Below are 57671 nucleotides of genomic sequence, written 5' to 3'. Positions count from 1 at the left end.
GGTGCCCATTACCAGTCCGAGCACGGCCCGGAAGCCGGCCAACAGGTCGACGTCGGTGAGCCCGGCGCGCGCGAGGGCGCCGATCAGCCGATCCGCCGCCAGATAGCTCGAGGCCGACACGGTGCGCCGGGTCAGCACCAGCGGGACGGCGTTGGGGTGTCGACGCACCGTCTCCCACATCGCGATCGCGATCGCGCGCACATCCGCACTCCAATCCTCGGTGGGCGCCGGGATGACGATTTCCGCGATGACCGCCTCGGCGACCAGCTCCTCGAGTTCACCCCGGTCCTTGACGTAGTTATAGAGCGTCATCGGGCCGGTGCCCAGGGACCCGGCCAACGACCGCATGCTCAGCCCGCCCAGTCCGTCGCGGTCGACGATGTCCAGCGCGGCCCTGGCGATCTCGGAGACGGTGAAGCGCGCCCGCACGAACTTCTCCTTCCGGTTGACACGTACAACGTACGCATAGTACAACACGTACACCGTACTTATCAGGAGGGGCTCATGACCACCCGCACCGCATTCGTTTCGCACGGCACTCATTGCGCCGCCTGGCTCACCCGACCGGACGGCGCCGGACCGCACCCCTGCGTGGTCCTTGCGCACGGCCTGGGCGCCAACCACACCATGGCGCTGGCCCGCTACGAACGGCACTTCGCCGCCGCCGGCCTGGCCACCCTGGCTTTCGACTACCGCAACCTCGGCGACTCCGAGGGCACCCCGCGGCAGCGACTCAGCCTGCGCCGCCATCGCCAGGACATCGTGGCCGCGGTGCGGCACGTGCGCGCACTGCCGAGGTCGACGCCACCCGCGTCGCCCTGTGGGGCACCAGCTTGGGCGCCATGCATGTGCTGCGGGTCGCCGCGGCAGACACCGGGCTGGCCGCCGTGGTGGTGCAGTGCCCCATCGTCGACGGGCCCGCCGTCCTCGCCAGGTTGGGTCCGTCGGCGGTGCTGCGGATCGGGCCGGCCATTGTCGCCGATGCCGGCCGCGCGGCCCTGCGACGGCGCCGCCACTACGTCCCGATCGTCGGGCAGCCGGGCACCCTGGCAGCGGTCACCGTGGCGGGCGCCGCAGACGGGTGGGACTCGACAGTGGATCCGGGCGGCACCTTCGACAACCGCATCGCCGCCTGCAACGTGGTCGAGATCGCCGTCACCAGCGCCAAGCGAGCGGCCCGCCGGATCGCCGCACCATTGCTGGTGTGCGTGTCGGACCGGGAGACGCTGATGGATCCGCGCCACGCCGAAGACGTGGCCCGGCAGGCACCGCGCGGAGTCGCACGCCACTACGACGGCGACCATTTCCAGATCTACCACCCGCCGCTGCTGGCCGACCTGCTCGCCGACCAGACCGAATTCCTGCGGGAGCACCTCCGTGTTGCGTAACCTGTTGCATACCAACGATATTCGTTTCGTCCAGTTCGCCAAGAGCCGGACGGACGCGGACTGGGCCCAGCCCAGCCTGTGCGCCGAATGGACCAACCACGAGGTGCTGGCTCACCTCGTCATCGGCTACGGATCGTCGCCGGTCACCGTGGCCGTGGCCATGGCTGCCCACCGCGGCTCGTTCGACCGCGCCAACACCGCGCTGGCCGTTGACTGTGCGCAGCGGCGCAGCCCCGTCGAACTCGTCGACGATTTCGCAGCCCTGACCGAGCGGCCCCGTGGCCTCGGCCGCCTCTTTCCGCGCCGACTCCTGTTGGGCGATCACGTGATTCACGAGCTCGACATCGCTTTCGCACTCGGCCGGCAACCAGAGGTGGCACCGGAATGCTTGGTCGCAGTGCTCGACACCCAGGTGCGAGTGCCCAATCCGTTCGTGCCGGCCGCCGCGCGGGCACGCGGCCTGAATCTGCATGCCACCGACACAGATTGGACGCACGGGAGCGGCGAACTGCGGGTCAGTGGTGGGGCCGCGCAACTCGCCTCGGTGCTGGCCGGACGCCCGTGGGCGCTCGATCAGCTCAGCGGCGACGGCGTCGGCGAGCTACGCGTCCGCATCTGAGCGTCCACTGTGGATCCTGCGACGGGTCATCGGCGTGTCCCGTCGTCAACTTCACAGTCGGCCGGCGAATCCCAGCGCGGGGTGAGCACGCCCAGCGCGCCCAACGCCACGGCCGCCGCGGTGGAGGTGCGCAGCACGGTCGGGCCGAGCCGCACACTGATCGCCCCGGCGCCGGTCAGCGCCTGGATCTCGTCGGGCGTGATGCCACCCTCCGGGCCGATCACGAGTAGCACCGAATCAGCTTGCGCCACAACAACATCAGCAAGACGATCGGTCGCCGACTCGTGCAACACGAGCACCAGGGTGCCGGCGGCTCGATCGCGCACTCTCGCGACCAGCGCCTTGGTGGACAACACCCCCTCGACCTGCGGGATGTATGCCCGACGGGACTGACGGGCCGCCGCACGCGTCACCGCGCGCCACCGCCGCAACCCCTTCTCCACCCGCGCCCCCTCCCAGGAGGCGACACACCGCGCCGACTGCCAGGCCAGAAAAGCATCGGCACCGGCTTCGGTGGCCAGTTCGACGGCCAACTCGGAGCGCTCGGATTTGGGCAGCGCCTGCACCACCGTCACCGCCGGCGCCGCGGCGGCGGCGGTCCAGCGCTGCAGCACCCGGGCCCGCAACCCGTCGCGTCCGGCGTGTTCCACCACGCTGTGGGCCAGCCCGCCGCAACCGTCGCCGAGCACCAACTCCTCGCCGGGGCGGATCCGTCGCACGGTGGCGGCGTGGAAGCCCTCGTCACCGTCCACGACCACCAGCGAACCGGCGTCGGGCAGCGCGTCGACGTAGAACAGCGTGGCCACCATATGAGCCCCGGAAAGCTAGCGGCCGGTGAACGTCTCGCGCAGCCTGCTGAACAGGCCGCCACCACCGGCGTGCGCCGAGCGAACCTCTGCGACGTCCCGGTTGCGGCGGCTCTTCAACTCACGCAGCAATTCGGTGTCATGGTGGTCCAGGCGGGTGGGTACCACCACCTCGACGTGCACGTGCAGATCCCCGCGGGCGCCGGATCGCAACTGCGGCATCCCTTTGCCGCGCAGCGTGATGGTGGACCCCGGCTGGGTGCCCGGCGGGATCACGATCTCGCTGGGGCCGTCCAGAATGGCATCCAGCGTCACCGTGGCGCCGAGGGCGGCGTCGACCATCGGCACCGAGACCGAGCAGTGCAGGTCGTCGCCCTCCCGGGCGAAGATGTCGTGAGCCTGCTCGTGGACCTCGACGTACAGGTCGCCGGCCGGCCCACCGCCCGGGCCCACCTCGCCCTGCGCGGCGAGCCGCACCCGCATCCCCTCGGCGACGCCGGCCGGGATCTTGACGGTGATGTCGCGCCGGGCGCGCACCCGGCCGTCGCCCATGCACTGGTAGCACGGATCGGGGATGACGACGCCCACGCCGCGGCAGGTGGGGCACGGCCGCGAGGTCAACATCTGGCCCAGCAGCGAGCGCTGCACGCTCTGCACCTCCCCGCGACCAGCGCAGGTGTCGCAGGGAACCGGCGCCGAATCGCCGTTGGTGCCCTTGCCCTGGCAGCGGTCACACAACACCGCGGTGTCGACGGCGACCTGCTTGGTGACGCCGTTCGCGCACTCCTCGAGATCAAGGCGCATCCGCAACAGCGAGTCCGAACCGGGCCGTACCCGGCCGACCGGTCCGCGGGAGCCGCCACCGCTGAAACCTCCGCCGAAGAACGCCTCGAAGACATCGCCCAGCCCACCGAAGCCGCCGAAGCCGTTACCGGCACCGGCGCTTTCCAGCGGGTCACCGCCCAGGTCGACGATCCGGCGCTTCTCCGGGTCGCTCAGCACCTCGTAGGCGGCACTGATCTCCTGGAATTTCGCTTGCGCCGCCTGGTCTGGGTTGACGTCGGGGTGCAGCTCGCGCGCCAGCTTTCGATAGGCGCGTTTGATCTCGGCGTCGTTGGCGCCTTTGTTCACGCCGAGCAACCCGTAGTAATCGCGTGCCACGATCAGCCCTTTCTAGGCCCCCTCGCGGGGGCGGTTCACAAACTCCGGAGCCGGGTCAACGAGCACCCAGCACTTCGCCGATATACATGGCAACCGCTGCGACACTCGCCATGGTTCCCGGATAGTCCATCCGGGTGGGACCCAACACGCCCATGCCGCCGTAGACGGTGTCGTGGCTGCCGTAGACGGTGGACACCATCGAGGTGCCGGCTATCTGCTCGGCTTCGGTCTCGTGGCCGATGCGCACCGTGACCTTGCCCGCTTCCTGCTGCGCGGCCAGCAGCCGCAGCACCACCACCTGTTCCTCGAGGGCTTCCAGGATGGGCCGCAGCGAACCGCCGAAATCCGCCGCGTTACGGGTCAAATTGGCGGTGCCGCCCAACAACAGGCGCTCCTCGGTGTGCTCGACGAGCGATTCCAGCAACACCGTCGCCGAGCGGCCGACCGCATCGCCCAGTCCGTCGCCGCCGTGCAGCCGGCCGGCGAGGTCGGCCACCGCCACCGAGGCCGCGGACAGCCGCTTGCCGATCAACGCCTGGCCCAGCATCTCGCGCAGCTGGGTGAGCTGGTGGTCGTCGATGACATCACCGAGTTCGACGATGCGCTGGTCCACCCGGCCGGAGTCGGTGATGACCACCATCAGCAGCCGGGCCGGGGTCAGCGCAATCACTTCCAGGTGGCGCACGGTCGACGTGGACAGCGTCGGATACTGCACCACGGCCACCTGCCGGGTCAGCTGAGCCAGCAGGCGCACCGCCCGCCGCAGCACGTCGTCGAGGTCGACACCGGATTCCAGGAAAGCCTGGATGGCGCGGCGTTCGGCCGAGGACAGCGGCTTGACGTCGTCGAGGCGATCGACGAATTCGCGGTAGCCCTTTTCCGTGGGCACCCGCCCGGAACTGGTGTGCGGCTGGGTGATGTACCCCTCGGCCTCGAGCACCGCCATGTCGTTGCGGACGGTGGCACTGGAGACGCCCAGATTGTGCCGTTCCACCAGAGACTTCGAGCCGATCGGTTCGTGGGTGGCGACGAAGTCGGCAACGATGGCGTGCAACACCTGAAAGCGACGTTCGTCCGCGCTGGCCATTGACTCTTCACCTCCTGGGTACCTGAAACAGGCTTCATTTTACGGTCTCAGCTGCAGCGCACCCGACAACCGGGCGATCCGTGGCCAACGCCTCATCGGCGCGGTGCGGCGACTAGCCTTTGGCGGGTGATCTTCAAAGGCGTGCGCGAGGGCAAGCCCTACCCCGAACACGGGTTGACCTACCGGGACTGGTCCCAGATCCCACCGCAGCAGATCCGCCTCGACGAGTTGGTCACCACGACCAGGGTCCTGGAGCTGGACCGCCTGCTCTCGGAGGACTCCACCTTCTACGGCGATCTGTTTCCGCACGCGGTCAAGTGGCGGGGCGTCATCTACCTGGAAGACGGCCTGCACCGAGCGGTGCGGGCGGCGCTGCGGAACCGCACCGTCCTGCATGCCCGGGTCTATGACATGGACATGGCTTCGCCGTAGCCGGGCCGAGCAGACGCAAAAGCACCCTTTTCACGTGGGAAAAGGGTGCTTTTGCGTCTGCTCGCGCCCGATCAGCGTGAGGCGGCCTTGAGCAGTTCCATCGCCGAGCTGCGCGCCAGCACCCAACCGCCCTGGTTGACGAACGTGACGCTCTGGGTGACCGGCGGGGAGAGCTTGGGACCGGAGACCGAGACGTCAGCAGTCGCTGATCCGCCGGGGGCGGGCGCGATGTTGGCAATGCTGAACGACAGGGGCAGCTGTCCGTTCTTTTCGGCCTTCTTCAGCTGGTGGTCGGCGAGGTGCGCCTCAGTCCCGCCGATTCCGCCTTCGACCAGGTTGCTCTTGTTGGTGAAGGACACGCTCGGGTCGGCAAGGCTGGTGAGGATGCCGGTGAGCTGCGCTGCGGTCGGGACCGCGGCGGTGGGCGCCGGGTCCTGCGGCAGCGGCGCACCGAAGGCGGCGGGCTGAACCTGGTAGCCGGGCTGCGCCGTGACCGAGGTGACACCGGCTGCGGCGCCGATGGTCGCCACCGCCGCCGCTCCGACGACGATGGATGTGATGAACTGCATGGAGGTCCCCCTGTTCGCACCCGGTCGGGTGTGGTCAATGTGACTGTTGTTTCGCTTGTGAGTCAAGTTGCGTTACATCACGCTAGCGCGCAACGGTCCGGCGAGGCTGTGGCTGAGCTGTGTAACCGGCATGAGTAGCTGTGTAGCCACTGCGCTGCGCCGGAAACTGTGGCAACGCCCACTCAGCCTTCGGCAAGCACCTCTTCGTCGGACAACGCCGCGACGTCGAGGTAGTGCCGCGCGATGACGCTCAACCGACCCGGTGTGCCGCGCTGCGCCTCCCGCTGCTGCAGCCGGTCGGCCAGCCCGGCGACGCTGCGGGTGGCGAACAGGTCGGAGACCACTGCGTGATCCACGTCGAGCCATTCGCGGATGCGGGCGACGACTGTGGTGGCCAGCACCGAGTCACCCCCCTGCGCGAAGAAATCGTCGTGCACCCCGACCGACTCGACGCCGAGTACCTCGGCGAAGATCTCGACGAGGGCGGCATCCAGATCGGTGCGCGGCTCGCTGGCGGGAATGCCCGAGGCCGCGACCGGTTCGAGTAGTGCCAGCACCGCGCGCCGGTCCAATTTGCCGTTGGAGGTCAACGGAATTCGATCCAGGTAGACGACCCGGGTAGGCACCATGTAACCGGGCAGCAGGTCGGCGACCGCCGCACTGACGGCGTCGGTGTCAACCGGGTCGCCGGAGACCGCGGCGACGAGCTTGGGCGCGTTGGCCCCGACGACGGTTGCGACGGCGTGGCGCACGCCGGGCACCGTGCGAAGCGCGCTCTCGACCTCGCCGAGTTCGACTCGGTACCCGCGGATCTGCACCTGATGGTCGGCCCGGCCGAGGAACTCGATGGTGCCGTCCGGCCAGTACCGGGCCATGTCCCCCGTCTTGTACCAACGCAGACCGTCGTGCTCGACGAAACGCTGCGCGGTGCGCTCGGCGTCGTTGCGATAGCCGGCGGCGACGTTGGCGCCACCCACCCAGAATTCACCGGGCACCCAGTCCAGGCAGTCGCGACCCGACGGCGACACCACCCGGCAGCGCACGTTGCGCAGCGGCACACCGAACGGCACCGTGGTCCAGTGCGCCGGCGGTTCGCCCACCACTTCGCAGATGGTGTTGTGGATGGCGGTCTCCGTGGCTCCGCCCAGGCCGGAGAAACGGCAGCCCGGCACCTGCTTGGCCAACCTGCGCGCCAGGTCGGCTCCCACCCAGTCTCCGCCGAGGGTGACCGCCCGCAACGAGTCACCCAGCCGGTCGCCGCCGAGCTCCAGAATCATGTCGAGCATGCTCGGCACACAATTGAGGATCGAAACCCGGTGCCGGCGCAGCAATTCCACCCAGATGGTGGCCGCGGCCTTCTCCTGCGCGTCGACGGCTACCAGCGAACCGCCCACCGAGAACATGCCGAAGATGTCGTACACGGAGGCGTCGAACTCGAGTGCGGACAGCGCCAGCACCCGGTCGGCGCTGCCGACATCGAACCATTCGTTGACCGCGTCGATGGTGTTCATCGCCGCGCTGTGCGGGACGTCGACCCCCTTCGGCATTCCCGTCGAGCCGGAGGTGAAGATCACGTACGCGATTGCGGCGGTATCCGGAAATACCGGTTCCGGCAACGGTTTTGGAAACCGGCGTGCGGCAGCCATGGACAGACAGGTGATGCCCGGTCCGATATCGGTCCCGTCGGCGGTGAGCGCCGCCACGATATCGGCGGTCTGCAGGATCTTCGCACGGCGCACGTCCGGTTGATCGGATCCGATCGGCACATAGGTGGCTCCGGCGGCCAACACCCCGAGCACGGCGGGAATTTGATCGCGGCCCTTGGGCAACTGGACCGCAACGGTGTCACCCGGTCGGACGCCCTGCGCCCGGAGCGCCCCGGCCACCGAAAGCGCCTGCTGCGCGAGGTCACCGTAGGTCCAGCCGCCGGTTGACCCGTGCACCCCCCACACCACCGCTTGGGTGTCCGGTTCGGCCGCGGCGTGGTCGAAGAAACCCTGGTGCAGGCACCGGCCGCTGACCGGTCCGTCAGTCGCGTTGATCGCGGCGCGCACCGTCGCCTGCGTGCTGGGCAACCGCACCGCCGCTTCGGCGTCCCAGGCCGCTTCGCACTGGGCGAGGCGTTGCACCGTTTTGGTGAACCTGGTGAACATGGCGTCGATCAGGCCCGGTGGAAATGCCGATTGCCGGACATCCCAGTTGATCAGCAGTCCGCCTCGCAACTCGGTGATCTGGGCGTCGAGCAGCACCTGGGGACCTTGCGAGATGATCCATTCCGGCTCACCGAAAGTCTCGATCACCGTGTCCGCGAACAGTTCGCCGAGATCCAGCGCGCTGGTGAAGACCACGGGTGCCAGCACCGGCTCACCACGGTGCCGGCCCAGGTCTCTGAGCACCTCGAGGCCCGAATACGCCGAGTGCGCGCCACTTTCGTACATGCGGCGCTGAAGGTCGCGGGCCCGCTCGGCCACCGACACGTTATCGCTGACGTCGACCTCCAGCATGATCGACGAGGTGAAGTCGCCCACCACGCGGTCGATGTCGGGATGCACCGACTCACGTTGGAACAGTGGCACATTGAGCAGGAATCTATCCTGGGCGGACCAGCCGCCGATGGTGTCCGCGAAGACCGCCGCCAACACATTGGCCGGGGTGACCCCGCGCGCGTGGGCACCGGCCACCAAACGGGCCTTGGCTTCCGGCGCGAGCCAGTGGTCGTAACGGACAGTGCGTTGCGACGCAACGCGATCCGCCACCGCGACCGTGGGCAGTTCCGGTGCGCCCGGCAGCTCGGGCAGTCGCTGTTGCCACCATTGCCGATCCCGGTCCCGCGCCGCGGTGTCCGTCTGCCGCTCGGTGCGGTATCGCCGATAGGTGTAACCCGGGGCGGACGGCGTTGCGCCCTGGTACAACTCGGCCAGATCCGAGATCAGGATCCGGTAGCTCATCGCGTCGCCGGCGAGCATGTCGATGTCGAGGTGCAATCGGCTGCGGTCGCCGTCACGCAGGCTCAGCGTGACGTCGAGGACCTGGCCTTCCTCGATGGACAGCCGCTGGTGCGTGTTGCGCTCGCGTAGTTGCTCCAGCGCGGCTCGGCTGCTGCCGGGATCGTGTCCGCGAAGGTCGACCACGGTAAAGACCGGTTTGCCCGGCTTCGGCATGGTCTGCTGCGTCCCGTCCGGCAGGAACCGGGTACGCAGCATCGGGTGCGCCGCAACCAGATCGGCCACCGCCCGCTCGAGTCGTTGCGGATCTACTGCGGGGCCGTCGAATTCGACGTAGAGGTGGGCCGCGACCCCGCCGAGCTCCTGCTCGTCGGACCGGCCGATCCAGTACGCATGCTGCATGGGCGCCAACGGGAACGGCTCGTCCACTGCGACGGTCTCGTCAACAGGTTCGGCGGTTGGGGCCGGCGTCGTTGCAGCGTGACCCGCGCTGAGCAGACCGTGCCAGGAATTGACGGTAGGGGCTGCCGCCAGCTCGGCGAAGGTGATGGCAGCACCGCGTTTACGCCAGCCCCCGGCCAGCGCCATCATGCGAATCGAATTCAGTCCCAACTGGATGAGGTCGTCGTGATCTGCCACATCGGCTGTCGGGCAGCCGAGTTGGGCCGCGATCACAGCCTTGATCTCGTCCCTGCTGATCCATTCGTCGCCGGGCGGCGGCATCTGCCATCCTCTCTTACGCGGGGTATCTGTCCAGGGCCTCGGCCAGCGTCGCCACCGCGCGCTGCCAGAAGCCGGTCAGACACTCGATATCGGAGCTGGTGAACAGGACATCGCTCCACAGCAGGTTGTTGATCAGTTCCCAGCCGTCGGGGGCGGCGCGCACCAGCACGTTCATGTTCAACGCAAACCGCAACGGTAGATCGGGTTCGGGATCGATCGGCACCGTTTCGATTTCAGCACCGCTGAGCAATGACCACGGTTCGTGTTCTGCATTGCGGAGGTCGAGCCGACCCAGGTAGTTGAACAGCAGTTGCGGCTCTCTGTCCTGCAATTCAGGAATACGGTCGATATACCGCAGCAGTCCGTAATCCAGCCCTTCGAATGGGACGTCATCGAGATAGGCCGTCACCGCGTCGAGTAGGACACGCACCGATTCGGGATCCGACTCGAGTCGCTCGATATCCACGGCGGCTCCCACGCCCAGCCGTACCGGATATGCGCTGGTGAACCACCCCACGGTGTTCGCTGTGTCGGCGCCCACGATGCCGTCGGCGCGGCCGTGACTGTCCAACGCGATGAGCGCACCGGAGACCGGATCCTGGTTGCGCATGCGCCGCCAACTCGCGACCACGATGGCGGTGGCGCACAACAGGATTTCCCGCATGCGATCGTCGCGGTTGAGGGCGGCCAGCAGCCGCTCGGTGACATGCACGGGGGTGCGGATCGTATGGACCCGAAGGGTAGACCAGGTGTCGCGCGCGGGATCCGGGTGTCGCGCACCCAACGCGGGATCCGGCCCGGATACCTGTGCAGCCCAGTAATCGCGCTGGGCCAGCACCTGCGGCTGGCCCGCCCGGTCCCACATCAACTCACACCAGCGACGGTAGGAAGTGAACTCGGGCAGTGCTTTTGGGGTGGTACCGGCCTGCAGCGAACGCCACGCCTCCTTGATGTCGCTCACCAGGATGTGCCAGGACACCACGTCGACCACCAGGTGGTGAATCGTGAGCAACAATGTCTGCCGGTCCTTGGTGCCGGCGAACCAGACTGCCCGCACCAGGGCACCGGTGCGCGGATCGATGCCATCCATGGCGGCGCGGGCCGTATCCGCGACGGCCGAAGCCAATTCGGCATCGGTCGGGGTGGGCATGTCCACCCGCGACAGCACGTCGGCGGCGTTGACCACGCCAGGTTCCCGGGTCAAAAGACGAGATCCCTCAGGCGTCTCGGTCATGATCGAGCGCAGCACCTCGTGCCCGTCCAGGAGCAGCTGCAGCACGAGTTCGAGTTCCGCCCGCTCGATGTCGGAGGGCAGCCGCATCAAGATCGTATTCGTGAAGCGTCGGTAGTTGCCGTACTCGTTGACCCACGACACGATCGGCAGCGGGAGTACCTCGCCGTAGTCCGCGAGAGCCACCGCCCCGCCCGATTCGACTCTCGCGTCGACCGCGGCGGCCAATTCACGAATAGTCAGATAGGTCAACACCATCCGCGGAGTCAACGCAATATCCCGCCGCTGGGCCTTATGGACCAACGAAATGGCCGAGATGCTGTCGAGCCCGAGCGCAAAGAAGTCGTCGTCGACATGCGGTGTGATACCGCTGAATTGCTCGGCGAAGATCTCGCACAGCGCCCGCTCGGTGTCGGTGGACGCCGCAGCCGAGCCGCGTGCGGACACCTGCGACAGGGCGTCGCGGGCCACCTGTTCCAGCGCGCCGCTGTCCAGTTTGCCGTTGGCGTTCACGGGTAATTGGGTCATCGGCAGGATCCGGGCCGGAACCATGTAGGACGGAAGCTGCTCGGCCAGCGCTGCACGCAGCCGCACCGGGTCCGGTCCGACGTTCTCCTGCCAGACGACGAAGCCCACCAGTGTGGGACCGCTGTCGCGCTGCAACACCACCACGGCCGCGTCGTGTACCCCGGGCCGATTACGCAGCGCGGCCTCGATTTCCGCGATTTCGACGCGGTAGCCCCGGATCTTCACCTGGGTGTCGCCGCGACCCAGATAGGCGTAACCCCCGTGCGGCAGGCGGCGCACCAGGTCCCCGGTGCGATACATGCGTTGCCCGGGCCGGAACGGGTCGGCGACGAAGCGCGCGGCGGTCATCGCAGACTTGCCGACGTAACAGCGGGCCAACTGCGCCCCTGAGAGGTACAACTCCCCCACCGCGCCGTCAGGGACTGCGCGCAACGCCGAATCCAGCACGTAGCCGCAGGTTCCGATGTTCGCGGTGCCGATTGTCGGAGCCGGATAGTCGTTGACCGCGGCGACCACCGCCTCGACCGTCGCCTCGGTGGGTCCGTAGCAGTTGTAGACCTCGGTCGACGAAAGCGCCTGCAACTGGTGCCACAACGCGCTGTTGATCGCCTCACCCCCCAGCGCCAGCACGCACAGCGGGTGCTCGGACAGGCCGGCGGCACGTAATTGGACGAACATCGACGGGGTGGTGTCGATCATGTCGACCTGAAAGCTGATGAGGCCCTTCACCAAGCGGTCCGCGTCGCGCATCTCCTCGCCATCGAACAGGTGCAGACCGTGACCGTCGAGCAGGCCGACCATCGGCTGCCAAGAGGCATCGAAGCTGAACGACCAGGCGTGTGCGATACGCAGTGCTCGGCCCAGGCGCGCCACAGCCGGCTGGTAGACCCGCTCGCGGTGGTCGGCGAAGTAGCCGAGCAAGGCCGCATTGGTCCCGACCACACCCTTGGGTTCGCCGGTCGAGCCGGAGGTGAAGATGATGTAGGCGCTCTGTTCGGGATGGCGGGGCACGCTCGGCGCCACCGCGGGCCGGGCGGCGATGCGTTCCAGCGCGACCTCGTCGTCGAGCAGCAGCACCGGTCCTTCCAGCAGGTCTGCATACTGGCATTCCGACAGGATGAGTACCGGATTAACTTGCTGCAGAATAGATTTAACCCGTTTATCGGGAAGCGTGACATCGACCGGCACATAGGCGCCACCGGCGGCCAGTACCGCGAGGATGGCTATCAGGAATCGGGATGACCGGGGCAGCATCAGCGCCACCGCCTGCTCGGGGCCCACCCCCCGGTCAGCGAGCTCGGCAGCCAGTTGAGTTGCCCGAGCGTGCAACTGATCGTAGCTATAGCGTTCACCAGCACCGGTGGTGAGAGCGATCGCCTCGGGTGTGGCGCGGACCTGCCGTTCGAACATCGCCCACACGGTTGCCTCTGGCGGCGGCGCGAACCGCGTAGCCACCGCACCGAGTGCGGCGCGCTCCGCCGGGGTGAGGATGTCCAGCGCGTCGGGTGTCCCGTCGTCGATGTCGGGCAGCTGTCGCAGCACCGCTACTATTCGTTCGCCGAGCGCTGTGGGCGAAAGATGTGGCAGCGCTTCGCGTATCGCCTCGATGACGATGACCAACTCGTCACCCATCAGGTGCGCGACAACGGTCAGCGGGTAATGCGTGAGACTCTCGCCCGTCACCGGTTCGAATCGGGCGCCGTCGGCGGTTGTCACCGGCGCGATGGCGGCTTCGAACGGCGCGTTCTCAAACACGAACAGCGTGTCGAACAGACCGCCGTGGCCGTGCGCGCGCTGTAGTTCCGAGAGGCTGAGATAGCTGATGTCACGCAGCGCCGACGATTCGCGCTGTAGCCGCGAACACTGCTCGACAACCGAGTCGGCGCGGCTCAGGTCGTGCACCACCGGCACCGTGTTGATGAACATTCCGACCATGGTCTCCACACCGGGCAGCTGTTCGGGCCGGCCGGACACGACGGTCCCGAAGACGACGTCGGGCCGGTCCGTGAGCCGGCCCAGCACCACGACCCAGGCGAACAGCACCGCCGTATTGAGCGTGAACCCGTTGCGCCCCGCCCACTTTCGCAGGCGCATCGTATCTGCTGCAGGCAGCAGCAGCTTGGACTGCCCCGGCACCCCGTGGCTGGACGGCACGGCGCCGTCGGCAATCATGAGCGGTCCGGAGACGCGGCTCAGATACTCGGTCCACCGGGCCAGCGCGCGCGATCGGTCCTGTTGTGCCAGCCAGGCAATGTAGTCGCGATACGGGCGCGGATTCGGCAGCCCGTCAGTCGAACCACCCGCCTGATACACCGCGAGCATCTCGGTGAAGAACACCCCCAGACCCCACCCGTCCATCAGGATGTGGTGGGCGGTGAAGATCATTCGTCGCCTGGTCTCGCCGGGCACCGAGAGCAGCACGACGCGCAGTGCCGGACCGCGGCTCAGGTCGAATGGGCGGCGCCGCTCCGAGCGGGCGATCGAATCGAATTCGCTTGCCGTGGTGCTGCGTTGGGTCCAGGGCAGCTCCGCGTGGACGGGCACGATCTGGACGGGTCGGGGCACATTGCGGTCCCAGAAGGCGGCGCGCAGATTCGGGTGCCGATCCAGCAGGGCCTGGGCGCTGCGTCGCAGCAACGCGACGTCGAGCGGACCGTCGATATCGGCGACGAATTGCATGGTGTAGATGTCGAGGCTGTCCTCGGCGAGGCGGTACAGCGCGAACAGGCCCTCCTGCAGCGGAGTCAGCGCGAGCACGTCCTCGATCTGCTGCGGGGCGGTCGTCACGATCGCCTCACGGTTGCTCATTCCACGACGCCGTGAGAGCCGCCAGCGCGTCGGCATCCAGGCCCGACGCACTCATCGGCGCGGACGGCGCTGCGGGCTGGTCGGGCGCTGCCTGACCGGCGCCCGCGTCGACGGCCGCCGCAAGTTCGGCGATGGTCATGTTCTCGAACACCATCGCCGGTGTCATCGGCAGCCCCTGCGCGCTGGCCCGGGCTGACCACTGCACCGAGATGATGCTGTCGCCACCGAGCGCGAAAAAGTTGTCCTCCCGGTCGATCTCGGTGATCTCGAGCAACTCCTCCAGCAGGGCGATCAAGGCCCGCTCGGTTTCCTCCGAACCACCGACCACCGGGTGCGAGCGCTGCGCTGCCGTCGGGGAAGCGGGTGCCAGCAGGCGCTGCTGGTCGGCTTCAGGCAGCAACTGCACACTGGACACCGCCGACTCGGGCGTGCTCGCAAACGCTTGCAATGCCGCCTCGAGCGCGTCGGCGATGAGTTGGACGGTGGCCGGTTCGTAGAGATCGGCGTTACCCACGACGCGGACTTTGACTTCCGAGTCCGGCGTGAGGGCGAAGACGACGTTGAGGTCCAGGATCGAGATCTCGAAGTCCATCGGAATCGGTGTGACCCGGGTCTGTCCGTCTCCGGTGAGGTCGCGTGCCAGCAACGCCCAGTCCTCGCCGTGGAAGTGGATCGAGGTCTGGAACAGCGGGTGGTTGCGGGACGGCGACCGCGGTGGGTTGAGCGCCTCGACGACACGTTCCACCGGAAGTTCCTGGTGCGCCAGGGCATCGAGCACCACGTCCCGGCTGCGAGCGACCATGCCGAGCAGCGTCGGATCGCCGGACAGGTCGTTGCGCAGCACCACGACATTGGCGCACGGTCCGTTGATCTCGTTGGTAGCCACGTCAACTCGTGCGGTGATCGGGCTGCCGATCGGGATGTCCGTACCGCCGCCCAGCTTGTGCAGCACCACCGCCGTAGCGGCCTGGTAGACCATGAATTCGCTGGCCTCGTGGCGCTCCGCCAGTTGTGTCAGCGCCGCGCGCAGATGGGGCGGCACCGTGAAGTTGACGACCTCGCCGCGCCGGCCCAGCACCGGTGGACGGGTGTGGTCGGCACCCAGGGAGATCTCGAAGGGCATGCCGTCCAGCACCTGCGACCAGTGCGCCAGTTCGGCCGTCCCCCATTCGTTCGAGGGGTTGAACGCATCTTGTTGCCAGAGTGCGAAATTGACGAACGGAACCGCAGGCGTCGGCCAGCGCGGCGCGTTCTGCTGCAGGCGGGCCCGGTACGCCGTCAACAGATCCTCGAAGAGGATGCCCAGCGAGCTGTGGTCGGTGACAATGTGATGCACGAGAAGCAGAAGCACGCTCGTGTCCGGGTCGAGGACCAACAGGGTAGCCCTGATCAACAGATCGGATTCCAGAGCGAACACATGCCCGCGCAGCTGCGCTACTGTCTCGTCGAAGTGTCCGGGTTCGACATTGCGGACGGCAAGTTCGACCTCGCGGGCCGGATGCACGAATTGATACGGAATATTCTCGTGCTCAACGAAATTCGTGCGAAGTGCCTCGTGCCGGGCCACGACGTCGTTCAACGCGGCGGCGAGTGCATCCCGGTCCAACGGTCCGTTGCAGCGCAGCGTGAGTGCCATGTTGAAGACGTCGTTGCCGCCGCGCATCCGGTACTGAAACCACATCGCGAACTGCGAGTAGGACAGCGGTGGCCGTTCCGGGCGGTCGAGCTCTACGGCCAGCTGCGGCCGACTCGAGTGCGGCGCCGGTATTTCGGCGTCCCCGTCGAGGTCAACCCCGAACTGGTCGCGGAACTGCTCGACCAGTCTGGTCGCCAGACCGGCGGGGGTCGGGGTGTCGAACACCGCCCGCACGGTGAGCTCCACGCCGAACTCGGCGCGGATCTGCGCGACCAGTCGCGCCGCGAGCAGTGAGTGTCCGCCCAACCCGAAGAACGAATCTTCCGCACCGACCTTTTCCCAGCCGAACAGCCGCGCGAAGATCGCACACAGCCGGCGTTCGGTTTCCGTGGCCGGTTCGCGGTAGCTGCGCACCGCGACCGGTGTCGGTGCCGGCAGCGCCCGCTTGTCCAGTTTCCCGCTGACCGTGAGCGGGATTTCGGGGATCACCGCAAAAGCGCTGGGCACCATGTATTCCGGCAGCGTCGCGGCCGCGTGCGTGCGGACGTCGTCCAGATCGAGGTCGAGATCCGACTCGGTGCCACCGGTCGCAGGTACCAGGTAGGCAGCGAGCATGGGCCCGGCCCCGGTGTCCTCGGCCACCACCAGGCAGTGCCGCACCGCCGGGTGGGTGGCGATCACGGATTCGACTTCGCCGAGTTCGATGCGGTAGCCACGCACCTTGACCTGCTCGTCGGCACGTCCGATGAATTCCAGCTGTCCAGAGATGTTGCGGCGCACCAGGTCTCCGGTGCGGTACAGCCGGTTGCCGGGGTTGAACGGGTCGGCGACGAAGCGGAGCGAGGTCAGTCCGGGCCGGCCCAGGTAGCAGCGCGCGAGTTGCACCCCGCCGAGGTACAGCTCCCCGATCACCTCCGCGGGCACCGGTTGCAGTTCCTCATCCAGCACGTAGGTGTAAACGTTGCGATTGGGCACGCCGATGGGGACGACGCGTACCCCGTGGGATCCGTCGACCACCAGGTGCGTCGAGCAGACGACGGCCTCGGTGGGTCCGTAGTGGTTGCGCAACTGCGCGTCGAAGTATCCGGCGAACTTGTCGGCCACCTCACCGGCGAGCGCTTCGCCGCCGACGGGCACATGGCGCAGCTGTCGCCACTCCTTGACCTGCGGCAGCAGCAACAGTGTGCTCAGCATGGACGGCACCATGTGCAGCACGGTGATCTTGTGCCGGCTGATCAGGTCCGCGACATAGGATATGTCGCTGAAGACCCCGCCGAGTGGGGACGGTTTGGGGACCACCAGTTGCGCGCCCAGCGACAGGGTCACGAAGATGTCGAGCAGCGACGCGTCGAAACTGACCGAAGACGATTGCAGCAGGCGATCTTCGGCGGTCATACTCCACTCCGCCGCGAAACCCTGCACGTGTTCGGCGATCGCGTGGTGAGACACGGCCACGCCCTTGGGCTGGCCGGTGGAACCGGACGTGTAGATGACGTAGGCCAACTGCTCCGGGCGCAGCACGCAACGCCGATCGGCGTCGGTGAGCGGGCCGTCGGACAGCTGGTGGGCCTGCAGTTCTGCGCTCTCCAGTTCTGGGCGCCCCAGCACCAGCTGCGGGCCCGCGTCGCTGACCAGGTATTCGATGCGTTCGTCCGGGTAGGCCGGGTCAATCGGCAGGTAGGCCGCACCCGCTTTGAGCACCCCGAGCATCGCGATGATGAATTCGATCGATGTCGTCAGACGTAGACCAACGATGTCTTCTGCCCCCAGGCCCTGCCCGATGAGCCAGCGCGCCAAGCGATTTGCCCGGCCATGCAGTTCGGCATAGGTCAGCCGGGTGTGGTCGGAGATCAGCGCGACCGCGTCGGGGCGGGCATCGGCGGCCGCTTCCAGCACCGCCACCATCGTGGTGGGCGGCATCGGCACCAGTTCGCCGTGCGACTGCTCCAGCACCGTTGCGCGTTCGGCGGCGTCGAGCATGTCCAGGCTGGTCAGCCGGCGGTCGGGCTGGCCAATCGCATTGTGTAACAACTGAAGGTAATGCGCCGCCATCTGTTCGACGAGGGCGGGGTTCAGCATGTCGGTCTGGTATTCGAACTCGGTCAGGACGCCTTCGGGATCCAGCACGATCGCCAGGGCGAGCGGCAGGTGGGCGGTGACCGCGCCGAGGTCGAGTTGCCGCACCTGCACGCCGTCCAACGCGAATCCGCTGACGCTCTTGCGCATGCTGAATCCCAGCCGCACCAGTTGGTCCATGCCGTCGTGGCCCATGCGCTCCGGATTCGCCTCGCGCACCACGCGGTCGATGCCGACCGACTGGTGAGCGAAGCCGTCCAGGCAGGTGTCGCGCACGGCGTCGACGTACGTGTTGAAGGTGTCGTTCGGCCGCGCGGTGAGGCGCAGCAACAGAGTGTTCCCGAAATAACCGATCACCTTCTCGGCGGCCGCTTTCCGGTCGGTCACCGGCACCGAGACCAGAAAGTCCGACGCCCCGGTGTAGCGGCGCACCAGCACCCCGTAGGCCGCGAGCAGCACCATGAACGGCGAGGCGGCGTGCTGTCGGGCGAATTGCTCGAGCCGGTCGAACAATCCGTCCGGGAAGCCCCTGGTCACCCGCTCGGCCCGGCGCGTCGGGTGCGCCGCAGGAACTCCGGGCAGCTCGAGCGGTTCGGGCGCGGGGCGCAATCTGTCGGCCCAGTAACCGACGTCGCTCATGCTGGGTTCATCGGTTCCCCCCAGCACTTCGACCGCGACGAACTGCGCCGCCGGGTCGGCGGGGGTTTCACCGTTATAGGCAGCGCTGAGCTCGGTGAAGAACACCTCCCACGCCTCGTCGTCCCAGCAGATGTGGTGGACGACGAGCAGCAGCACGAATTCGCCCGGGGCAGTACGGATCAGGGTGATCCGCAGCGGCGCATCGGCAGCGAGGTCGAACGGGCGACCGAATTCACCGCGGGCCAGGTCCGCCACCGACTGACCCGCTGAATCCAGTACCCGCCAAGGAGTTTCGACGTGCTCCTGGAAGACCTGGTAGGGCTCGCCTTCGCTGTCCACGCCGTAGGTGGTGCGCAGAATCGCGTGCCGCGCGATGACCTCGCCCACGGCGGTCCGCAATCGCGCCTCGTCCAGCGCACCGTTCAGTTGATAGGCCACACAGATGTTCAGGGTGGTGTCGTCGGCGTCCATGGCCTGCAGGAACCACATGCGGCGCTGCCCGGTCGACAGCCGGTAGCGCTCGCCCGGGCGCAGGTGTGCCGCCGGGGCCGTTTTCCCGGCCGCTACACCGCTTTCGACGATTCGTCGGCGTAGCAGGTCGCGGCGACGTTCCTGCAGAGTCTTGGCATCGTCTGCCATGGGTGGTCTCAACTCCTGGGTTTCAGCTCGCCGTTATGCCGGATCGGCCAGACAACCGCCGCGCGAGAGGGGTCGTGCCCGCGGAACGCGGCCGACCACGCGTCGGCAGGACGCCTCTGGTGCCGCGGTAGCCCCCCGGACCGGACATCGCCGCGCCACCCCACTTTGGCACGATCACCTGACCCGGCGCACCACCGTACCGCGGCTCGAGCACTGCCATCGGCACCGTTCGCATCAGACGGACCCCCGTTCTGTCCTGGTAGGTGTGGTCGACCCGGTGTAGCTACAGCAGATTATGTTAGCCTTCGCTAAGTTACCCAGTTCCCGCGGCCGTCGCGCTGGCGCGATAATCAATGCGACCATCCGCGCACCCCGTCGGCTATTGCCCGCCCGGGGAAAACGGGTGGAACGTCCCTGAAACGGCGGAGGTACCGGCGTGAACGCGCGCGATCTGCACCAGCGTTGCGCCAAGGTGGATTTCGGCGCGCAGGTGGGTGAGTTCGCGCTGCGACGCCTCGAGGTCGACCGCGACCTCACCCTGATGCACGGCTGGATGAACGACCCTCCAGTGGCCCGGTACTGGCAGAAGGGGTGGGAGCGCGATCGGGTCCGGTCCTACCTGCTCGACCAGGATCACAGCGCGCACTCCACGCCGTACCTCGGGTTGTTGAACGGTACGCCGATGAGCTACTGGGAGCTCTACCGCGCCGACCTTGATCCACTCGCCGGGCACTACGCCGCCCGCGAGCACGACCTCGGCGTCCATCTACTGCTCGGACCGACCGAGCACCGCGGGCGGGGCCTGGCCGCGGAACTGTTACACACCGTCTCCAACTGGCAACTCGATGCCGACCCGCGGTCCCCGCGAGTGGTCGCCGAGCCCGACGTGGGCAATCTCAGGTCCATCCGGACGTTCGAGCGTGCCGGATTTCATCGCGCCGGGGAGCTCGACCTGCCCGGTAAGCGGGCCGTCCTGATGGTCCGCGATCGGCCCGACGATCACCCCCAGCAGGTCGTCGACCTGCACCGAATGGATGTCGGCGGCGGGTCACCCCACGCTGGGGCCAGTTGAAATTATGTTAGCCTTCGCTAAGTTATGGCTCGCTGTCCGACTAGGCTCAAGCCGAATGCAGGCCCGGCAAAGCGCTGCGCACCCGCAGTGGGCGAATGAGTAGGCGAAAGGTCAGGTTGCATGCCGCGCACACTGGGGTGGATCAGGCAGTTTCACAAGCCGGGGTCGCCCGAGAACCCCACCCTGTTGGTGTTCCCGCATGCCGGCGCCGGCGCATCCGCCTACCGCACCTTCGCTAAAGCCCTCAGCGACAAGTTCAGCGTGATCGTCTTCCAGTACCCCGGACGGCAGGACCGCGCCGCCGAACCAGCGCTGGGTTCACTGCCCGAGATCGCTGCCGGAGCATTCGAGGAGTTCGCACGTTCGGATCACAACCGCGGCGTGCCGGTCATCGCGTTCGGGCACAGCATGGGGGGCTGGGTGGCGTTCGAGTTCGTCCGGATCGCCGAAGCCAACGGCGTCGACGTCGGACAACTCAACGTCTCGGCGGCGGTCGCCCCGTGCAACGCGGCGAACAAGCCGGCCCACCCCGAGACCGACGAGGAGATCCTCGACCATCTCGCTGCGCTGGAGGGCACCAATTCCGACGTCTTCGGGAACCGGGACCTGATGCGACTGGCGTTGCCGGTGATCAAAGCCGATTACCGAGCCTGCGACGCCTATGCCTGCGACGAAGGCACCAAGGTTCGGGCCCCGATCCACGCGATCGGCGGTGACCAGGATCCGATTGTGACGCTGGGCGACCTCTACGGGTGGGGCAAGCACTCCGACACCGTCGAGGTGACGATGTTCGACGGCGGGCACTTCTTCCTCGACACACACATCGACGCCATCGTGGAACTGTTGGCCGGCGACCTGCGGCAGTCCGGGCAGACCTCATGACCTACGGCGGTCCCGACCACATCGTCATCTCCGGACTGGCCGTCGAGGCGCCCGGCGGCATCGACACCCCCGCAGCGCTGTGGCAGGCCCTGACCGAGGCCAAGGAGCTGATCGGTCCCTTTCCGCGCGATCGCGGATGGCCGCTCGAGGATCTGTTCTCGGTCAGCGAGATGGACGGCTGGGGCCCGGTCCACGATGCGGGCGGATTCCTGGACAAGGCAACGGCATTCGACCCGACGCTGTTCGGCATCACCCACCGCGAGGCGCTGGTCATGCACCCCCAGCAACGTGTTGCGATGCGACTTGCATGGAAAGCGTTGGAGAACACCGGCATCAATCCCGCGGCGCTGGAAGGCGAATTCGTGGGCTGCTTCGTCGGCATGTCGCCGATGGAGTACGGTCCGCGCGCATCGGTGGCCGACGCCTTGACCGGACATCGGATCGCCAGCTTGGGCCAATTGGGAGGCGCCGCAAGGATTTCGCACAGCCTCGGACTCACCGGCCCCTCGGTCAGCGTCGACACCGCCTGCGCGTCGTCGCTCACCGCGCTACACCTGGCCGCGTCGGCGGTGGCCTCCGATGAGTGCGACTGGGCACTGGCCGGTGGGGTGTGCGTGATGGGCTCCCCCGGTGCGTTCTACGAATTCTCCAGGCTGAACGCGCTTTCCGACGACGGGCATTGTCGCGCCTACAGCAATGACGCCAGCGGCACCGTGTGGGGCGAAGCCGCGGGCATGGTGATCGTTGAACGCGAGTCGCGCGCACGGCAATTGGGGCACCCGGTGTACGGACGCATCCTGGCGATCCGTACCAACCACAACGGCAAAGGCAAGCCGATCCTGGTCCCGCGGGTACGAGCGCAGGAACAAGTGGTCCGAAAGACGCTGGACGCGGCCGGAATCGACCCGGCCGTCGTGGGCATGATCGAAGGGCACGGGACCGCGACCCCGGCCGGTGACCCGGTGGAACTTCTCGCGTTGTTCAAGACCTACGGTGCCGCCGGATCCGAGGCCCTGCTGGGTTCGATCAAGTCCAACATCGGGCATCCCCAGTCGGCATCGGGAATTCTCGGGCTGATCAAGCTGCTGCTGGCGGGCCACCACGGCCAGATTCCGCCAACTCTCTACGCGGACAATCCGACCAAGATGCTGGACTGGGATCTGGTCGGGATCCGGCTGGCCACCAAAGTGCACGAATGGGCACCCACCAACGGCGTCCGCTACGGCGCGACGTCATCCTTCGGCGCGGGAGGCGCCAACGCGCACGCCATCCTCGAAATGCCCGCGCCGGCAGGAAGTGAATAAGTGACCGTGGCCAATTGCGGGGTTTCCTACCGACTTCCGGACGGCTCGGTGCCGGTACTGCTGGCCTCCGACACCGCAGACCTGCTGCGCGGCGAGGCCACTGCGCTGCATGCGTACGCCTCGATGCATCCGGAGGTGACACCTCAGGCGATCACGCAGATGTTGTTTCGCACCCGGGCCGCGCGCAAGCACCGCGCGTTGGCCGTGGTCGCCACCCGTGACGAGTTGCTGGCGGCATTGCGGGCCATCGGCGACGGCCGCGAGCATCCTGCGGTGCACCGCACCGCGTCGCCGGCGGTTGCCCGTCGGCTCGCGTTCGTATTCCCCGGCCAGGGCAGTCAGCGCCCCGGAATGGGACGGCTCTATTACGAGAGGATCCCGGCCTACCGCGGCGAAGTGGATCGGTGCGCGGCGGTTTTCGCCGAGCTTTCCGGTCGGTCACCGCTGAATTACCTGCTCGACGAAGAATTCACGGTCGACGGCAACGCCAGCACCGTTCAGCCGGCGTTGTTCACCCAGATGGCCGGTCTGGCCGCGGCCTGGCAGTCCGTCGGGATCACGCCGCACGTGGCCGTCGGGCACAGCCAGGGCGAGATCGCTGCGGCCTACGTATCGGGTCTGATCACGTTGGCAGATGCCGTGCGCATCATCGGAATTCGCGCGCAGGCTGCCGAGCAGATCGAGTCCGGTGACTACGCGATGGCGGTCGTCGCCACCGACCGGGAGAGCTGTGCTGATCTGCTGGCCCGCTGCTCGGACTTCGCCGAACTGTCGGTTGTCAACTCGCCCAACATGTCCGGTATCTCGGGTGATCGCGACACGGTGCAGGACATCGTGGATGCGCTGACCGAGCGGGGGGTTTTCGCCCGGGTCATCGGCGTCCAGTATCCCGCGCACACCAGCCTGATCAACGCGCTCGGCGACAAGGTCCGCACCGCATCGCAAGACCAACTGGAGAATCCGAAGTTCCTGGACAGCGAGATCGACTGCGTCGGTTCCACTCTCGGCGCCCCGATCACCCCGGACCTCCCGGTCGATCAGTACTGGTTCTGGAACCTGCGCAATACCGTCCGGTTCGACAAAGCGATGACCGCCGCCGCCGGACTGGGCGCCGATACGTTCGTCGAGCTGGCCGAGCACCCGACCCTGCAGTTGGCCATCCAGGAAAATCTCGCCGGTCAGGACACCGACCTCCGGGTGGTGGGCACTTCCACTCGTTCTGCCGCCGACCTCGCCGAGTTCACCCGTAACCTGGCACAACTGGCGGTACACGACCTGGACTTCCCGTGGGATCGACTGCGTGTCGACGACGACGGGCCGGTAGCGCTGCCGCTGCCCGACTTCCCCAACTCCCTGATGAATGACGTCCCGCTGTGGCTGCCCTACGACGAGGTGTTGCCGCGCCGCACCCGCACGAAGACGGCGCCCGAGCCCGAGCCGGCCCGGGGCCCGGCCGCGAGACTGCTCACCGAAGAGTGGGTTCGACTGAGCCGGCTTTCCCTCACCCGCCCGCGGACCATCGGCATCATCGACCACACCGGTGACTGCGCACAGTTGGCCAACGAGTTGCGCACGGCAGCAGCCGAACTCGGCGCGACCGCCGTCCCGATCGGGCCTGATTCCGCCGTCGGTGATGTCGACACCCAGGTCATCCTGTTACCGCAATCGCCGGAGCTGGGTCCCGCCGCCGCGACCGATCAGGTCGCAGCCTTCTTCGCCGAGCGCACCTGGTGGCACGGGGTCCCCGCGCCGGTCGCCCACTGCTGGCTGGTGACCGTGGGCGGCGAGGCCGTCATCGACGCAGATGGGCCGCCGGATCTGGTTCACGCCGCGGCCAGTGCCGGATTTCGCAGCGTCGGCGCCAAGTACCCCGGTGTGCATTTCCGCCACCTCGACCTGCCGGTCGACGCGGCGCCGACTGATGCGGCGCGCTCGTTGCTCAAAGCCCTGCACACCGACGGGGAGTCGGAGCTGGCGTTGCGCAACGGCGGCCTGTACGCGAAGCGAATCGTGACGGCCGGAGAAGGCATTGCTGAGCCGACCGCCGCCGCCCCCGGACACGTGCTGATCGTCGGAGGCACCGGCAAGCTCGGACTCGAATTCGGCGCGTACTTCGCCCAGCAGGGTGTCCAGCGCATCACCCTGGTCAACAGGTCCGGTGAGACCCCGGCGGTCACGGACCGGCTACGTCTGATCCGGTCGGCCAGCGCCACCCGAATCGATGTCGCGGCGTGCGACCTCAGCGACGAAGCCGCGGTCTCCCGGTTGGCCGACCAGCATCAGGACGCCCCGGCCGATCTGATAATTCATGCCGCAGTGGAATATTCGGGTGTGGAACTCGAGGACATCACCGCCGAACAGGTGACCACGGCACTGGGCGCCAAGGTCGTCGGTATCTCGCGTGTCCTCAGCGTTTTCCCGCGGGCCGAAGACTGCCGGGTGCTGCTGTGCTCCTCGGTGTCGGCGACGGTGGGCGGGCGTGGACTGGCACTCTATGCCGCCGGCAACCGCATGCTCGATGCGTTGGCACAGCAGCTGCGGGCCGACGGGCTGGACTGTGTTTCGGTGCAGTGGGGGCATTGGCAAGTTCATCTCGACGAGTCCGGCCTGGCGATGCTGGCCGGTATCGGCGTCGTACCGATGCAGCCGGCTGACGCACTGGCCGTCGGGATGCGGAGGCTGACCAGGAATGCCGCCGTCGCGGCATTCGACCTGGACCGGGCGCGGTCGGTGCTGGAGACCTGCGGGCGCGCTTCGCTGTTGTCGCAGTTGACCAATGCGGCCCCGGCAGATCCCACCGTCAGCGCCGTCGCCGCATCGACTGCACCGACCGGCGTCTCGCACCGCTTGCTCAGCCTGTTGGCCGGGGCTATCGGTGTCGACAACGTCGCCAGCATCGACACCAGCACTCCGATGGTGGCGATCGGCCTGGATTCGTTGCAGGCCTTGGAGTTCCGGCGCCGCGTCAAGATGGAGTTCGATCACGACCTCGAGGTCGGGGAGCTGCTCGGCGGGGCATCCATCGCCGACGTGCTGGCGAAGCTGGACGCCTAGAAATCACACCTGGGTCTCAGTCCTGGGCCATCGCTTCGCGAAGTGTCCTGGGACGCATGTCGGTCCAGTTGTCCTCGACATAGGCCAGGCAGTTCGCCCGGGTGTCCGCGCCGAACACCACCTGCCATCCGGCGGGCTTCTCGATCGACGTCGGCCACAAGCTGTGCTGATCTTCGTCGTTGGTCAGCACGTAGAACGTGCCCAGCTCGTCGTCAAACGGATTGATACTCATCGCTTCTCCCACGGTCGGTCGACCGGGCGACCCCGATCTCGGCACCCAGCACCCGGTCGGAGAGCAATCCCAGACAGCTCAGATTCGGGAAACCAGGGCCTTCGTTCACACCAGACAGATTGGGCAGGAAGAACTTCGGTGTGATACCGGAGAGGGCCAGGTCGGGTCCGATGGCCTCTTCGAGGCGTTCCCCGTTGAGCGGCGCACCCACCTCCGCTTCCAGCAGGCGCACGGTGTCGGGGTGCAGTACCGGCAGGAACCAGAGCGGGTCGGCACCGGACCCGTCGATGACGAGCTCGAAACGGTGCAGTGTCTCCTGCGGTTCACCACAGTTGTCGGTGCGCAAGGTGATCCAGATCTTGTTGTCGCTGTCCACAACTCGAGCCACCCGCCCACGCATGTGCTTGATGCGTTCGTCGGCCAGCAGTGACTCCTGGACCCGCGCGGAGAACACCCCGCGATCGGTTCGGGCGATGCAATTGCGTCGTTCGGCATGGCTGAGGTTGCGCCACCCGGCGGGATCGGAAAACAGTGAATTCTCGAAGAAACCCTCGCCGCGGGTGAACAGCGTCGCCTGCGGTGAGATCGCCGTGATCGCCGAAACCCGGTGGTGGAAAAGCTCGTTGAGGATCGAGGCCGCGGTCTCGCCACCTCCGACGACGGCGACGCTGTCCGCCACGATGCGGTCGTGCTGCCCGGCGCGCTCCCAGAACTGCGCGATGGACAACACTCGCGGATCACCGGAGAGCATCGACCGCTCCGGCTGGCCCGGGCCGGTCATCATCAGCGAGTCGGCCGTCACGGTGGAATCGGCCGTGCCGATCGCCCAGCGCGATCCCGCAATGGAGATCTTGCGTACTTCGCCGGCAACGACTGTCAGGCCGGCCACTTCGGCGACCCAACGCAGGTAGCGTGCCCACGTGTCGTGCGCCGGCGCCGGCCTGCCGCGATCGATCCACCCGACGAACTGGTCCGTCGCAACCAGGTAGGACTGCCAGCTGAATCGCATCATCTGCTCGTCGATCTCGGAGTCCCGCCCCGGCACCAGGGCCGACCGGTACGGGAAGCCGACATCTTTTTCCGGACTGGTGCCCAACCGTTGCCGACCGTCTGTCCAGCCGCCGCCGGGCAACCAGTTCGCCGCCACCCCGGTGCGTTCGATCGCCACGATGTCCGGCGTGTCGATGCCCATTTCGCGCAGCACCGCCGCCTTGGCCGCCACGGCCACCGCTTTGGCGCCCGCGCCGACGATTGCCAGCGTCGAGGTCACCGCGCACCGGCCTCGGGGGCGGCCCGCAGCGCCTGGTGAGTTGTCGGCTGGCCGTGCCGGTTCGCTGACGTATCAGCGAATGACGCGCCGCCCACGACCCCACCTCCGAATTAGCTCAGGCTGCCCTAACTTTTGAGTACGCTACCTTATATTCGATGGGCTGACACGCTCACCCCAAGGGAGCTGCCGAGTGCCTACACGTCCTTTCCGTTCGTCCCAGACCAGCGCCCCGGACGGTTTCATCCCGTTTCCCCCGGACCGGGCCGCCGCGTATCGAGCGGCCGGCTACTGGTCCGGCCAGACGGTGCCTGGCCTGCTGCGCCAGGTCGCGGCGACGCGGCCCGACCACCTCGCAGTCGTCGACTCGCTCGCTGGCCATACCTACTCAGAACTGGACGAACTTGCCGACCGTGCGGCGGCCGGGTTGGCGTCGCTGGGAATCGCCCCCGGCGATCGGGTGCTTCTCGCACTGCCCAATTCGTGTCGATTCGCGGTCGCCCTGTTCGGCGTACTGCGCGCCGGTGCCATCCCGGTGATGTGTCTGCCGGGGCACCGGGCAGCGGAGCTGACTCATTTCGCCGAAGTCAGCGGCGCCGTCGGACTGATCGTCGCTGCACAGGCCGGGGATTTCGACTACCGTCCGATGGCCGAACAACTGGTCACCAGGCACCCCCGGTTGCGGCACGTCGTCGTCGACGGTGACCCCGGACCGTTCCTGTCGTGGTCGGCACTGCCGGACGGCGCTGTCCCGGACGTCGCGGTGGACACCGCGGGCCCGGCGTTGTTGCTGGTGTCCGGCGGCACCACCGGGACGCCCAAACTGATCCCCCGCACACACGACGACTACGTCTACAACGCCACCGCGAGCGCCGCGCTGTGCCGCCTGACCGAGGACGACAGGTATCTGGCGATACTGCCGGCCGCGCACAACTTTCCGCTCGCCTGCCCCGGCATCCTCGGCGCTATCAGCGTCGGCGCCACCGTCGTTTTCGGCACCGACCCCAGCCCCGAGGCCGCATTCGCCACCATCGACCGCCATAGCGTCACCGTCACCGCCTTGGTACCGGCCCTGGCCAATCTGTGGGCGCAGGCTTGCGATTGGGAACCAGTGACACCAAAGACGCTGCGGCTGCTGCAAGTTGGTGGCGCCAAGCTCGAATCCGTGGACGCTGCCGCCATTCGCGCGGCACTCACACCGGGCCTGCAGCAGGTATTCGGCATGGCCGAGGGACTGCTGAACTTCACCCGCCTCGACGACGCACCGGAGGTGCTGGAGCACACCCAGGGCCGACCGCTGAGCCCGGCCGACGAGATACGCATCGTCGATGCCGACGGCGCACCGGTCGCACCCGGCGCCGACGGTGAACTGCTGGTGCGGGGGCCCTACACCCTCAACGGCTATTTCCGTGCCGAGCGCGACAACGAGCGCAGCTTCGATCCGGACGGGTTCTACCGCAGCGGCGACCTGGTCCGGTTGCGCGACGACGGCAACCTGGTGGTCACCGGCCGGGTCAAGGATGTCATCTGCCGCGCCGGTGAGACGATCTCCGCCCGGGACCTCGAAGAGCATCTGTTGGGCCACCCGTCGGTCCGGTCGGTCGCCGCTGTGCCGGTACCTGACGCCGGTCTTGGTGAAAAGATCTGTGCTGCTGTGGTTTTCGCCGGTAAACCGGTGACGATCACGGAGTTGAACTCCTACCTGGACCAGCGCGGTGCGGCTACCCACGTCCGCCTCGACCAACTGGTCGCGTTGCCGACGCTGCCTACCACCCCGATCGGCAAGGTCGATAAGAAAGCGATCGTCGCGCAAGTCTGCGGTCAAGCGGAACAGCCGTGACTTTCGCCATGAATTTCCGCCTCATCTGACACCGATCCAATTAGGATCCCCGGTAACGCCTACCGAAAAAGGGGACAGTCGATGACGTTTGTGATGGTGGCACCCGAGATAGTGGCAACGGCGGCAACGGAATTAGCCGGCATCGGCGCCTCCATCGACGCAGCCGGCGCCGCCGCGGCGGCGCCCACCACCAATGTTCTGGCCGCGGCCCGGGACGAGATATCGGAGGCCGTTGCCGCGCTGTTCGGCTCCCACGCGCGACAGTTCCAGGCACTGAACACTCAATTGGCGGCATCGCAGGAGCAGTTTGCCCGCCTGCTGGCCGCGACGACGGTCAGCTACGCGCAGGCAGAAGCCGCCGGTGCGGCGCCGTTGCAAGAACTGCTGAACCTCATCAACGCACCGACCCAGGCACTGCTGGGCCGTCCGCTGATCGGTGACGGGACGGCCGGGCTGCCCGGCCAGGACGGCGGGGCCGGCGGGTTGCTGTACGGCAACGGTGGTCAGGGCGGGACTGCCGTCGCCGGGCATGCGGGGGGCAACGGCGGGGCGGCCGGCTTGATCGGTAACGGTGGCGCCGGCGGGGCGGGGATCCCAGGCCAGGCCGGTGGCGCCGGCGGTGCCGGCGGCTGGCTGTACGGCAACGGCGGCCTCGGAGGCGCCGGCGGGGCAGGGGCGGCCGGAGGCAACGGCGGCGCCGGCGGCTGGTTGTTCGGCAACGGAGGCAGGGGTGGCGACGGTGGCAACGCCACGGCAGCCGGACTCGACGGAGGCGACGGTGGTAGCGGCGGGACCGCGGGGTACCTGTCCGGCAACGGTGGTGCGGGCGGAAAGGGCGGGGCGGGTGCGCAGGGCGCGCCGGGCGTCAACGCCACTGCGCTGAATCCGTCCGACTATGCCGACAGCGGCATCCCCGGCAAGGGCGGGAACCCTGTCGGCAGTCCCGGCACCACCGGCGCCGACGGCGCCACCCCCACGCAGGCCGGCGGCCAGGGTGGTGCCGGCGGTGAGGGCAGCGCGAACACAGGCGCCGCCGGCACCGGGGGCCACGGCGGTCACGGCGGTAACGGCGGCACCGATGCGGTGGCCGGCACGGTGGGCGGTCTGGGTGGCAGCGGTGGCGACGCCGTCGGTGGCGCCTCGTCCGGACCCGGTAACTCCGGCGGTACCGGCACCGGTGGTATCGGCGGCACCGGCGGCACCGGCGGCACGGGCGCAGCTGGCGGTGACGGCGGAACAGGTGGAATCGGATACGGCGGTTTGGGTGCGGGACCGGGCGGCCCCGCTGGCCTCGGCCAAGGCGGCAAGGGCGGCCTGGGCGGAACGGGCGGGATCAGTGGCGGGACCGGGGGAACCGGCGGGATGGGCGGGACAGGCTACGGCGGTGCCAACAGCGGCAACGTGATCGGTGGGTTCGGCGGCAACGGTGGCGACGGTGGCACCGGGGGGATCGGCGCATCCGGTGGCGCGGGCGGCCAGGGCGGCAGCGGTGGCGCCGGCGGTCGAGGCGGACTGCTGTTCGGGACCGGTGGTGACGGCGGCCTGGGCGGGGCCGGCGGGTCCGGCGGTCAGGGCGCTGTAGGAGGAGACGGCGGCAAAGGTGGTCAGGGCGGCACCGGCGTGGGCTCTATCAGTAAGGACAGCGGCAGCGGCAGTGGCAGCGGCGGCAACGGCGGCACCGGCGGTGACGGTGGCACCGGTGGTGACGGCGGCCAGGGCGGTAGTGGGGGGAACGGCGGCAACGCCGGCGCGGGCGGTTTGTTCGGTTCGGCCGGTAGTCCGGGCGGCGGAGGTGGCGGTGCGGCCGGTGGCGGCGGGGGTGCCGGCGGTGGCTACGGCGCGGGCGGGAACCCAGGTGCCGGTATAGGAACCAATGGCGGCTTCAATATTCCGGGGCAAGCTGGTGCGCACGGCCTGCACCAGGGCGCGGTCGGCGCCGACGGCGCCGATGGATTCGACGGCTCGTCCGGGCGTCCTGCCTAGACGTCAGGTCGCCACCCACGCAACGTATTCCGAAGTAGTCGGACACCTGGGTGCAGCGTGTTTCCGAATGGATCGGCCAGAATCTGCCATTGACTAATGTCACCATTTGATATTGACTCCGTGACATGAACGACGGCGCTCCGAGGTGCGGGACACTGCGCTCGTGCGGTGCGATCGCGGTCAGCTACGTTCGATTCCCCGGGGACTCACCCCGGCCAAGCACAGTGGCAGAGGCGGTTTGATGTTTGGTCCCCTGGACAAGCTCCTGAACAGGAAATGCACCAGCCGCGATGCGCTGGCGGTCGTCACCGGTGCCGGCAGCGGCATCGGCGCCGCCTTCGCCGTCGAACTCGCTCGCCGGGGCGGCGCAGTGGCGTGCAGCGACATCGACCTGGAAGCCGCCCAACAAACCGTCGACGCGCTCACCGACCTGGGCGCCAAAGCCGTCGCGGTGCGCTGTGATGTCTCGGTATTCGACGAGGTCGTCGCCCTGGCCAAGGAGGCACAAGCGTGGTTCGGGGCACCGCCGACTCTGGTGATCAACAACGCCGGCGTGGGCGCCGGCGGGGCACCCATCGGCGAGATTGCGCTCGATGACTGGACCTGGGTGCTGGGCATCAACCTCTGGGGTCCGATTCACGGTTGCCAAGTGTTCACCCCGATCCTGCGCGAGGCCGGACCCGCCCACGCGGACCGCGGCATCATCAACGTCGCGTCGGCGGCGGCGTTCGGTGCGGCTCCGGGCATGGGCGCCTACAACGTCAGTAAAGCCGGGGTGCTCTCCCTGTCGGAAACGCTGGCGGCCGAATTGTCAGGCAGCGCAGTCAAAGTCACTGTGTTGTGTCCCACCTTCGTCAAGACCAACATCGTCGGCTCCGGTCGCATCAGTGAAGAGTCCAGCCAGCTGGCCACCAAGCTGATGAGCTGGACCGGCTACACCGCGGAGAAAGTCGCGCGCGTCTGTCTGGACGCCCACGATCGCGGCGACCTCTACTGCATGCCACAACTGGAGGCCAAGATCGGTTGGAATATCAAACGGCTGGCGCCGGGCGCATATACGCGCACGGCCGGTCTGATATCGCGGGTGGCCAGCCGCTGATACAAGCGGCGGAAGGGAAATCCGGTGGACCCGAACAAGCTAGCTATGCACACGTGACGCTGACGGTGCGTCGCTCACGTCGTTGCCGGACAACGTAACCGGGGATCTGTTGGCAACGCAACGGCCGGCACGACCTGAACCGGGCACGATCGCCGGGGTGCTCTACAACCTGCGGCGCGCTCCGCACCGCGTGCGCCGGCAATCGCGTGACTTCGTCGAGGCGGCCGTCGCCCAGCTCTTCGACGCCGCGGTCGGGCATCCCTCCGGAATCGGAACGTCCGGGGAGTACCGGATCGACGAGTTGGCGCGGCTGGCCGGTACCACCACCCGCAACATCCGGGTGTACCGCGACCGCGACCTGTTGCCGCCGCCGTTGCGCGTCGGGCGGATAGCACTGTTCAACGACACCCACCTCACCCGGCTCCGACTCATCACCTCGATGCTCGACCGCGGCTACAACATCGCCCATGTGCGCGAGATGCTCAGCGCCTGGGAGGAGGGCAAAAACCTCGGCGACGTGCTCGGACTGGAATCGGCCATCGTAGGCACCTGGACCACCGAGCGGCCACAGACCATGTCACTGGCCGCGGCGCGCGAACTCGTCGGTGACGCAGGCGCTTTCGATCGAATGGTCGGGTTGCAGGTGATCCGAGTGGACGGCGATCAGGCCACCATCACCCGGCCCAAGCTGATCGACGCCTTCAACGAAGTGCGCGGCTACGGCGTGAGCGCGGACAAACTCATCGACCTGCACGAGCAGATTCTGCCGAAGATCGACGAAATCAGTGACCTGCTGGTGCAGGCCGGTTTCGAGCACGTCGCCAACCGCATCAAGCCCGGCGAAGCGCTGCCCGCCGACGCCGAAGTCGCCGAGTTGATCACCATGCTGGTCCGATTCCGCACGCAGGCGGTCGCGACTGTCACCGCAACGCTGGCGTCGTCCATCGAGTCGACCATCGAATCTCTGGTCAGCCAGCTGCTCGCGGATTACCTCAAGCAACCCGCCGAATTCGAGCAGCCACACTGATGTCAGGTCAACGGCGTTCGACCAGATAGGGCGCCAACGTCGACAACTTCTCGCAGGTCTCCTCGAACTCCCGCTCGGGGTCGGACGCCTCGATGATGCCTGCGCCGGCCCGCAGCCAGGTGCGGCCGTCACGTTCGTAAGCCGCCCGCAGCGCCAGCGCCGCATCGAGCCCGCCGTCGGCCGAGAACATCACCACCGCACCGGAATACAATCCACGAGCCTCGTCCAGGCGCAGGATTGCTTCCACGCCACCCGCTTTCGGGATACCCGAGGCGGTGACCGCCGGGAAGAGCGCTTCCAGCGCATCCATCCGGTCGCTGGCCGGGTCCAGGCGCCCGGTCACTGTCGAGCCGAGGTGCTGCACACTGCCGCGTTCGCGCACCGCCATGAAGTCGATGACGGCCGCGGTCCCCGGCTCGGCGATCTCGGCGACCTCCTGAAGCGAGGTGCGGACCGAAATGGCATGCTCGACAATCTCTTTGGAGTTCGACTCCAAATCGTACCGTGCCTGCAGGTCGTGTGCGGGTCCGCGACCGAGGGCACGGGTGCCGGCCAGCGGCTCGGTGACCACCACACCGTCGGGCGCAACGGCAGCGACGAGTTCGGGGCTGTAGCCCAACGCGCGAGTACCGGCAAGCCGCAACAGAAACGAGCGCACCGGCGTGTTGTGGCGTCGGCCCAGCCGGTAGGTCTCGGGGAAGTCGAGCGCGAACGGCACTTCCAGGCAGCGGGACAGGATCACCTTGTCGTAGCGCCCCGACGCGATCTCGCCGACCGCGCGACTCACCCGCTCGCGGTAGGCAGAAGGGTCATCGGACAGTTGGACCGCCCGGGTCGGCGGCTCGCGGCGCGGACCCGCGCTGAGCAACCGGTGCACCGCCGCCCGTTCGTCCGGCCCCGCACCATGGAGTCGGATCTCGTCTCGAGCCAGCACGATGCGGGTCCTCGGCCAGAAGACCCGGGCAAGCGGGGTGTGCGGGGCCAGTCGCTGCTGCAGCCCGAAACGGTAGACGCCGAATTCGAAGGCCACCCAGCCGAAGAGTTGGTCGGTCTCCAGCAACAGCCGGTCGACGGCTTCGCCCAGCACCGCGCCGGGACGTCCGGTCCACTGTTGTCGCTGCGTCACGCCGTCGCGGATGACCCGCAGTTCGTCGCTGTCCAGCTCCACCATCGCCTGCACACCGCAGGCCAGCACCCACTGCCCGTCCTGCTCGTAGAGCAGGTACTGCTCCCCGGTCGGCTCGATGAGCTCGGCGACGAGCCCGGCCGCCAGGTCGGCGGGATCAATGTCCGGGGGTAACGGTATGGCCAGTGATGCAGTGCTGGCAGAATTCGTCTCGACGCTGGCCTCCATCACGCAAGTAAATGTAGCCTAACCTATGCCCTGGGCGCGCGCCGCCCCGACGGTGCTACCTCCCGTTGTGGTTGGCAGGCACACCCATCATCAGAGCACCGATCATCTGTGACGGCACGAAGGTCGCGACACTCGCACTCCCAGTGAGTTGACAGCACATTCGTACGTCACCCACACCGCCGTGAAACACAACGCGTCAGCCAGCGCAGTTGCCCGATGCGATCGTTACCAGCGCGTTTCGCGGGCGGCGTAATCGTCAAATATTGCCCCAGCCAGCGTCTTTCAATCCGTTGGTGAGTGGCAGCCACACCGGAGCCCGGCTAGATTCTCAGCGTCAACTCGGATGTAGTTGGTCGCCGCGAAAGCTCCGCGGTCAGTACTTCCTTGTCTCGCCCGCCCCTCGGAGGTGCTCATGCTGCACGAGTTCTGGGACAACTTCACGCACAACTTGTTCAAGCCACTGTTGTTGTTCTTCTACTTCGGCTTCCTGATCCCGATCCTCAAAGTCCGGTTCGAGTTCCCCTATGTCCTCTACCAGGGCCTCACGCTGTACCTGCTGCTGGCCATCGGCTGGCACGGCGGTGAAGAACTCGCGCAGATCAACACCGCCAGCATCGGGGCCGTGGTGGGTTTCATGGCCTTGGGTTTCGTGCTGAACTTCGCCATCGGCGGGTTGGCCTACCTGATGCTGAGCCGTCTGAAGTCCTTGCGACGAATTGATATGGCCACCGTCGCCGGCTACTACGGATCGGACTCGGCAGGAACATTCGCGACCTGTGTAGCGGTTCTGACCGCCACGAACATCGCCTTCAACGCCTACATGCCCGTGATGCTGGCGGTCATGGAGATCCCCGGATGCCTGGCCGCGCTGTTTTTCGTTGCGCGGCTGCGGCATAACGGACTCGACGCGGCGGGGAACATGCCCGGCGAGCCCGGGTACACGCTCAAAGCGGGGATCGGCCCCGGCACCGCCGCCCGCCCGGCGCCGGGCGACAGCCTGAACCTGGAAAGCGAACTCGCAGCCGAACGGGCAACAGCACTCGAACAAATCGACCACCCGGGCCGGGAGGAAAAGCAGTCCGCACCGGGTCCGTCGGGCAAGCGCATCCTGACCCGCGAGCTTCTCCAAGAGGTATTCCTCAACCCGGGACTCGTGCTGCTGATCGGCGGCATCGTCATCGGTCTGATCAGCGGGCTGCAGGGACAGAAGGTCGTCGCCGACGATGACAGGTTCTTCGTGCTGGCCTTCCAGGGCGTGCTCTGCCTGTTCCTGCTGGAAATGGGTATGACGGCAGCACGCAAACTCAAGGACCTCCGGCAGGCCGGCCCGGGCTTCATCCTGTTCGGCCTGTTGGCCCCCAATGTCTTTGCGACACTGGGGATTATCGTCGCTTGCAGCTATGCGTCCCTGACCCACACCGACTTCAAGGCCGGAACCTACGTGTTGTTCGCGGTGCTGTGCGGCGCGGCGTCCTACATCGCAGTGCCGGCCGTGCAGCGCCTGGCGATCCCCGAAGCCAGTCCGACGCTGCCGTTGGCCGCGTCACTGGGGTTGACGTTCTCCTACAACGTGACGATCGGGATTCCGCTGTACATCGAGATCGCCCGCGCCTTCCAGCACCTGTTCGGCGTCTAGGGGCGGTCAGTCCAGCAGGGTCCGCACCACCGCGTCGGCAAGCAACCGCCCCCGGTCGGTCAGGACCAGATTCGCGCCGTCCCGCACCAACAACCCGTCCGACACCGCGACGTCGGCGCGCAGGCGTTCGGCCGGTCCGAGCCGGTCCAGCGGCAGCCCCTGACGCAACCGGATCTGCAACATCACCTCTTCGGTGTGCAGAGCGGCCGCGTCCAGCTCCTCGAAGTCGGCCACCGGCAATGCCCCGCCGGCGAGCATTTCACCATAAGCGTTGGGATGCTTGACATTCCACCACCGCGTTGCACCCAGGTAACCGTGTGCGCCCGGTCCCGCGCCCCACCACTGGCCACCGCTCCAATAACCGAGATTGTGCCGGCACTCACCACCGGGCCGGGACCAGTTCGACACCTCGTACCAGGCCAACCCGGCAGCGTTCAGCCGTGCGTCGACCAGCTCATAGCGGTGCGCCAGCACGTCGTTGTCGGGCGCGGCCAGCTCCCCACTGCGGACCCGGCGGGCCATCGCGGTGCCCTCCTCGACCACCAGCGCGTACGCGGACACGTGATCCACGCCGGTGTCGATCGCCGTGTCCATCGAGCGGAGCAGATCGTCGTCGGTCTCACCCGGGGTGCCGTAGATGAGGTCCAGGCTGACGTGTTCGAAGCCCAGCGCCAGTGCCTCGCGCGCCGCAGCGGCCGAGCGGTTGGGTGTGTGCACCCGGTCGAGCACCCCCAATACCTGCGGAACCACCGACTGCATGCCCAGCGACACCCGGTTGTAGCCGGCCGCCCGGATCTCTTCGAAGAATTCCGGCCAGGTCGACTCCGGGTTGGCCTCGGTGGTGATCTCGGCGTCCGGCGCCAGCGTGAAATGCTCGCGCACCATGCTCAACAGGCTGGTCAGACGTGCACCGCCCAGCAGCGAGGGCGTCCCGCCGCCGACGAACACCGTGTCGACCGTCACCTCCGGCAGCCGGGCCGCCGCCAGTTCGAGCTCGGTACGTAGCGCCGCGAGCCACGCATCCGGGTTGACCCCGCCCAGTTCGGCCGGCGTGTAGGTGTTGAAGTCGCAGTAGCCGCACCGGGTGATGCAGAACGGAACGTGCAGGTAGAGCCCGAACGGACGCCCCGCAACGGGCTGGGTGGCCGGCAGTTCTGCCGGCGCGGCGCGAGAAGCCATGCCAAATCTTGACACGGCGGCGCAGCTCGGGCGTTAATCCCAGCTCAATCCAGGTTTTCCTGATCTGAACACCCAGGTTGCGACGTGGTTTTAATCACCGTGAAATCAAATTTGTCCTGGTGGCACGGCGGGTCCCAATTCATGGCAGAATGGCACCCGTGTCCGCCGCCAACTCGAGCCTGCGTGTAGCGCTGGTAGCGCGGCGGCATATCGACCTCAAGCGCGTTTGCAGCTGTTGCTGTCAGCCTTGACGTCGTAGACCCAGCCCACCCGTACCACCTGCCTGGCTGCCGGATCTGCGCCGCCGGAATCTTCGGTGAGCTGCGCGTGTTCCAGTCGGCATGTCCGCGAAGGAGATCCCCGCATGACCACAGCACGTCCCGCCAAGGCCCCCCGCAACGAGGGTCAGTGGGCGCTGGGTAATCGCGAGCCGCTCAATCCCAACGAAGAGATGAAGCAGGCCGGCGCGCCGCTGGACGTGCGGGAGCGCATCGAGACCATCTACGCCAAAGAGGGCTTCGACAGCATCGACATCAGCGATCTGCGGGGCCGTTTTCGCTGGTGGGGGCTCTACACCCAGCGCGAACAGGGCTACGACGGCTCCTATACCGGCGACGACAACATGGACATGCTCGAGGCCCGGTACTTCATGATGCGGGTGCGCTGCGACGGGGGCGCCCTGTCGACGGCCGCGCTGCGCACGCTGGGCCAGATTTCGACCGAGTTCGCCCGCGACACCGCCGACATTTCCGACCGCGAGAACATCCAGTACCACTGGATCGAGGTGGAGAACGTCCCGGAGATCTGGCGGCGCCTGGACGAGGTCGGGCTGAAGACCACTGAGGCGTGCGGCGACTGCCCCCGGGTGATTCTGGGCTCACCGCTGGCCGGCGAGTCACTGGACGAGGTGCTCGACCCGACATGGGCGATCGAAGAGATCGCGCGCCGCTACATCGGCCAGCCCGAGTACGCCGACCTGCCGCGCAAGTACAAGACCGCCATCTCCGGGCTGCAGGATGTGGTGCACGAGGTCAATGACATCTCGTTCATCGGTGTCAACCACCCCGAGCACGGGCCAGGCCTGGACCTGTGGGTGGGCGGCGGCCTGTCCACCAATCCGATGCTGGGTCAGCGGGTGGGCGCCTGGGTGCCGCTGCAGGAGGTGCCCGAAGTATGGGAAGCGGTGACATCGATCTTCCGCGACTACGGCTACCGGCGGATGCGGGCCAAGGCGCGGTTGAAGTTCCTGATCAAGGACTGGGGCATCGACAAGTTCCGGGAGGTTCTCGAGACCGAGTACCTCAAGCGCCCACTGATCGACGGCCCGGCCCCCGAACCGGTGCCGCACCCGATCGACCACGTCGGCGTGCAACGAACCAAGAACGGGCTCAACGCCATTGGCGCCTCTCCGATCGCCGGGCGGGTCTCGGGCACCATCCTGACGGCGGTCGCCGATCTGGCCGAGCGTGCCGGGTCCAACCGCGTCCGGTTCACCCCCTACCAGAAGCTGGTCATCCTCGACATCCCCGACGACAAGGTCGACGAGACGATCGCCGGTCTCGAGAAGCTCGATCTGCAGACCCGGCCGTCCCATTGGCGCCGTAACCTCATGGCGTGCACCGGTATTGAGTACTGCAAGTTGTCGTTCGCCGAGACCCGGGTGCGGGCGCAGACGCTGGCCCCGGAACTGGAAGCACGACTGGACGACGTCAACTCCCAGCTCGACGTGCCGATCACCATCAACATCAACGGCTGCCCCAACTCGTGTGCCCGAATTCAGGTCGCCGACATCGGTTTCAAGGGTCAGATGGTCGACGACGGCGACGGCAACCCGGTCGAGGGTTTCCAAGTGCATCTGGGCGGCAGTCTGGGACTGGACAGCGGGTTCGGGCGAAAGTTGCGGCAGCACAAGGTGACCAGCGCGGAGCTGGGTGACTACATCGACCGGGTGACGCGCAACTTCCTCAAGCATCGCAACGACGGTGAACGGTTCGCCCAGTGGGCCATTCGGGCCGAGGAGGACGACCTGCGATGACGGAGGCCACCAAGCGGACCGAGGATGAACTGCGCAGGGTGGCGGCGCGCGGAGCGGCCGAGCTCGAGGGCGCCAACGCCACCGAACTGCTGCAGTGGACCGAGGAAAACTTCGGCGGAGTCAACGGACCACGCGGAGGGGCCACCTGCCAGTACGTGGTGGCCTCCAACATGCAGGACGCCGTGCTGGTCGATCTGGCCGCCAAGGTCCGGCCCGGCGTGCCGGTGCTTTTCCTGGACACCGGATATCACTTCGTGGAGACCATCGGCACCCGCGACGCGATCGAATCCGTCTACGACATCCGCGTCCTGAATGTCTCCGCCGAGCACTCGGTGCCCGAGCAGGACAAGCTGTATGGCAAAGATCTGTTCGCCCGCGACCCTGGTGAATGCTGCCGGATGCGCAAGGTGGTCCCGCTCGGTAAGTCGCTGCGCGGCTACTCCGCCTGGGTGACCGGCATCCGTCGAGTCGAGGCGCCGACCCGCGCCAACGCCCCGCTGATCAGCTTTGACGAAGCATTCAAGCTGGTGAAGATCAATCCGCTGGCGGCCTGGTCGGACCAGGACATGCAGGACTACATCGACGAGCACGACGTGTTGGTCAATCCCCTTGTCTACGAAGGCTATCCGTCGATCGGTTGCGCTCCCTGCACGGCCAAACCGGTGGCGGGCGCCGACCCGCGCAGCGGACGCTGGCAGGGGCTGGCCAAGACCGAATGCGGGCTGCACGCGTCGTGACCACCCTTGTACTGACCGCGCACGGCAGCGCCGACCCGCGATCGGCGGCCAACGCGCGCGCCGTCGCGGGACGGCTGACCCGGCTGCGGCCCTTGCTCGACGTCCGAGTCGCGTTCTGCGAGCACAACACTCCCGGCTTGATCGACGTGCTCAACTCCTGCCCGCAGGACGCGATCGTCACTCCCCTGCTGCTGGCCGATGCGTACCACGCGCGGGTGGACATTCCAGCCCAGATCGCGTCCAGCGCTGTCGGTGACCGGGTACGCCAAGCCGGCGTGCTCGGCGAAGACGACAGGCTGGTGTCGGTGCTGCGCCAGCGGATCGCGGAGCTGGGGGTATCTCGACTCGACCCTGCCGTCGGCGTGCTCGTGGTGGCCATCGGCTCGTCGAACGCGGCGGCGAATGCTCGCACCGCCCAGGTGGCACCCAAGCTGATGGCAGGAACCCGTTGGGCCGCAGCGCAAACCGCGTTTGCCACTCGCCCGGAACTGCCGATGGCCGAATCGCTGGCAGGATTGCGGCGCCGCGGTGCACAGCGGGTCGTCATCGCGCCGTGGTTCCTGGCGCCGGGGCGCATCCCGGATCGGGTCGAGCGCTTCGCACACGATGCCGGTGTCCAGATGGCGGCGCCGTTGGGGGCGCACCGGCTGGTCGCTGCCACCGTGCTGGATCGCTTCGATCAAGCCGCGGCGCAGCGCGTCGCAGCCTGATCGGGTAGTCCCTGGCGGAGCTCGAGCCTGCACTGGTGGCGCCGAGCCTGCACTCAGGCCGTCCTGAAGCCCAGAATCCCGCCCTCACTACAGGCTCGGCGAGGTAGTCGACCGTGGCCGGGCCGATGCTCTACGCCGAGGCGAGCTCCTTGTCGTCCTCGTCGTCAACCGCCGCGTCGACGATCGGCGGCACCCGGGTGGCGCGCACGTAGACCGTGTCGCCCTCTCTCAGCGCCAGCGCCTCGGCGTCACCACGGGTGATCTGCGCGGTGAACGGCCCGCCGCTCGCCGCGCTGGTCAGCTCGACGCGGACCTCGAAGCCCAGCGTGACCACCCGGTCAACGGTCGCTTTCACCACGCCAATCGATTCCGCTGATCCGTCGCCGCCGGCAATCGCCATGTCGGGGTTGCGGCCCACCCGGATGTCGTGCGGCCGGACAAGTGCCCCGTTCAGCGCCGACACCGCGCCCAAAAAGGACATCACGAATGCGTTCGCCGGGGTGTCGTAGACATCGGTCGGGGAACCGACCTGCTCGATGCGTCCCTTGTTGAGCACGGCAATCCGGTCGGCCACGTCCAGCGCCTCGGCCTGGTCGTGGGTGACCAGCACCGTGGTGACATGGACTTCGTCGTGCAGCCGACGCAGCCAGGTCCGCAGGTCCTCCCGCACCTTGGCGTCCAGCGCACCGAACGGCTCGTCGAGCAGCAGCACCTGCGGATCGACGGCGAGCGCCCGGGCCAGCGCCATGCGCTGACGCTGCCCGCCGGAAAGCTGGTTGGGATAACGGTTCTGGAAGCCGCTCAGGCCCACCACCTCCAACAGGTGGTCGACCTTCTCAGCGATCTCGGCCTTGGGCCGCTTGCGGATCTTCAGCCCGTAGGCGACGTTGTTGCGCACCGTCAGATGCTTGAACGCCGCGTAGTGCTGAAAGACGAACCCGATGCCGCGGCGCTGTGGCGGCACCCGGGTGACGTCGCGGCCGTCGATCGTGACGGTGCCGGAGTCCGGTTGGTCCAGGCCGGCGATGGTGCGCAGCAACGTCGACTTGCCGGAGCCACTGGGGCCCAGCAGCGCCGTCAATGAACCTTTGGGCACCACGAAGTCCACATGGTCGAGCGCGACGAAGTTGCCATAGTTCTTATAGGCGTCCCGCACCACGATCGCGTGGCCGGCCTGGTTGTCACCGGTGTTGGTCATTTTCGAATCTCCTTGTCCGGCCTACTTGATTGCCCGTGCCCGCCGCGCATCCAGCGCCACTTGGACGATGAGGACGAGCACGGCAACTGCCATCAACAGAGTCGACAACGCGTAGGCGCCGTACTCTGCGCCCCGGTTGTAGCGGTCGGAAACCAACAGCGTCAGGGTCTGCGACTGCCCCGGCAGGTTGGACGACACCATGATGACCGCACCGTACTCACCGAGGGTGCGGGCAACGGTCAGCACGATGCCGTACGTCAGGCCCCACCGGATCGATGGCAGGGTGATCCGCCAGAACGTCTGCCACCAGCTGGAACCCAATGTCGCGGCGGCCTGTTCCTGGTCGGTGCCCAGTTCGTGCAACACCGGTTCGACCTCCCGCACCACGAACGGCAGGGTGACGAAGATGCTGGCCAGCACGATGCCGGGCAGCCCGAAAATGATCTTCACCCCGAGGTCACGCTCGATGAAACCCAGTGCGCCGCTGGCGCCCCAGAGCACGATCAGGGAGACGCCCACGATCACCGGTGAGACCGCGAAGGGTAGGTCGATGATTGCCTGCAGGACACCTTTGCCGCGAAAACGGTTGCGCGCCAGCACCAATGCCGTCGGGATGCCGAACACCACGTTCAGTGGCACCACGATGGCGACCACCAACAACGACAGATTCAGTGCCGACACCGCCGCCGGGGTGCTGATCCAGTCGAAGAACTGGCCCAGGCCCGGCCGGAAGGTGCGCCACAGGATCAGCGTCACCGGAATGATCAGCAGCACCGCGATATAGGCCAGCGCGGTGTAGCGCAACAGGTAACGCACACTCCGTGATTGATTCACCGGACCGTATCCTCACGCTTTGCCGCCCGACCGCCGACGATGCGCAGCACGAGCAGCACCACGAACGAAATCGAGAGCAGCACAATCGATATTGCTGCCGCACCGGTGCGGTCGTCGTTCTCGATCAGCGTCCGAATCCACTGCGAGGACACTTCGGTCTTGCCTGGCACGGCACCGCCGATCAACACCACCGAACCGAACTCTCCGATGGCCCGGGAGAACGCCAGACCCGCTCCGGACAGCAATGCGGGCAGCAGCGAGGGCAGCACGACCGAGGTGAAGATCTTCGGGCCGTTGGCACCCAGGGATGCCGCGGCCTCCTCGACCTCCCGATCGACCTCCAGCAGCACCGGTTGGACCGCGCGCACTACGAAAGGCAAGGTGACGAAAGCCAACGCCACCCCGACGCCCCATTCGGTGTGCTGCAGATGCAGACCGACAGGGCTGTGGTTGCCGTAGAGCGCCAGCATCACCAGGCTGGCGACGATCGTCGGCAACGCGAACGGCAGATCGATGATCGCGTCCACCAACCGCTTTCCGAAGAAGTTGTCGCGCACCAGCACCCACGCGATGAGCAGGCCGAACACCGTGTTGAGCAGGGTCACTCCGATAGAAATCGTGAGGGTCACCCGCAACGACTCCAACGCGGCGTTGGAGGTGACGGCGAATTGGAAAGCCCGCCACCCCCCGCCGACCGCCTGCCAGACAATCGCGGCCAACGGCAGCAGCACGATCACCGAAAGCCACAGTGTCGCAACGCCGACGCGAAGTGACGTCGTCGGGAGACGGCCGCCGGACCGCACGGGGTCGGGGGCTTCGGCGCCGGGCTGATCGAGCTCGGGTCGGAGCGCCTCGGGGTCAGGAGTAACAGTCACGGTCATCCGGTGACCTGTGTGTAGATCTTGGTGATGAGTCCGGCGCTCTTGTCGAACAGCTTGGGATCTACCGTGCCCCAGCCGCCCAGATCGGCGATGGTCCACAGCTTGGCCGGCAGGGGGAACTCGTTGCGGAACGCCGCGGCGACGGACGGATCGACCGGTCGGAACCCGGCCTGCGCCCATAGTTGTTGCGCCGTCGCGGTGTACTGGAAGTTCTTGAACGCGGTGGCCGCCGGCAGATGCGTGCTGGCGGTGATCACCGCGATCGGATTCTCGATCTTGAAGGTCTGCGGCGGCGTGACGTATTCGACCGGCTTGCCCGCCCGGGCGGCGGCGATGGCCTCGTTCTCGTAGCTGATCAGAACGTCACCGCTGCCCTGGACGAAAACGTCGGTGGCTTCTCGCCCCGATCCCGGACGCAACTTCACGTGCTCCCGCACCAGTCGGTTGATGTAATCGATGCCCCCCTGGTTGTTGCGGCCGCCTTCGCTCTTGACGGCGTACGGCGCCAACAGATTCCACTTGGCCGATCCGGAACTGAGCGGACTCGGGGTGATGACTTCGACACCCGGACGCAACAGATCGTCCCAATCTCTGATGTTCTTCGGGTTTCCTTTGCGCACCACGAAAGTTACCAACGAGCCGAACGGAATGCCTTTGGTGGCATCGGTATTCCAGTCCTTGGAAACCTTGCCGCTTTTGATCAGCCGGGTGATGTCGGGCTCCACCGAGAAATTGACGACATCGGCCGGCTTTCCTTCACCCACCCCGCGCGACTGGTCACCGGAGGCCCCGAAGGAACTGATCACCTGCACGCCGCGGCCCTCTTCAGAAGCGTTGAAGGCCGGAATCACCTTGCTCCAACCAGGTTCGGCGACGGAATAGGCGACCAGGGTGATGCTGGATTTCGCGTTGCCGAGTCCGCCGCCGCCGACGACATCGCTGGGACCGCCGCGGCAGGCCGCGACAAGTCCGACCAGTAGCACCACCGCAACCAGACGTTGGCGGCGCGGGGCGCTCATCATGCTGTTGAACATCTACCGTTGGTGACCTTCCGGTGGGGACTTCGGTTTGCGGTCCCGGGACTGCGGATAGGCGATCAGTCAGAATCGGATAGATTCACGAACTCCATACCAGGCCGCGCACGGGGTTGGGAGTCAGCGACAACAGCGCACGCCCGCCGCGGCGTGGGCCACGGCAGAGATAACGCAACCGGACGCGACCAGGTCGCGTCGCAGAAAGCCGGCTGCTGCGTGCATGTGGCGAGCCTAACAGAGTTCGCGCCGGCGGCAATTCGGCAGCCGAATTACCGGGTGACCAGCCATGCGACGATCACCAGCAGCACCAGAGCGATTAGAACCAGCGTGACGTGCGAACGCGGCATCGAAACTATCCGCGCGTCTCGTCGGTGTGGCGCAGCCGGTGCTGCAGTTGGATTCCCCTGCCCAGCACCGCATCCAGCAACGCAGCGGTGAAGTAGGCCAGCGAGAGCACGATCGGCATCACCCCCAGCGCCTGAAGTACGAAGGGCAGCCCGGAAAGCCACAGCTCCACGCCGTCCCACCAATTCAGGAACCCGGTCACCGGGCCCACCCTAGGCGTCGTGGCCCGCGAAACCAACGCACCCACCGGCCGGGTAACACCTCGGTCGCGAAGGTGGACGACTGACCGGTGAACAGTCGATGATGTCGGGATGGTCCTGCACGCCGATCCCGCAGATTCAGCTGACGACCACCCGGGACCACTCGACGAACCGTCCACCGAACTCGCCACGCTCGACGCAGTGGCCACCGAACTCGAACCCACCGCCCCGTATGTGTCCAGTTCGCCGTCCCGCAACCCGTTCCCGCCGATCGCGGATTACGCCTTCCTGTCCGACTGGGAGACGACGTGCCTGATCTCCCCCGCCGGTTCGGTGGAATGGCTGTGTGTGCCGCGGCCGGACTCGCCAAGCGTGTTCGGGGCGATCCTGGACCGCAGCGCCGGCCATTTCCGGCTCGGTCCCTACGGTGTCTCGGTGCCTTCGGCGCGACGCTACCTACCCGGCAGTCTGATCATGGAGACCACCTGGCAGACCCACACCGGATGGCTGATCGTGCGCGACGCCCTGGTGATGGGCCCCTGGCACGACATCGAACGCCGTTCCCGGACGCACCGCCGGACCCCGATGGACTGGGACGCCGAGCACATCCTGCTGCGCACCGTGCGCTGCGTCAGCGGCACCGTCGAACTGATGATGAGCTGCGAACCGGCCTTCGACTACCACCGCCTCGGCGCCACCTGGGAGTATTCGGCGAAGGCGTACAACGAAGCGATCGCCCGTGCGACCAAGCAGCCCGATGCGCATCCGACGCTGCGCCTGACCACGAACCTGAACATCGGCCTGGAAGGCCGCGAAGCCCGCGCCCGCACCCGGATGAAAGAAGGCGACGACGTGTTCGTCGCGCTGAGCTGGACCAAGCATCCCGCGCCGCAGACCTATGAAGAAGCTGCCCACAAGATGTGGCAAACCACCGAATGCTGGCGGCAATGGATCAACATCGGCAACTTCCCCGACCATCCGTGGCGGGCCTACCTGCAGCGCAGTGCGCTCACCCTGAAAGGGTTGACGTATTCGCCCACGGGTGCGTTGCTGGCGGCCAGCACCACGTCACTGCCGGAGACGCCGCAGGGCGAACGCAACTGGGACTACCGCTACTCCTGGATCCGGGACTCGACGTTTGCGCTATGGGGGCTCTACACCATCGGATTGGACCGCGAGGCCGACGATTTCTTCGCGTTCATCGCCGACGTGTCCGGCGCCAACAGCGACGAACGTCATCCGCTGCAGGTCATGTACGGCGTCGGCGGCGAGCGCAGCCTGGTCGAAGAAGAACTGAACCATCTCTCCGGCTATGACCACGCCCGTCCGGTGCGCATCGGCAACGGTGCCTACGACCAGGTCCAGCACGATATCTGGGGCTCGGTGCTGGACTCCTTCTACCTGCACGCGAAGTCGCGCGAGCAGGTGCCGGAGACGTTGTGGCCGGTACTCAAGCGGCAGGTCGAGGAGGCGATCAAGCACTGGCGGGAGCCCGACCGCGGCATCTGGGAGGTGCGCGGCGAACCGCAGCACTTCACCTCCTCGAAGGTGATGTGCTGGGTGGCGCTGGACCGGGGTGCGAAGCTGGCCGAACGCCAGGGCGAGAAGACCTACGCCCACCAGTGGCGGGAGATCGCCGAGGAGATCAGGGCCGACATCCTGCACCACGGAGTCGATTCCCGGGGCGTGTTCACCCAACGCTACGGAGACGACGCGCTGGACGCGTCGTTGCTGCTGGTGGTGCTGACCCGGTTCCTGCCGCCCGACGACCCGCGGGTGCGCGCCACCGTGCTGGCCATCGCCGATGAACTCACCGAGGAAGGCCTGGTGCTGCGCTACCGGGTGCACGAGACCGACGACGGGCTGTCCGGTGAGGAGGGCACGTTCACCATCTGCTCGTTCTGGCTGGTGTCGGCGCTGGTGGAGATCGGTGAGGTGGCCCGCGCCAAACGGTTGTGCGAGCGGTTGCTGGCCTATGCCAGCCCGCTGCACCTCTACGCCGAGGAGATCGAGCCGCGCACCGGCCGGCACCTGGGCAACTTCCCGCAGGCGTTCACCCACCTGGCGCTGATCAACGCGGTGGTGCATGTGATCAGGGCCGAGGAGGAAGCCGACGGCTCGGGCGCCTTCCAGCCCGCCAACGCCCCCGTTTGACGGCGCGGGATCAGACCAGGGCGCTGATCTTGTCCATCACGGCGCGGGCGATCTGAATCGCGCTGCTGCTCAGGGTCGCCGTGCCCTGATCCGATGAGTTGTCGGTGCTGAAGAAAGCGATCTCCACCTCGACCAGGCAGTTGGCCCGCACCCCGATGGCGCGCGCCATCGGCATCGGGGTGGCGTCCGACAAACTGGCCTGCTCGGAGATGTCAGCTGCCAGCACAGAATCGGCCACCCGGACGTTGCTGATCGTGTCGACGAAGCTGAGTGTGGAACCGGACAGCTGCACCGAGGTCCCCGCGCACTTCTTCCACTGGGTGGTGAACTGCTCGAAGAGCGCGCTCGCGTCGGTGACGGCGGGAAACGTCACCACGCCTTCGGTCACGCTGATGACCTTGACGGAATCAGTTGCGTGCCACCACACCTGGCGTGCCATGTCCTGAACCGGGGCGGATTCGTAGGAGCCTTTCTCCATCTGGGTCACGACGCCGACGCAGGAGGGCGGCGAGGCGGGTCCATACGAGCGCGGCAACTTGTCGCGGCCGCCGTAGCGGGGCGGGAAATCCGAGTCGACCTTGAACGGCTGACCCAGCATGGCAGCCAGCGCGGCATCGTCGAGCAGCACCTCTTTGACGGTTTCGTTCAGCAGTGGGCGCGGTTTGAGTCCCGGTGCGGCGTGCATGGTGCCGGGCACCACATTCGTACATCCCGCCAGTCCCAGGACAAGCGACGAAAGACCCACTAGCCAGCGGTATTTCATGTGTCCGGGCCTCTCTGCCGTCGCTACTTCTTGCCCTTGTCTCCCGCGCTGTCGGTGGAAAGCGCTGCGACAAAGGCTTCCTGGGGCACGTCGACGCGTCCGATGGTCTTCATCCGCTTCTTGCCCTCCTTCTGCTTCTCCAGCAGCTTGCGCTTGCGGGTGATGTCACCGCCGTAGCATTTGGACAACACGTCCTTCCGGATGGCCCGGATGTTCTCGCGCGCAATGATTTTGGAGCCGATCGCGGCCTGAACCGGAACTTCGAACTGCTGACGCGGGATCAGTTCCTTGAGTTTGGTGGTCATCTTGGTGCCGTAGGCCGCTGCGCCGTCCTTGTGGACGATCGCCGAGAACGCGTCGACGGCTTCGCCCTGCAACAGAATGTCGACCTTGACCAACTGGGCTTCCTGTTCGCCCGCCTCTTCGTAGTCGAGGCTGGCGTAACCGCGGGTGCGTGACTTCAACGAGTCGAAGAAGTCAAAGATGATCTCGCCCAACGGCATTGTGTACCGCAGTTCGACCCGCTCGGGCGACAGATAATCCATGCCACCCAGTTCGCCGCGCCGCGACTGGCACAACTCCATGATGGTGCCGATGAATTCGCTGGGGGCGATGATGGTGGTCTTGACGACGGGTTCGTAGACGGTGCGGACCTTGCCTTCAGGCCAGTCCGACGGGTTGGTGACCACGATCTCGGTGTTGTCTTCCTTTTCCACCCGATACACCACGTTGGGCGAGGTGGAGATCAGGTCCAGGTCGAACTCGCGCTCGAGCCGCTCCCGGGTGATTTCCATGTGCAACAGTCCCAGGAAGCCACACCGGAATCCGAAGCCCAGCGCCACCGAGGTCTCCGGTTCGTAGGTCAGGGCGGCGTCGTTGAGCTGCAGCTTGTCCAGGGCGTCGCGCAGATTCGGGTAGTCGCTGCCGTCGACCGGATACAGACCCGAGTAGACCATCGGCCTGGGCTCCCGGTAGCCCGTCAGCGCGTCCTTGGCCCCGTTGCGGGCCGTCGTGACGGTGTCCCCGACCTTGGACTGCCGGACGTCCTTCACCCCGGTGATCAGGTAACCCACCTCACCAACGCCCAGGCCGACGCTGGGCTTCGGCTCCGGCGAGACAATGCCGACCTCGAGCAGTTCGTGGGTGGCGCCGGTGGACATCATCGAGATGCGTTCGCGCGGAGTGATCTTGCCGTCGACCACCCGGACATAGGTGACCACGCCCCGGTAGATGTCGTAAACGGAGTCGAAAATCATTGCGCGGGTGGGGGCCTCAGCGTCACCCTGCGGCGGCGGCACCTCGCGCACCACATGATCGAGCAGATCGGCGACGCCCTCGCCGGTCTTGCCCGACACCCGCAGCACGTCGCCGGGTTCACAACCGATGATGTGGGCGATCTCACCGGCATAGCGGTCCGGGTCAGCGGCGGGCAGGTCGATCTTGTTGAGCACCGGGATGATGTGCAGATCGCGGTCCAGCGCCAGATAGAGGTTGGCCAGGGTCTGGGCCTCGATGCCCTGGGCGGCGTCGACCAGCAGCACCGCTCCTTCACAGGCCTCCAGCGCGCGGGACACCTCGTAGGTGAAGTCGACGTGGCCGGGGGTGTCGATCAGGTGCAGGACGTAGTCGCCTGCGTCGGGCCCATCCTTCAACGCCCAGGGCAACCGGACATTCTGCGCCTTGATGGTGATGCCGCGTTCCCGTTCGATGTCCATCCGGTCCAGGTACTGAGCGCGCATGGAGCGCTCGTCGACCACTCCGGTGAGCTGCAGCATCCGGTCGGCCAGCGTCGATTTGCCGTGGTCGATGTGAGCGATGATGCAGAAATTCCTGATCTGCGCCGGCGCGGTGAACGTCTTGTCGGCGAAACTGCTGATGGGAATCTCCTGGTCGGGCGGATTATGGGTATGCCCAGCGTATCCGTGCAGAACAGCCGGGACACAATCACGCGTCTATGCTGCGAGCATGGCACCGGGTAAGAAGTCGTCCGGCAAGTCACAGTGGAGGACGTTCCAACGATTTGCGGAGAATCTCGTCAACGAGGCTCCGAGGGTGGTGCAGCGCCTGCAGAACACGCAGGAGACGCTGCGGACCATCCAGCAGGCCGTAAAGATCACCGCGAACGTGATGGCGATGGGTCTGCCGGGCCCGCCGGCGGAGATCACCGCGGGTCGACCCGTGACGAACACGAGCTTTCCCACCGCGCACCGGGCCCGCAGGGTGAGTTACGCGCCCAACCTCGACGGTCGCGCCGATCCCGGCGAGATCGTGTGGACGTGGGTGGTCTACGAAGACGACCCCACCCGCGGGAAGGATCGGCCCGTGCTGGTCGTGGGTCGGGATCGCAGCGTGCTGCTCGGTCTGATGCTGTCCAGCCAGGAACAGCACGCCGACGATCGGGACTGGGTCGCCATCGGGTCCGGCGCGTGGGATTACGAGGGCCGGCAGAGCTGGGTGCGGCTAGACCGGGTGCTCGACGTGCCCGAGGAGGGCATTCGCCGCGAGGGGGCCATCCTGGACCGCGAGATCTTCGATGTGGTGGCGGCGCGGCTGCGCAGGGAATACTCCTGGCGCTGAGGTTTGCGCCCTTGCTGCACTGACTCTGCGTCAGCGGCAGGACGTGCGGGAAGGCACCACCCTCAGCGCAGCGTCAACGCCAGCGCCCCCGGGCCGGAGGTGAGCTCGCTCAACCCTGGGTGATGTAGGACTGCAACTGTTGCTGCTCGGCCTCGAGTTCGCCCATCCGCGTCTTGACCACGTCGCCGATGCTGACGATGCCGATCAGCTTCCGACCGTCGAGCACCGGCACGTGGCGTACCCGGTTCTCGGTCATCAGCACGCTGATCTCGTCGACCGTGTCCGACTTCGTGCAGGTGGCGACGGCGCTGGTCATGATCTTGGACACGGGCCGTGACAGCACGCTGGCGCCGTGCGTGTGCAGTTGACGTACCACGTCGCGCTCGGAGACGATGCCGACCACACCCTGGTCGCCGACCACCACCATGGCGCCGATGTTCTGCTCTGCCAGACCGGCCAGCAGTTCCCGGACCGTCGCGTCGGGGTTGATCGTGGTCACCGCCGCCCCCTTATTCCGCAAGACATCCGAGATCCGCATCTAACCTCCCGTGGGTTGTGATCCGATTCACACAGGCTACGACTTCCTGGCGTAGCGGAAAAGCCGCTGTCCGAAGCTGTGATCCGCTGCAGCGAAACCGTCACTGCATCTTGACTGCGGCGATCGCGGGACTACTGCTCAGCGCACCGGCTTGCAAGGATGGAGCCATGATCGAGGTCACCCTGCTCGGCACCGGCAGCCCCATTCCCGACCCGAACCGCGCCGGACCCGCCACCCTGGTCCGGGCCGGCGGCCAGGTATTCCTGATCGATTGCGGGCGCGGGGTGTTGCAGCGCGCAGCGGCGGTCGGGGTCGGTGCCGCGGGTTTGACGGCGCTGCTACTCACCCACCTGCACAGTGACCACATCGCCGACCTCGGCGACGTGCTGATCACCGGCTGGGTCAGCAACTTCGCACCCGATCCGGCGCCGCTGCAGATCATCGGTCCGCCGGGCACAGCGCCGGTGGTGGACGCCACCCTGCAAGCCTTCGGTCACGACATCGGCTACCGGATTGCACATCACGCGGATCTGAACGCGCCACCGCCGATAGAGGTCCACGAGCACACCGCGGGCCGGGTATGGGACCGCGACGGCGTGACCATCGACGTGGCACCCACCGACCACCGTCCGGTGGCGCCAACGATCGCATTCCGAGTCGAATACGACGGCGCCGCGGTGGTTCTGGCGGGCGACACCGTCCCGTGCGACACCCTGGACGAATTGGCCAGTGGCGCAGACGCATTGGTGCACACGGTGGTCCGCAAAGACATCCTCTCCCAGGTCCCGCAGCAGCGGATCAGGGATGTCTGCGACTACCATTCCTCAGTGCCGGAGGCGGCCGCGACGGCGGCGCGCGCCGGGGTCGCGACCTTGATTCTGACGCACTACGTGCCGGGTCTGGTGCCGGGCCAAGAGGGGCAGTGGCGGGACCTGGCGGCCGGCGAGTTCACCGGACGGATCGAGCTGGGTGACGACCTGCACCGGGTCGAGGTACACGCACGATGAGCACAAGACCCGAAATGGGTGTCCAGGGGCTCGCCGCGAGGTACGATCCGCTCCTGCCGTTGTTGAAATTAGGTGCGCGATGTCATGGTTTGCCGCGGAGCCGGAGGCGATAGCCGCTGCGACCAGCAGCCTGGCCGAGATCGGTTCGACGCTCGATGCGGCCAACGTCAGCGCGGCGTCGCCTACCACCGGTGTTCCCGCGGCCGCCGCTGATCAGGTCTCCGCGGCCGTCGCGTCATTCTGGGGCACGCACGCGCAGGGATACCAGCAGATCAGCGCCCAGATGGCGGCGTGTCACGACCAGATCATGCAGGGACTGGCCGCCGCGGGCGAGTCGTACGCCGGCACCGAGGCGGCCGTAGCCCAGCCGCTGCAGGGCATCAACGCCCCCGCCAGACATCTGCTGGGCGGCCGCTGATCGACTCGGTCGGCTAAGCGAGTCTGGTGATCTCGACTTCCACGTCGAGGTCCGTCGCGCCCAGGCCGGAGTAGATACCCTTCAGCGGCGACACGTCGGCGTAGTCACGGCCCACTCCCACACTGATGTACTGCTCGGTGATTTCGGTGTCGTTGGTGGGGTCCCAGTTGCACCAGCCACCCGTCCAGGCCTGGATCCAGGCGTGGCTGCGACCCTCGATCGCCTTGCCGACGGCGGCATCCCGCTTGGGGTGCAGGTAACCGGATACGTACCGGCCGGGAATTCCCATGCTGCGCAACACAATCAACGTCAGATGAGCGAAATCCTGACAGACGCCCTTGCCCTGCTCCAGCGCATCCAGGCCGGAGGATCGCACCCCGGTGGTGCCGGGTAGATAGTCCAGTTCGCTGCGCGCCCAGCGGGCTGCTGCGACCACGGCGTCGGCCGGCTCGTGGTTCTTCATGATCCGCTTGCCCACCGCGGCGACCCGCTTGCTGAACGGGGTGTAGTCGGTGGGGCGCAGTACCTCGTCGAACCGGTCGATCACCGCCAACGACTGCAGTTCCTTCCAGCTTGTCTTGTCCGTTGGCACCTCGGGGCGTTCGGTTTCCACCACCGACGACGACGTCACCGTGAGCTCGGTGTGCGGGGCGTGCAGGTCGAAAGCCGTGACGGCGGTGCCCCAGTAGTCGATGTAGCGGTAGGAGCGGGTCGCCGGGATGGTCTCGACCCGGTTCAGGACGACGTTCTGCCGCGTGTTGGACCGCGGTGTCAGCCGCGCCTCGTTGTACGACGCAGTCACCGGCGACTGGTACGCATACCCGGTGGTGTGCACCACCCGCATCCGCCACATCAGGATTCTCCTTGACTCTGCACGAGCTCACCGCGCTGTCGGGCATCCGTCCACGCCACCCATGGCGCGGCGTGAAAGTACTGCAGCGCCAACGCTTCTCCCACGTCGTGGCATGTCTTCTGCAGGCCGCCCAGCCGATTTTCAAGGGTCTCCAGCAGCACGCCGGGCTGCAGGAATTCCAATTCACTGCGCGCCTGACCGAGCAGTCGCTGCGCCTCGGAGGTGGCGCCCACGCGGCTCTGCGGATTGTGCAGCAACTCTTCGAGGTTGTGTTCGGCGAGCTTCAGTGAGTAGAAGACCGAACGCGGGAAAAGCCGGTCCAGCAACATGAATTCGACGACCCGGCCCGCGTCCAGCGCCCCCCGGTAGGTGCGCAGGTACGTGTCGTGCGCACCGGCTGAGCGCAGCAGTGTGACCCAGGCCGGCGACGAGGCACTGTCCCCCACCCGCGAGAGCAGCAGTCGCACCGTCATGTCGACCCGCTCGATCGCACGGCCGACCACCATGAAGCGGTACCCGTCATCGCGGGACAGGGTGGAGTCGGCCAGACCGGCGAACATGGCCGCCCGGCCCTCGATGAACGACAGAAACTCGTGTGGCCCAAGGCGTTTGGCCGCCCGCTCCCGTTCCGGCAGGGCATGGTAGGTGGTGTTGATGCACTCCCATGTCTCGCTGGACGTGACTTCCCTTGCCGACCTGGCGTTTTCACGAGCCGCCGAGATGGCGTCGACGATTGAACAGCCGCCTTCGGTATTGGGACTGAACGCCACCAAATCGGTCAACGACCAGACGTCGAGCCGGTGTTGGGGAGGTTCGATTCCCAGCACCTTGAGCAATAGCCGGGAAGACCGGTCCGGATCGACGCTGGATTCTTCGAGCAGGTGGTGTACGGCCACGTCCAGGATTCGCGCGGTGTCATCGGCGCGTTCCACATAGCGCCCGATCCAGTACAGGGCTTCGGCGTTGCGGGCAAGCATCAGTCGATCGCTTTCTGTTGCTGCTGTTGCTGTTGCTGTTCGTCCATCGGCTGCTGGATCGGTTGGGATTTCGTCCTTGCGGGGCGCGCGACCTCGGAGTTCTGCTCGGGCACGGCCCGCGGCAGCGAGCGCACCACCTGCGCGCGGCCCAGCTCGCGGGCGGCCACCGACGTGCGTGGCGCCAGCACCCAGGTGTCCTTGGAGCCGCCGCCCTGGCTGGAGTTCACCACCCGGGATCCTTCGACCAGCGCCGTGCGGGTCAGCCCGCCGGGCAGCACCCACACGTCGTCGCCGTCGTTGACGGCGAACGGCCGCAGGTCGACGTAGCGCGGTGCCAGCGAGTCGCCGATCCGGGTCGGCACGGTGGACAGTTCCATCACCGGCTGAGCGATCCAGGAGCGAGGATCGTCGCGGATCTTCTTGGCCAGGGCGGTCAACTCCTTCTCCGACGCCTCCGGCCCGAAGACGATGCCGTACCCGCCGGAACCCTCGACCGGTTTGACCACTAGCTCCCGGATCCGGTCCAGCACCTCTTCGCGTTCGTCGTCCAGCCAGCAGCGATAGGTGTCGACGTTGGCCAGCAGCGGTTTCTCCCCGAGGTAGTACTCGATGATGGTGGGCACATAGGTGTAGACGAGTTTGTCGTCGCCCACACCGTTGCCGATCGAGCTGGAGATGACGACGTTTCCGGCACGTGCCGCGTTGACCAGTCCCGCCACCCCGAGCACCGAGTCGGCGCGGAACTGCAGCGGGTCCAGGAAGGTGTCGTCGATGCGCCGGTAGATGACGTCGACCTGCCGTTCGCCGGCAGTGGTGCGCATGTAGACCTGGTTATCGCGACAGAACAGGTCACGACCTTCGACCAGCTCGACACCCATCTGGCGGGCCAGCAGCGAGTGTTCGAAATAGGCCGAGTTGTAGACGCCGGGGGTCAGCACCACCACGGTGGGATCGGCCTCGTTGGTGGCCGCCGACTTGCGCAAGGCCCGCAGCAGGTGTGAGGCGTAGTCGTCGACGGTGCGCACCCGGTGCGTGGCGAACAGATTGGGAAAGACCCGCGCCATGGTGCGCCGGTTTTCCATGACATACGACACACCCGAGGGTGAGCGCAGGTTGTCCTCGAGGACCCGGAAGTCGCCCTTCTCATCGCGGATCAGGTCGATGCCCGCCACGTGGATACGCACCCCGTTGGGCGGAACGATGCCGACGGCCTCGCGGTGAAAATGCTCGCAGGAGGTGATCAGCCGACGCGGGATGACGCCGTCGCGCAGGATTTCCTGATCGCCGTAGATGTCGTCGAGATACAACTCGAGAGCCTTGACGCGCTGGGTGATGCCGCGTTCCAGCCGGGTCCACTCGGCGGCCGAGATGACCCGAGGCACCAAATCCAGCGGAAAAGGGCGCTCCTGGCCGGACAGCGAGAACGTGATGCCCTGATCGATGAAGGCCCGGCCCAGCGCATCGGCGCGGGCTTTGAGCTCCGAGGCATCGGTGGGCGCCAGTTCGTTGTAGATGCCTTTGTAGGGACCGCGGACGTTGCCGTGCGCGTCGAACATCTCGTCGAACGCCAACGAGTAAGCGGCGTCTGAGGTGTTGTAACCCTCGAAAATGCGCTCGGAGCGGACCGGTGACCGCCGCCTGGACGGCTGGACCTGATTGGCAAGACTCACCTGTGTCACTCTGCCTCAATCCCCCCACTCCGGCTGACCCGGAGTTCGTCTTTTGGGCGAAAACGTAACCGACTGATAACCTGGGCAGTCGCTATCGGGTTGCTTACCCCGGGCAAAGCCAAGTCGAAACGAAATAAGGAACTGACGCGTGGCCAACATCAAGTCGCAGCAGAAGCGCAACCGGACTAACGAGCGCGCCCGGCTGCGCAACAAGTCGGTGAAGTCTTCGCTCCGTACGGCCATTCGCGCCTTCCGCGACGCGGCCCACGCCGGCGAGAAGGAAAAGGCCGCCGAGCTGCTGGTCTCGACCAGCCGCAAGCTGGACAAGGCCGTGAGCAAGGGCGTCATCCACAAGAACCAGGCCGCCAACAAGAAGTCGGCGCTGGCCCGCTCGCTGCACAAACTCGGCTGACCACCCCCTCGGCGGGCGGTATTCAGCTCGAGGCCAACTCCGCCACCTGCCGCACCGCGGACTCCAAGGCGTAATCGGCGACCGCGACGGCCCCTTTCACATTGGCGTTGAGGGTCGCCACCACCTGCATCGCAACGGCCAATCGGTCGCGTGACCACCGCCGTGCCTGCTTCTGGGCTTTCTGCACCCGCCACGGCGGCATCTTCAGTTGCCCGGCCAGCCGATAATGATCGCCGGACTGCGCCGAGACCAGGCCGATGGTGTGCACGGCTTCGGCGAGCGCGTCGGCCAGCACCACCAGCGGTTCACCGCGCATCATCGCCCAGCGCAGCGCCTCCGCGGCGCCCGCCACATCACCGGCCACCGCCTTATCGGCGATGTCGAACCCCTTCACCTCGGCTTTGCCGCTGTGGTAGCGGCGCACCGCCGCGGCGTCCACGTCGCCGTTGGTGTCGGCGACCAGCTGCGAGCAGGCCGACGCAAGTTCGCGCAGGTCGGATCCGACGGCATCCAGCAGGGCCGTCACCGTCTCGTCGTCGACCTTGGCCTTCAGCGAGCGGAATTCTTTACGGACGAAATCGGTCCGTTCGCCGGCCTTCGTGATCCTGGCGCAGGGATGGACCTGAGCGCCCAGCGACCGAAGCTCACCGGCCAGCGCCTTGGCCCGGCCACCACCGGAATGCACCACCACCAGCACAGTGCCGGCCGGGAGGTCCGCGGCAGCCGACGCGACCAGCGCGGCCGCCTCCTTGCCCGCCTCGGCCGCGGCCTCGAGCACGACGATCCGTTCCTCGGCGAACAGTGAGGGGCTCAACAACTCGGTGAGCTCGTAGGTGCTGACGTCACCCGCCCGCATCCGGTCCACGGGCACGTCAGCCCCGGGGGTGCGGCGTCGCGCCGCCTGCACGATCTGCGCGACCGCCCGCTCGATGAGAAGTTCCTCTTCCCCCAGCACCAGGTGCAGCGACGAATCCTCGGTCACGCCACGATGGTGTCACGAAGCAGCGACAGCCACGGAATTCGGTGGCGACCCGCCGCACCCGGCTACCCCGCGCTTGCGATCGCCACGCGAACATGGTGGCGACCCGCCGCACCCGGCTACGCCGCGCTTG

At 67.0% G+C, this 57671-nt stretch carries 42 protein-coding genes and 3 pseudogenes (1 of these 45 running past the window's edge); 21 read left to right on the top strand and 24 right to left on the bottom strand.

The window, feature by feature from the left end:
* A protein-coding gene (locus AC5Y6Y_RS23755; protein WP_499930544.1) for a TetR/AcrR family transcriptional regulator C-terminal domain-containing protein crosses the window boundary here: on the bottom strand, positions 1 to 780 show its 5' portion. The gene continues 228 nt to the left of window position 1, outside the view; the window shows 780 of its 1008 coding nt (coding positions 1-780); it begins with the start codon at positions 778 to 780; the stop codon falls past the left edge of the window.
* Positions 781 to 842: 62 nt separating this feature from the next.
* Between AC5Y6Y_RS23755 and AC5Y6Y_RS23750 the strand changes: the two genes are divergently transcribed.
* Together AC5Y6Y_RS23750 and AC5Y6Y_RS23745 are read left to right on the top strand one after the other, a co-directional pair.
* Positions 843 to 1388: a hypothetical protein gene (locus AC5Y6Y_RS23750; RefSeq protein WP_499930542.1), complete on the top strand. Its 546-nt coding sequence runs from the start codon at positions 843 to 845 to the stop codon at positions 1386 to 1388.
* A gap of 4 nt (positions 1389 to 1392) precedes the next feature.
* Entirely contained in the window at positions 1393 to 2007 is a 615-nt protein-coding gene (locus AC5Y6Y_RS23745; protein WP_499930540.1) for a maleylpyruvate isomerase family mycothiol-dependent enzyme, read from the top strand.
* A 26-nt stretch (positions 2008 to 2033) separates the two neighbouring features.
* Here AC5Y6Y_RS23745 and AC5Y6Y_RS23740 read toward each other — a convergent pair whose 3' ends face one another.
* Genes AC5Y6Y_RS23740 through hrcA form a run of 3 tightly spaced genes read right to left on the bottom strand, consistent with a single transcriptional unit; the run spans position 2034 to position 5061 of the window.
* Complete coding sequence (locus AC5Y6Y_RS23740; RefSeq protein WP_499930538.1) at positions 2034 to 2816, bottom strand: 16S rRNA (uracil(1498)-N(3))-methyltransferase; 783 nt, start codon at positions 2814 to 2816, stop codon at positions 2034 to 2036.
* A gap of 15 nt (positions 2817 to 2831) precedes the next feature.
* The gene (gene dnaJ / locus AC5Y6Y_RS23735) at positions 2832 to 3974 is read right to left on the bottom strand and encodes a molecular chaperone DnaJ (RefSeq protein WP_463824786.1); all 1143 of its coding nucleotides are present in this window, start codon (positions 3972 to 3974) and stop codon (positions 2832 to 2834) included.
* A 55-nt stretch (positions 3975 to 4029) separates the two neighbouring features.
* The gene (gene hrcA / locus AC5Y6Y_RS23730; RefSeq protein ID WP_463824787.1) at positions 4030 to 5061 is read right to left on the bottom strand and encodes a heat-inducible transcriptional repressor HrcA; all 1032 of its coding nucleotides are present in this window, start codon (positions 5059 to 5061) and stop codon (positions 4030 to 4032) included.
* A 126-nt stretch (positions 5062 to 5187) separates the two neighbouring features.
* Here hrcA and AC5Y6Y_RS23725 point away from each other — a divergent pair, with 126 nt between their 5' ends.
* Complete coding sequence (locus AC5Y6Y_RS23725) at positions 5188 to 5493, top strand: type II toxin-antitoxin system VapB family antitoxin (RefSeq protein WP_499930536.1); 306 nt, start codon at positions 5188 to 5190, stop codon at positions 5491 to 5493.
* 71 nt (positions 5494 to 5564) lie between these two features.
* On the opposite strand, the gene AC5Y6Y_RS23720 is transcribed toward AC5Y6Y_RS23725, so the two are convergent.
* The 4 genes from AC5Y6Y_RS23720 to AC5Y6Y_RS23705 form a co-directional block, all read right to left on the bottom strand.
* Complete coding sequence (locus tag AC5Y6Y_RS23720) at positions 5565 to 6062, bottom strand: MTB12 family secreted protein (protein ID WP_499930534.1); 498 nt, start codon at positions 6060 to 6062, stop codon at positions 5565 to 5567.
* Between the two features lie 182 nt (positions 6063 to 6244).
* Positions 6245 to 9730: a non-ribosomal peptide synthetase gene (locus AC5Y6Y_RS23715; RefSeq protein WP_499930532.1), complete on the bottom strand. Its 3486-nt coding sequence runs from the start codon at positions 9728 to 9730 to the stop codon at positions 6245 to 6247.
* Between the two features lie 13 nt (positions 9731 to 9743).
* On the bottom strand, positions 9744 to 14297 hold the full coding sequence (locus tag AC5Y6Y_RS23710) for a non-ribosomal peptide synthetase (protein ID WP_499930531.1): 4554 nt from the start codon (positions 14295 to 14297) through the stop codon (positions 9744 to 9746).
* Positions 14284 to 19287, bottom strand: coding sequence for an amino acid adenylation domain-containing protein (locus AC5Y6Y_RS23705; protein ID WP_499930529.1), 5004 nt, complete (start codon positions 19285 to 19287; stop codon positions 14284 to 14286). The genes AC5Y6Y_RS23710 and AC5Y6Y_RS23705 overlap by 14 nt, the downstream gene beginning before the upstream one ends.
* Before the next feature lie 436 nt (positions 19288 to 19723).
* Here AC5Y6Y_RS23705 and AC5Y6Y_RS23700 point away from each other — a divergent pair, with 436 nt between their 5' ends.
* The 4 genes from AC5Y6Y_RS23700 to nbtC all read left to right on the top strand — a co-directional run bounded on the left by AC5Y6Y_RS23700 (position 19724) and on the right by nbtC (position 25599).
* The gene (locus tag AC5Y6Y_RS23700) at positions 19724 to 20359 is read left to right on the top strand and encodes a GNAT family N-acetyltransferase (protein ID WP_463824793.1); all 636 of its coding nucleotides are present in this window, start codon (positions 19724 to 19726) and stop codon (positions 20357 to 20359) included.
* Positions 20360 to 20479: 120 nt separating this feature from the next.
* Entirely contained in the window at positions 20480 to 21241 is a 762-nt protein-coding gene (locus AC5Y6Y_RS23695; protein WP_499930527.1) for a thioesterase II family protein, read from the top strand.
* Positions 21238 to 22545, top strand: a complete 1308-nt coding sequence (locus AC5Y6Y_RS23690) for a beta-ketoacyl [acyl carrier protein] synthase domain-containing protein (protein WP_499927714.1) — start codon at positions 21238 to 21240, stop codon at positions 22543 to 22545. Before AC5Y6Y_RS23695 ends, AC5Y6Y_RS23690 begins: the two co-directional genes overlap by 4 nt.
* Positions 22546 to 25599: a nocobactin polyketide synthase NbtC gene (nbtC, locus tag AC5Y6Y_RS23685; RefSeq protein ID WP_499930525.1), complete on the top strand. Its 3054-nt coding sequence runs from the start codon at positions 22546 to 22548 to the stop codon at positions 25597 to 25599.
* A 16-nt stretch (positions 25600 to 25615) separates the two neighbouring features.
* Here nbtC and AC5Y6Y_RS23680 read toward each other — a convergent pair whose 3' ends face one another.
* Together AC5Y6Y_RS23680 and mbtG are read right to left on the bottom strand one after the other, a co-directional pair.
* Positions 25616 to 25831 (bottom strand): MbtH family protein, encoded by a 216-nt coding sequence (locus AC5Y6Y_RS23680; protein WP_463824797.1) that lies wholly within the window; start codon positions 25829 to 25831, stop codon positions 25616 to 25618.
* On the bottom strand, positions 25812 to 27101 hold the full coding sequence (gene mbtG / locus AC5Y6Y_RS23675) for an NADPH-dependent L-lysine N(6)-monooxygenase MbtG (RefSeq protein ID WP_499930523.1): 1290 nt from the start codon (positions 27099 to 27101) through the stop codon (positions 25812 to 25814). Before mbtG ends, AC5Y6Y_RS23680 begins: the two co-directional genes overlap by 20 nt.
* A gap of 190 nt (positions 27102 to 27291) precedes the next feature.
* Here mbtG and AC5Y6Y_RS23670 point away from each other — a divergent pair, with 190 nt between their 5' ends.
* The 4 genes from AC5Y6Y_RS23670 to AC5Y6Y_RS23655 all read left to right on the top strand — a co-directional run bounded on the left by AC5Y6Y_RS23670 (position 27292) and on the right by AC5Y6Y_RS23655 (position 33047).
* On the top strand, positions 27292 to 28938 hold the full coding sequence (locus AC5Y6Y_RS23670) for a (2,3-dihydroxybenzoyl)adenylate synthase (RefSeq protein ID WP_499930521.1): 1647 nt from the start codon (positions 27292 to 27294) through the stop codon (positions 28936 to 28938).
* A gap of 81 nt (positions 28939 to 29019) precedes the next feature.
* The gene (locus AC5Y6Y_RS23665) at positions 29020 to 30921 is read left to right on the top strand and encodes a PE family protein (RefSeq protein ID WP_499930519.1); all 1902 of its coding nucleotides are present in this window, start codon (positions 29020 to 29022) and stop codon (positions 30919 to 30921) included.
* Between the two features lie 241 nt (positions 30922 to 31162).
* Positions 31163 to 32020 (top strand): SDR family NAD(P)-dependent oxidoreductase, encoded by an 858-nt coding sequence (locus AC5Y6Y_RS23660; protein WP_499930517.1) that lies wholly within the window; start codon positions 31163 to 31165, stop codon positions 32018 to 32020.
* A gap of 109 nt (positions 32021 to 32129) precedes the next feature.
* On the top strand, positions 32130 to 33047 hold the full coding sequence (locus tag AC5Y6Y_RS23655; RefSeq protein WP_463824941.1) for a MerR family transcriptional regulator: 918 nt from the start codon (positions 32130 to 32132) through the stop codon (positions 33045 to 33047).
* A gap of 7 nt (positions 33048 to 33054) precedes the next feature.
* On the opposite strand, the gene AC5Y6Y_RS23650 is transcribed toward AC5Y6Y_RS23655, so the two are convergent.
* Positions 33055 to 34404, bottom strand: coding sequence for a salicylate synthase (locus AC5Y6Y_RS23650; protein ID WP_463824802.1), 1350 nt, complete (start codon positions 34402 to 34404; stop codon positions 33055 to 33057).
* A gap of 409 nt (positions 34405 to 34813) precedes the next feature.
* On the opposite strand from AC5Y6Y_RS23650, the gene AC5Y6Y_RS23645 reads away from it, so the two are divergent.
* Positions 34814 to 36037 (top strand): sodium-dependent bicarbonate transport family permease, encoded by a 1224-nt coding sequence (locus AC5Y6Y_RS23645; protein WP_499927702.1) that lies wholly within the window; start codon positions 34814 to 34816, stop codon positions 36035 to 36037.
* A gap of 6 nt (positions 36038 to 36043) precedes the next feature.
* On the opposite strand, the gene hemW is transcribed toward AC5Y6Y_RS23645, so the two are convergent.
* Entirely contained in the window at positions 36044 to 37216 is a 1173-nt protein-coding gene (gene hemW, locus AC5Y6Y_RS23640; protein ID WP_499930515.1) for a radical SAM family heme chaperone HemW, read from the bottom strand.
* A 149-nt stretch (positions 37217 to 37365) separates the two neighbouring features.
* On the opposite strand from hemW, the gene AC5Y6Y_RS23635 reads away from it, so the two are divergent.
* From AC5Y6Y_RS23635 to AC5Y6Y_RS23620, 4 genes are all read left to right on the top strand, one after another.
* Entirely contained in the window at positions 37366 to 37467 is a 102-nt protein-coding gene (locus AC5Y6Y_RS23635) for an Ms4527A family Cys-rich leader peptide (RefSeq protein WP_463824805.1), read from the top strand.
* 113 nt (positions 37468 to 37580) lie between these two features.
* Positions 37581 to 39251: a nitrite/sulfite reductase gene (locus AC5Y6Y_RS23630; protein WP_499930513.1), complete on the top strand. Its 1671-nt coding sequence runs from the start codon at positions 37581 to 37583 to the stop codon at positions 39249 to 39251.
* Complete coding sequence (locus tag AC5Y6Y_RS23625) at positions 39248 to 39988, top strand: phosphoadenylyl-sulfate reductase (RefSeq protein WP_463824807.1); 741 nt, start codon at positions 39248 to 39250, stop codon at positions 39986 to 39988. The genes AC5Y6Y_RS23630 and AC5Y6Y_RS23625 overlap by 4 nt, the downstream gene beginning before the upstream one ends.
* A complete protein-coding gene (locus AC5Y6Y_RS23620) occupies positions 39967 to 40698 on the top strand; it encodes a sirohydrochlorin chelatase (protein ID WP_499930511.1) in 732 nt (243 codons plus the stop codon). Before AC5Y6Y_RS23625 ends, AC5Y6Y_RS23620 begins: the two co-directional genes overlap by 22 nt.
* A gap of 130 nt (positions 40699 to 40828) precedes the next feature.
* Here AC5Y6Y_RS23620 and AC5Y6Y_RS23615 read toward each other — a convergent pair whose 3' ends face one another.
* The 5 genes and pseudogenes from AC5Y6Y_RS23615 to AC5Y6Y_RS23595 all read right to left on the bottom strand — a co-directional run bounded on the left by AC5Y6Y_RS23615 (position 40829) and on the right by AC5Y6Y_RS23595 (position 45201).
* Positions 40829 to 41896, bottom strand: coding sequence for a sulfate/molybdate ABC transporter ATP-binding protein (locus tag AC5Y6Y_RS23615; protein WP_499930509.1), 1068 nt, complete (start codon positions 41894 to 41896; stop codon positions 40829 to 40831).
* Between the two features lie 21 nt (positions 41897 to 41917).
* Positions 41918 to 42730 carry a sulfate ABC transporter permease subunit CysW gene (gene cysW, locus AC5Y6Y_RS23610; RefSeq protein ID WP_499927693.1) on the bottom strand — a complete coding sequence of 271 codons (813 nt, stop codon included), beginning with the start codon at positions 42728 to 42730 and terminating at the stop codon, positions 41918 to 41920.
* Positions 42727 to 43552: pseudogene (gene cysT / locus AC5Y6Y_RS23605) on the bottom strand (sulfate ABC transporter permease subunit CysT); the annotation flags it as partial. The pseudogene cysT and the gene cysW, both read right to left, overlap by 4 nt.
* 55 nt (positions 43553 to 43607) lie before the next feature.
* Positions 43608 to 44645 (bottom strand): sulfate ABC transporter substrate-binding protein, encoded by a 1038-nt coding sequence (locus AC5Y6Y_RS23600; protein ID WP_463824811.1) that lies wholly within the window; start codon positions 44643 to 44645, stop codon positions 43608 to 43610.
* Positions 44646 to 44997: 352 nt separating this feature from the next.
* Positions 44998 to 45201 (bottom strand): hypothetical protein, encoded by a 204-nt coding sequence (locus AC5Y6Y_RS23595; protein WP_463824812.1) that lies wholly within the window; start codon positions 45199 to 45201, stop codon positions 44998 to 45000.
* A gap of 238 nt (positions 45202 to 45439) precedes the next feature.
* Between AC5Y6Y_RS23595 and AC5Y6Y_RS23590 the strand changes: the two are divergent.
* Positions 45440 to 47344: pseudogene (locus AC5Y6Y_RS23590) on the top strand (glycoside hydrolase family 15 protein); the annotation flags it as partial.
* A 10-nt stretch (positions 47345 to 47354) separates the two neighbouring features.
* Here the strand turns inward: AC5Y6Y_RS23590 and AC5Y6Y_RS23585 are convergent.
* The gene (locus AC5Y6Y_RS23585) at positions 47355 to 48089 is read right to left on the bottom strand and encodes a sensor domain-containing protein (RefSeq protein WP_499930508.1); all 735 of its coding nucleotides are present in this window, start codon (positions 48087 to 48089) and stop codon (positions 47355 to 47357) included.
* 41 nt (positions 48090 to 48130) lie between these two features.
* Positions 48131 to 50079, bottom strand: a pseudogene (gene lepA / locus AC5Y6Y_RS23580) (translation elongation factor 4).
* Here lepA and AC5Y6Y_RS23575 point away from each other — a divergent pair.
* Positions 50073 to 50684, top strand: a complete 612-nt coding sequence (locus tag AC5Y6Y_RS23575; RefSeq protein ID WP_499930506.1) for a type II toxin-antitoxin system PemK/MazF family toxin — start codon at positions 50073 to 50075, stop codon at positions 50682 to 50684. The pseudogene lepA and the gene AC5Y6Y_RS23575 sit on opposite strands and share 7 nt — an antisense overlap.
* Before the next feature lie 109 nt (positions 50685 to 50793).
* On the opposite strand, the gene AC5Y6Y_RS23570 is transcribed toward AC5Y6Y_RS23575, so the two are convergent.
* A complete protein-coding gene (locus AC5Y6Y_RS23570; RefSeq protein WP_463824815.1) occupies positions 50794 to 51222 on the bottom strand; it encodes a CBS domain-containing protein in 429 nt (142 codons plus the stop codon).
* 167 nt (positions 51223 to 51389) lie between these two features.
* Between AC5Y6Y_RS23570 and AC5Y6Y_RS23565 the strand changes: the two genes are divergently transcribed.
* A complete protein-coding gene (locus tag AC5Y6Y_RS23565; RefSeq protein WP_499930504.1) occupies positions 51390 to 52229 on the top strand; it encodes a ribonuclease Z in 840 nt (279 codons plus the stop codon).
* A gap of 79 nt (positions 52230 to 52308) precedes the next feature.
* The gene (locus tag AC5Y6Y_RS23560) at positions 52309 to 52647 is read left to right on the top strand and encodes a PE family protein (protein WP_463824817.1); all 339 of its coding nucleotides are present in this window, start codon (positions 52309 to 52311) and stop codon (positions 52645 to 52647) included.
* Positions 52648 to 52660: 13 nt separating this feature from the next.
* Here the strand turns inward: AC5Y6Y_RS23560 and AC5Y6Y_RS23555 are convergent, their stop codons facing one another.
* The 3 genes from AC5Y6Y_RS23555 to AC5Y6Y_RS23545 are packed head-to-tail and all read right to left on the bottom strand — an operon-like array spanning position 52661 to position 56156.
* Complete coding sequence (locus AC5Y6Y_RS23555; protein ID WP_499930502.1) at positions 52661 to 53500, bottom strand: transglutaminase family protein; 840 nt, start codon at positions 53498 to 53500, stop codon at positions 52661 to 52663.
* The gene (locus tag AC5Y6Y_RS23550) at positions 53500 to 54477 is read right to left on the bottom strand and encodes an alpha-E domain-containing protein (protein WP_463824819.1); all 978 of its coding nucleotides are present in this window, start codon (positions 54475 to 54477) and stop codon (positions 53500 to 53502) included. Before AC5Y6Y_RS23550 ends, AC5Y6Y_RS23555 begins: the two co-directional genes overlap by 1 nt.
* Positions 54477 to 56156: a circularly permuted type 2 ATP-grasp protein gene (locus AC5Y6Y_RS23545; protein WP_463824820.1), complete on the bottom strand. Its 1680-nt coding sequence runs from the start codon at positions 56154 to 56156 to the stop codon at positions 54477 to 54479. The genes AC5Y6Y_RS23550 and AC5Y6Y_RS23545 overlap by 1 nt, the downstream gene beginning before the upstream one ends.
* A gap of 139 nt (positions 56157 to 56295) precedes the next feature.
* Between AC5Y6Y_RS23545 and rpsT the strand changes: the two genes are divergently transcribed.
* Positions 56296 to 56559 carry a 30S ribosomal protein S20 gene (rpsT, locus tag AC5Y6Y_RS23540; RefSeq protein WP_463824821.1) on the top strand — a complete coding sequence of 88 codons (264 nt, stop codon included), beginning with the start codon at positions 56296 to 56298 and terminating at the stop codon, positions 56557 to 56559.
* 22 nt (positions 56560 to 56581) lie between these two features.
* Here the strand turns inward: rpsT and holA are convergent, their stop codons facing one another.
* Positions 56582 to 57523, bottom strand: coding sequence for a DNA polymerase III subunit delta (holA, locus tag AC5Y6Y_RS23535; protein ID WP_499930551.1), 942 nt, complete (start codon positions 57521 to 57523; stop codon positions 56582 to 56584).
* Between the last annotated feature and the right edge of the window lie 148 nt (positions 57524 to 57671).

Source organism: Mycobacterium sp. NGS24, assembly GCF_059813065.1.
Note: the sequence above shows the minus strand (reverse complement) of the source record. Positions and strands in the feature narration are given on the sequence as shown.

What these genes read in the sequence shown, in the direction of transcription:
- AC5Y6Y_RS23750 (WP_499930542.1), top strand. Translation starts at nt 843, where the DNA reads ATGCATGTGCTGCGGGTCGCCGCGGCAGACACCGGGCTGGCCGCCGTG.
- AC5Y6Y_RS23740 (WP_499930538.1), bottom strand. Translation starts at nt 2,816, where the DNA reads ATGGTGGCCACGCTGTTCTACGTCGACGCGCTGCCCGACGCCGGTTCG.
- hrcA (WP_463824787.1), bottom strand. Translation starts at nt 5,061, where the DNA reads ATGGCCAGCGCGGACGAACGTCGCTTTCAGGTGTTGCACGCCATCGTT.
- AC5Y6Y_RS23720 (WP_499930534.1), bottom strand. Translation starts at nt 6,062, where the DNA reads ATGCAGTTCATCACATCCATCGTCGTCGGAGCGGCGGCGGTGGCGACC.
- AC5Y6Y_RS23715 (WP_499930532.1), bottom strand. Translation starts at nt 9,730, where the DNA reads ATGCCGCCGCCCGGCGACGAATGGATCAGCAGGGACGAGATCAAGGCT.
- AC5Y6Y_RS23710 (WP_499930531.1), bottom strand. Translation starts at nt 14,297, where the DNA reads ATGAGCAACCGTGAGGCGATCGTGACGACCGCCCCGCAGCAGATCGAG.
- AC5Y6Y_RS23705 (WP_499930529.1), bottom strand. Translation starts at nt 19,287, where the DNA reads ATGGCAGACGATGCCAAGACTCTGCAGGAACGTCGCCGCGACCTGCTA.
- AC5Y6Y_RS23695 (WP_499930527.1), top strand. Translation starts at nt 20,480, where the DNA reads ATGCCGCGCACACTGGGGTGGATCAGGCAGTTTCACAAGCCGGGGTCG.
- AC5Y6Y_RS23690 (WP_499927714.1), top strand. Translation starts at nt 21,238, where the DNA reads ATGACCTACGGCGGTCCCGACCACATCGTCATCTCCGGACTGGCCGTC.
- AC5Y6Y_RS23680 (WP_463824797.1), bottom strand. Translation starts at nt 25,831, where the DNA reads ATGAGTATCAATCCGTTTGACGACGAGCTGGGCACGTTCTACGTGCTG.
- AC5Y6Y_RS23665 (WP_499930519.1), top strand. Translation starts at nt 29,020, where the DNA reads ATGACGTTTGTGATGGTGGCACCCGAGATAGTGGCAACGGCGGCAACG.
- AC5Y6Y_RS23660 (WP_499930517.1), top strand. Translation starts at nt 31,163, where the DNA reads ATGTTTGGTCCCCTGGACAAGCTCCTGAACAGGAAATGCACCAGCCGC.
- AC5Y6Y_RS23645 (WP_499927702.1), top strand. Translation starts at nt 34,814, where the DNA reads ATGCTGCACGAGTTCTGGGACAACTTCACGCACAACTTGTTCAAGCCA.
- hemW (WP_499930515.1), bottom strand. Translation starts at nt 37,216, where the DNA reads ATGGCTTCTCGCGCCGCGCCGGCAGAACTGCCGGCCACCCAGCCCGTT.
- AC5Y6Y_RS23635 (WP_463824805.1), top strand. Translation starts at nt 37,366, where the DNA reads ATGGCACCCGTGTCCGCCGCCAACTCGAGCCTGCGTGTAGCGCTGGTA.
- AC5Y6Y_RS23630 (WP_499930513.1), top strand. Translation starts at nt 37,581, where the DNA reads ATGACCACAGCACGTCCCGCCAAGGCCCCCCGCAACGAGGGTCAGTGG.
- AC5Y6Y_RS23625 (WP_463824807.1), top strand. Translation starts at nt 39,248, where the DNA reads ATGACGGAGGCCACCAAGCGGACCGAGGATGAACTGCGCAGGGTGGCG.
- AC5Y6Y_RS23620 (WP_499930511.1), top strand. Translation starts at nt 39,967, where the DNA reads ATGCGGGCTGCACGCGTCGTGACCACCCTTGTACTGACCGCGCACGGC.
- AC5Y6Y_RS23615 (WP_499930509.1), bottom strand. Translation starts at nt 41,896, where the DNA reads ATGACCAACACCGGTGACAACCAGGCCGGCCACGCGATCGTGGTGCGG.
- AC5Y6Y_RS23600 (WP_463824811.1), bottom strand. Translation starts at nt 44,645, where the DNA reads ATGTTCAACAGCATGATGAGCGCCCCGCGCCGCCAACGTCTGGTTGCG.
- AC5Y6Y_RS23575 (WP_499930506.1), top strand. Translation starts at nt 50,073, where the DNA reads ATGGCACCGGGTAAGAAGTCGTCCGGCAAGTCACAGTGGAGGACGTTC.
- AC5Y6Y_RS23570 (WP_463824815.1), bottom strand. Translation starts at nt 51,222, where the DNA reads ATGCGGATCTCGGATGTCTTGCGGAATAAGGGGGCGGCGGTGACCACG.
- AC5Y6Y_RS23565 (WP_499930504.1), top strand. Translation starts at nt 51,390, where the DNA reads ATGATCGAGGTCACCCTGCTCGGCACCGGCAGCCCCATTCCCGACCCG.
- AC5Y6Y_RS23560 (WP_463824817.1), top strand. Translation starts at nt 52,309, where the DNA reads ATGTCATGGTTTGCCGCGGAGCCGGAGGCGATAGCCGCTGCGACCAGC.
- AC5Y6Y_RS23555 (WP_499930502.1), bottom strand. Translation starts at nt 53,500, where the DNA reads ATGTGGCGGATGCGGGTGGTGCACACCACCGGGTATGCGTACCAGTCG.
- AC5Y6Y_RS23550 (WP_463824819.1), bottom strand. Translation starts at nt 54,477, where the DNA reads ATGCTTGCCCGCAACGCCGAAGCCCTGTACTGGATCGGGCGCTATGTG.